This window comes from Providencia sp. PROV209, from assembly GCF_028479485.1.
In the GTDB taxonomy this organism is placed as follows: Bacteria; Pseudomonadota; Gammaproteobacteria; order Enterobacterales; family Enterobacteriaceae; genus Providencia; species Providencia alcalifaciens.
This window is the reverse complement of sequence record NZ_JAMPNR010000020.1, coordinates 115,343-166,730: the sequence shown is the minus strand read 5'-3', so window position 1 is coordinate 166,730 and position 51,388 is coordinate 115,343. Positions and strand designations below refer to the sequence as shown.

At 41.6% G+C, this 51,388-nt stretch carries 65 protein-coding genes and 2 pseudogenes (1 of these 67 only partly in view); 18 read left to right on the top strand and 49 right to left on the bottom strand.

Features of this window, described 5'->3' with window-relative positions:
- Positions 1 to 38: 38 nt before the first annotated feature.
- From PR795_RS14670 to PR795_RS14575, 20 genes and pseudogenes are all read right to left on the bottom strand, one after another.
- Entirely contained in the window at positions 39 to 3,305 is a 3,267-nt protein-coding gene (locus tag PR795_RS14670) for a host specificity protein J (RefSeq protein ID WP_272516918.1), read from the bottom strand.
- Positions 3,306 to 3,307: 2 nt separating this feature from the next.
- A complete protein-coding gene (locus tag PR795_RS14665; RefSeq protein WP_154630751.1) occupies positions 3,308 to 3,964 on the bottom strand; it encodes a tail assembly protein in 657 nt (218 codons plus the stop codon).
- A complete protein-coding gene (locus PR795_RS14660; protein ID WP_272516917.1) occupies positions 3,868 to 4,596 on the bottom strand; it encodes a C40 family peptidase in 729 nt (242 codons plus the stop codon). The genes PR795_RS14665 and PR795_RS14660 overlap by 97 nt, the downstream gene beginning before the upstream one ends.
- 8 nt (positions 4,597 to 4,604) lie before the next feature.
- The gene (locus PR795_RS14655; protein WP_272516916.1) at positions 4,605 to 5,303 is read right to left on the bottom strand and encodes a phage minor tail protein L; all 699 of its coding nucleotides are present in this window, start codon (positions 5,301 to 5,303) and stop codon (positions 4,605 to 4,607) included.
- Between the two features lie 45 nt (positions 5,304 to 5,348).
- Entirely contained in the window at positions 5,349 to 5,753 is a 405-nt protein-coding gene (locus tag PR795_RS14650) for a hypothetical protein (RefSeq protein ID WP_272516915.1), read from the bottom strand.
- Positions 5,754 to 5,824: 71 nt separating this feature from the next.
- Entirely contained in the window at positions 5,825 to 6,154 is a 330-nt protein-coding gene (locus tag PR795_RS14645) for a phage tail protein (RefSeq protein ID WP_108478938.1), read from the bottom strand.
- Positions 6,155 to 6,207: 53 nt separating this feature from the next.
- Entirely contained in the window at positions 6,208 to 9,180 is a 2,973-nt protein-coding gene (locus PR795_RS14640; protein WP_272516914.1) for a phage tail tape measure protein, read from the bottom strand.
- Positions 9,155 to 9,427: a phage tail assembly protein T gene (locus PR795_RS14635; RefSeq protein ID WP_006813627.1), complete on the bottom strand. Its 273-nt coding sequence runs from the start codon at positions 9,425 to 9,427 to the stop codon at positions 9,155 to 9,157. Before PR795_RS14635 ends, PR795_RS14640 begins: the two co-directional genes overlap by 26 nt.
- A gap of 65 nt (positions 9,428 to 9,492) precedes the next feature.
- Entirely contained in the window at positions 9,493 to 9,876 is a 384-nt protein-coding gene (gene gpG, locus PR795_RS14630) for a phage tail assembly chaperone G (protein ID WP_272516913.1), read from the bottom strand.
- Positions 9,877 to 9,919: 43 nt separating this feature from the next.
- Positions 9,920 to 10,450 carry a Rha family transcriptional regulator gene (locus tag PR795_RS14625; protein ID WP_265498689.1) on the bottom strand — a complete coding sequence of 177 codons (531 nt, stop codon included), beginning with the start codon at positions 10,448 to 10,450 and terminating at the stop codon, positions 9,920 to 9,922.
- A 246-nt stretch (positions 10,451 to 10,696) separates the two neighbouring features.
- Positions 10,697 to 11,161: pseudogene (locus PR795_RS14620) on the bottom strand (phage tail tube protein); the annotation flags it as partial.
- Positions 11,162 to 11,172: 11 nt separating this feature from the next.
- Positions 11,173 to 11,571, bottom strand: coding sequence for a phage tail terminator protein (gene gpU / locus PR795_RS14615; RefSeq protein ID WP_265498690.1), 399 nt, complete (start codon positions 11,569 to 11,571; stop codon positions 11,173 to 11,175).
- Positions 11,571 to 12,128 carry a phage tail protein gene (locus PR795_RS14610; protein ID WP_108478941.1) on the bottom strand — a complete coding sequence of 186 codons (558 nt, stop codon included), beginning with the start codon at positions 12,126 to 12,128 and terminating at the stop codon, positions 11,571 to 11,573. The genes gpU and PR795_RS14610 overlap by 1 nt, the downstream gene beginning before the upstream one ends.
- Positions 12,112 to 12,408, bottom strand: a complete 297-nt coding sequence (locus tag PR795_RS14605) for an ATP-binding protein (protein WP_036982153.1) — start codon at positions 12,406 to 12,408, stop codon at positions 12,112 to 12,114. Before PR795_RS14605 ends, PR795_RS14610 begins: the two co-directional genes overlap by 17 nt.
- Positions 12,409 to 12,411: 3 nt before the next feature.
- The gene (locus PR795_RS14600; protein ID WP_036982155.1) at positions 12,412 to 12,762 is read right to left on the bottom strand and encodes a capsid cement protein; all 351 of its coding nucleotides are present in this window, start codon (positions 12,760 to 12,762) and stop codon (positions 12,412 to 12,414) included.
- An 84-nt stretch (positions 12,763 to 12,846) separates the two neighbouring features.
- The gene (locus PR795_RS14595; RefSeq protein ID WP_442960002.1) at positions 12,847 to 14,898 is read right to left on the bottom strand and encodes a ClpP-like prohead protease/major capsid protein fusion protein; all 2,052 of its coding nucleotides are present in this window, start codon (positions 14,896 to 14,898) and stop codon (positions 12,847 to 12,849) included.
- Positions 14,858 to 16,348 (bottom strand): phage portal protein, encoded by a 1,491-nt coding sequence (locus PR795_RS14590; RefSeq protein WP_272516912.1) that lies wholly within the window; start codon positions 16,346 to 16,348, stop codon positions 14,858 to 14,860. Before PR795_RS14590 ends, PR795_RS14595 begins: the two co-directional genes overlap by 41 nt.
- Positions 16,345 to 16,560 (bottom strand): hypothetical protein, encoded by a 216-nt coding sequence (locus PR795_RS14585; protein WP_006813638.1) that lies wholly within the window; start codon positions 16,558 to 16,560, stop codon positions 16,345 to 16,347. The genes PR795_RS14590 and PR795_RS14585 overlap by 4 nt, the downstream gene beginning before the upstream one ends.
- Positions 16,557 to 18,677, bottom strand: a complete 2,121-nt coding sequence (locus tag PR795_RS14580) for a phage terminase large subunit family protein (protein ID WP_272516911.1) — start codon at positions 18,675 to 18,677, stop codon at positions 16,557 to 16,559. Before PR795_RS14580 ends, PR795_RS14585 begins: the two co-directional genes overlap by 4 nt.
- Complete coding sequence (locus PR795_RS14575; protein ID WP_006813640.1) at positions 18,664 to 19,173, bottom strand: DUF1441 family protein; 510 nt, start codon at positions 19,171 to 19,173, stop codon at positions 18,664 to 18,666. Before PR795_RS14575 ends, PR795_RS14580 begins: the two co-directional genes overlap by 14 nt.
- A gap of 281 nt (positions 19,174 to 19,454) precedes the next feature.
- On the opposite strand from PR795_RS14575, the gene PR795_RS14570 reads away from it, so the two are divergent.
- Positions 19,455 to 19,949, top strand: a complete 495-nt coding sequence (locus PR795_RS14570; RefSeq protein ID WP_272516910.1) for an ECs1072 family phage-associated protein — start codon at positions 19,455 to 19,457, stop codon at positions 19,947 to 19,949.
- 222 nt (positions 19,950 to 20,171) lie between these two features.
- Here PR795_RS14570 and PR795_RS14565 read toward each other — a convergent pair whose 3' ends face one another.
- Complete coding sequence (locus tag PR795_RS14565; RefSeq protein WP_154635195.1) at positions 20,172 to 20,354, bottom strand: hypothetical protein; 183 nt, start codon at positions 20,352 to 20,354, stop codon at positions 20,172 to 20,174.
- 555 nt (positions 20,355 to 20,909) lie between these two features.
- A complete protein-coding gene (locus tag PR795_RS14560) occupies positions 20,910 to 21,095 on the bottom strand; it encodes a hypothetical protein (protein WP_272516909.1) in 186 nt (61 codons plus the stop codon).
- Positions 21,096 to 21,119: 24 nt separating this feature from the next.
- Here PR795_RS14560 and PR795_RS14555 point away from each other — a divergent pair, with 24 nt between their 5' ends.
- Positions 21,120 to 21,374, top strand: a complete 255-nt coding sequence (locus PR795_RS14555) for a hypothetical protein (protein WP_272516908.1) — start codon at positions 21,120 to 21,122, stop codon at positions 21,372 to 21,374.
- Positions 21,371 to 22,276 (top strand): LPO_1073/Vpar_1526 family protein, encoded by a 906-nt coding sequence (locus PR795_RS14550; RefSeq protein ID WP_272516907.1) that lies wholly within the window; start codon positions 21,371 to 21,373, stop codon positions 22,274 to 22,276. Before PR795_RS14555 ends, PR795_RS14550 begins: the two co-directional genes overlap by 4 nt.
- 237 nt (positions 22,277 to 22,513) lie before the next feature.
- On the opposite strand, the gene PR795_RS14545 is transcribed toward PR795_RS14550, so the two are convergent.
- From PR795_RS14545 to PR795_RS14455, 19 genes and pseudogenes are all read right to left on the bottom strand, one after another.
- Entirely contained in the window at positions 22,514 to 22,891 is a 378-nt protein-coding gene (locus tag PR795_RS14545) for a hypothetical protein (RefSeq protein WP_272516906.1), read from the bottom strand.
- 52 nt (positions 22,892 to 22,943) lie between these two features.
- Positions 22,944 to 23,516, bottom strand: coding sequence for a lysozyme (locus PR795_RS14540; RefSeq protein WP_272516905.1), 573 nt, complete (start codon positions 23,514 to 23,516; stop codon positions 22,944 to 22,946).
- A complete protein-coding gene (locus tag PR795_RS14535) occupies positions 23,497 to 23,721 on the bottom strand; it encodes a class II holin family protein (RefSeq protein ID WP_272516904.1) in 225 nt (74 codons plus the stop codon). Before PR795_RS14535 ends, PR795_RS14540 begins: the two co-directional genes overlap by 20 nt.
- Before the next feature lie 324 nt (positions 23,722 to 24,045).
- Complete coding sequence (locus tag PR795_RS14530) at positions 24,046 to 24,369, bottom strand: GrlR family regulatory protein (protein WP_272516903.1); 324 nt, start codon at positions 24,367 to 24,369, stop codon at positions 24,046 to 24,048.
- A 116-nt stretch (positions 24,370 to 24,485) separates the two neighbouring features.
- On the bottom strand, positions 24,486 to 24,824 hold the full coding sequence (locus PR795_RS14525; RefSeq protein WP_154604303.1) for a hypothetical protein: 339 nt from the start codon (positions 24,822 to 24,824) through the stop codon (positions 24,486 to 24,488).
- A gap of 8 nt (positions 24,825 to 24,832) precedes the next feature.
- Entirely contained in the window at positions 24,833 to 25,153 is a 321-nt protein-coding gene (locus PR795_RS14520; protein WP_272516902.1) for a hypothetical protein, read from the bottom strand.
- Between the two features lie 753 nt (positions 25,154 to 25,906).
- Entirely contained in the window at positions 25,907 to 26,344 is a 438-nt protein-coding gene (locus tag PR795_RS14515) for an antiterminator Q family protein (protein WP_200860794.1), read from the bottom strand.
- Between the two features lie 32 nt (positions 26,345 to 26,376).
- A pseudogene (locus PR795_RS18135) lies at positions 26,377 to 26,727 on the bottom strand (DUF968 domain-containing protein); the annotation flags it as partial.
- 184 nt (positions 26,728 to 26,911) lie between these two features.
- Positions 26,912 to 27,580 carry a phage antirepressor KilAC domain-containing protein gene (locus PR795_RS14505; protein ID WP_154638955.1) on the bottom strand — a complete coding sequence of 223 codons (669 nt, stop codon included), beginning with the start codon at positions 27,578 to 27,580 and terminating at the stop codon, positions 26,912 to 26,914.
- 16 nt (positions 27,581 to 27,596) lie between these two features.
- Complete coding sequence (locus tag PR795_RS14500) at positions 27,597 to 27,980, bottom strand: RusA family crossover junction endodeoxyribonuclease (protein ID WP_272516900.1); 384 nt, start codon at positions 27,978 to 27,980, stop codon at positions 27,597 to 27,599.
- Positions 27,973 to 28,455: a hypothetical protein gene (locus PR795_RS14495; protein WP_272516899.1), complete on the bottom strand. Its 483-nt coding sequence runs from the start codon at positions 28,453 to 28,455 to the stop codon at positions 27,973 to 27,975. The genes PR795_RS14500 and PR795_RS14495 overlap by 8 nt, the downstream gene beginning before the upstream one ends.
- On the bottom strand, positions 28,445 to 28,630 hold the full coding sequence (locus PR795_RS14490) for a hypothetical protein (protein ID WP_272516898.1): 186 nt from the start codon (positions 28,628 to 28,630) through the stop codon (positions 28,445 to 28,447). Before PR795_RS14490 ends, PR795_RS14495 begins: the two co-directional genes overlap by 11 nt.
- A 49-nt stretch (positions 28,631 to 28,679) precedes the next feature.
- Positions 28,680 to 29,324 (bottom strand): phage N-6-adenine-methyltransferase, encoded by a 645-nt coding sequence (locus PR795_RS14485; protein ID WP_154635063.1) that lies wholly within the window; start codon positions 29,322 to 29,324, stop codon positions 28,680 to 28,682.
- A complete protein-coding gene (locus PR795_RS14480) occupies positions 29,324 to 29,572 on the bottom strand; it encodes a hypothetical protein (RefSeq protein ID WP_230085753.1) in 249 nt (82 codons plus the stop codon). Before PR795_RS14480 ends, PR795_RS14485 begins: the two co-directional genes overlap by 1 nt.
- Positions 29,569 to 30,630, bottom strand: coding sequence for a conserved phage C-terminal domain-containing protein (locus PR795_RS14475; RefSeq protein WP_272516897.1), 1,062 nt, complete (start codon positions 30,628 to 30,630; stop codon positions 29,569 to 29,571). The genes PR795_RS14480 and PR795_RS14475 overlap by 4 nt, the downstream gene beginning before the upstream one ends.
- Positions 30,627 to 30,809, bottom strand: a complete 183-nt coding sequence (locus tag PR795_RS14470; protein ID WP_036979519.1) for a DUF4222 domain-containing protein — start codon at positions 30,807 to 30,809, stop codon at positions 30,627 to 30,629. Before PR795_RS14470 ends, PR795_RS14475 begins: the two co-directional genes overlap by 4 nt.
- On the bottom strand, positions 30,802 to 31,008 hold the full coding sequence (locus tag PR795_RS14465; protein ID WP_154636803.1) for a hypothetical protein: 207 nt from the start codon (positions 31,006 to 31,008) through the stop codon (positions 30,802 to 30,804). Before PR795_RS14465 ends, PR795_RS14470 begins: the two co-directional genes overlap by 8 nt.
- 80 nt (positions 31,009 to 31,088) lie before the next feature.
- On the bottom strand, positions 31,089 to 31,547 hold the full coding sequence (locus PR795_RS14460) for a YmfL family putative regulatory protein (RefSeq protein WP_272516896.1): 459 nt from the start codon (positions 31,545 to 31,547) through the stop codon (positions 31,089 to 31,091).
- A 2-nt stretch (positions 31,548 to 31,549) separates the two neighbouring features.
- The gene (locus tag PR795_RS14455; RefSeq protein WP_272516895.1) at positions 31,550 to 31,798 is read right to left on the bottom strand and encodes a helix-turn-helix transcriptional regulator; all 249 of its coding nucleotides are present in this window, start codon (positions 31,796 to 31,798) and stop codon (positions 31,550 to 31,552) included.
- A gap of 98 nt (positions 31,799 to 31,896) precedes the next feature.
- On the opposite strand from PR795_RS14455, the gene PR795_RS14450 reads away from it, so the two are divergent.
- The 3 genes from PR795_RS14450 to PR795_RS14440 all read left to right on the top strand — a co-directional run bounded on the left by PR795_RS14450 (position 31,897) and on the right by PR795_RS14440 (position 33,267).
- Positions 31,897 to 32,586, top strand: coding sequence for an XRE family transcriptional regulator (locus PR795_RS14450; protein WP_272516894.1), 690 nt, complete (start codon positions 31,897 to 31,899; stop codon positions 32,584 to 32,586).
- Between the two features lie 140 nt (positions 32,587 to 32,726).
- A complete protein-coding gene (locus tag PR795_RS14445; RefSeq protein WP_272516893.1) occupies positions 32,727 to 32,957 on the top strand; it encodes a hypothetical protein in 231 nt (76 codons plus the stop codon).
- Positions 32,958 to 33,048: 91 nt separating this feature from the next.
- Positions 33,049 to 33,267: a hypothetical protein gene (locus PR795_RS14440; RefSeq protein ID WP_272516892.1), complete on the top strand. Its 219-nt coding sequence runs from the start codon at positions 33,049 to 33,051 to the stop codon at positions 33,265 to 33,267.
- Here PR795_RS14440 and PR795_RS14435 read toward each other — a convergent pair.
- Positions 33,245 to 33,511, bottom strand: coding sequence for a hypothetical protein (locus PR795_RS14435; RefSeq protein ID WP_272516891.1), 267 nt, complete (start codon positions 33,509 to 33,511; stop codon positions 33,245 to 33,247). The genes PR795_RS14440 and PR795_RS14435 overlap by 23 nt on opposite strands.
- 105 nt (positions 33,512 to 33,616) lie before the next feature.
- On the opposite strand from PR795_RS14435, the gene csrA reads away from it, so the two are divergent.
- The 11 genes from csrA (at position 33,617) to cspD (ending at position 40,627) form a co-directional block, all read left to right on the top strand.
- Positions 33,617 to 33,802 carry a carbon storage regulator CsrA gene (csrA, locus tag PR795_RS14430; protein ID WP_006657722.1) on the top strand — a complete coding sequence of 62 codons (186 nt, stop codon included), beginning with the start codon at positions 33,617 to 33,619 and terminating at the stop codon, positions 33,800 to 33,802.
- 158 nt (positions 33,803 to 33,960) lie between these two features.
- Positions 33,961 to 34,875 carry a recombination-associated protein RdgC gene (rdgC, locus tag PR795_RS14425; RefSeq protein ID WP_272516890.1) on the top strand — a complete coding sequence of 305 codons (915 nt, stop codon included), beginning with the start codon at positions 33,961 to 33,963 and terminating at the stop codon, positions 34,873 to 34,875.
- A gap of 82 nt (positions 34,876 to 34,957) precedes the next feature.
- The gene (locus PR795_RS14420; protein WP_272516889.1) at positions 34,958 to 35,746 is read left to right on the top strand and encodes a hypothetical protein; all 789 of its coding nucleotides are present in this window, start codon (positions 34,958 to 34,960) and stop codon (positions 35,744 to 35,746) included.
- Positions 35,747 to 35,757: 11 nt separating this feature from the next.
- The gene (locus PR795_RS14415; RefSeq protein WP_272516888.1) at positions 35,758 to 36,240 is read left to right on the top strand and encodes a hypothetical protein; all 483 of its coding nucleotides are present in this window, start codon (positions 35,758 to 35,760) and stop codon (positions 36,238 to 36,240) included.
- Positions 36,241 to 36,242: 2 nt separating this feature from the next.
- Positions 36,243 to 36,698 (top strand): hypothetical protein, encoded by a 456-nt coding sequence (locus PR795_RS14410; RefSeq protein WP_272516887.1) that lies wholly within the window; start codon positions 36,243 to 36,245, stop codon positions 36,696 to 36,698.
- Position 36,699: 1 nt separating this feature from the next.
- Positions 36,700 to 37,383 carry a hypothetical protein gene (locus PR795_RS14405; protein WP_272516886.1) on the top strand — a complete coding sequence of 228 codons (684 nt, stop codon included), beginning with the start codon at positions 36,700 to 36,702 and terminating at the stop codon, positions 37,381 to 37,383.
- Between the two features lie 2 nt (positions 37,384 to 37,385).
- Positions 37,386 to 37,931, top strand: a complete 546-nt coding sequence (locus PR795_RS14400) for a hypothetical protein (RefSeq protein WP_272516885.1) — start codon at positions 37,386 to 37,388, stop codon at positions 37,929 to 37,931.
- Positions 37,918 to 38,715 (top strand): DNA adenine methylase, encoded by a 798-nt coding sequence (locus PR795_RS14395; RefSeq protein ID WP_272516884.1) that lies wholly within the window; start codon positions 37,918 to 37,920, stop codon positions 38,713 to 38,715. The genes PR795_RS14400 and PR795_RS14395 overlap by 14 nt, the downstream gene beginning before the upstream one ends.
- 31 nt (positions 38,716 to 38,746) lie before the next feature.
- Positions 38,747 to 38,983 (top strand): hypothetical protein, encoded by a 237-nt coding sequence (locus PR795_RS14390; protein WP_006662242.1) that lies wholly within the window; start codon positions 38,747 to 38,749, stop codon positions 38,981 to 38,983.
- Positions 38,973 to 40,106 (top strand): phage integrase Arm DNA-binding domain-containing protein, encoded by a 1,134-nt coding sequence (locus tag PR795_RS14385; protein WP_272516883.1) that lies wholly within the window; start codon positions 38,973 to 38,975, stop codon positions 40,104 to 40,106. The genes PR795_RS14390 and PR795_RS14385 overlap by 11 nt, the downstream gene beginning before the upstream one ends.
- 290 nt (positions 40,107 to 40,396) lie before the next feature.
- On the top strand, positions 40,397 to 40,627 hold the full coding sequence (gene cspD, locus PR795_RS14380) for a cold shock domain-containing protein CspD (RefSeq protein ID WP_006657712.1): 231 nt from the start codon (positions 40,397 to 40,399) through the stop codon (positions 40,625 to 40,627).
- A gap of 102 nt (positions 40,628 to 40,729) precedes the next feature.
- Here cspD and PR795_RS14375 read toward each other — a convergent pair whose 3' ends face one another.
- The 4 genes from PR795_RS14375 to PR795_RS14360 form a co-directional block, all read right to left on the bottom strand.
- Positions 40,730 to 41,665 carry a DUF1177 domain-containing protein gene (locus tag PR795_RS14375; RefSeq protein ID WP_006657711.1) on the bottom strand — a complete coding sequence of 312 codons (936 nt, stop codon included), beginning with the start codon at positions 41,663 to 41,665 and terminating at the stop codon, positions 40,730 to 40,732.
- 230 nt (positions 41,666 to 41,895) lie between these two features.
- The gene (locus PR795_RS14370) at positions 41,896 to 42,642 is read right to left on the bottom strand and encodes an IclR family transcriptional regulator (protein ID WP_006657710.1); all 747 of its coding nucleotides are present in this window, start codon (positions 42,640 to 42,642) and stop codon (positions 41,896 to 41,898) included.
- Entirely contained in the window at positions 42,639 to 43,472 is an 834-nt protein-coding gene (locus PR795_RS14365) for a nitrilase-related carbon-nitrogen hydrolase (RefSeq protein WP_272516882.1), read from the bottom strand. Before PR795_RS14365 ends, PR795_RS14370 begins: the two co-directional genes overlap by 4 nt.
- A 10-nt stretch (positions 43,473 to 43,482) precedes the next feature.
- Positions 43,483 to 44,829 (bottom strand): purine-cytosine permease family protein, encoded by a 1,347-nt coding sequence (locus tag PR795_RS14360; RefSeq protein ID WP_006657708.1) that lies wholly within the window; start codon positions 44,827 to 44,829, stop codon positions 43,483 to 43,485.
- 467 nt (positions 44,830 to 45,296) lie between these two features.
- On the opposite strand from PR795_RS14360, the gene PR795_RS14355 reads away from it, so the two are divergent.
- A complete protein-coding gene (locus PR795_RS14355) occupies positions 45,297 to 46,703 on the top strand; it encodes a hypothetical protein (RefSeq protein WP_181480712.1) in 1,407 nt (468 codons plus the stop codon).
- Positions 46,704 to 46,764: 61 nt separating this feature from the next.
- Here the strand turns inward: PR795_RS14355 and macB are convergent, their stop codons facing one another.
- From macB to PR795_RS14340, 3 genes are all read right to left on the bottom strand, one after another.
- A complete protein-coding gene (gene macB, locus PR795_RS14350; RefSeq protein ID WP_006657706.1) occupies positions 46,765 to 48,708 on the bottom strand; it encodes a macrolide ABC transporter ATP-binding protein/permease MacB in 1,944 nt (647 codons plus the stop codon).
- A 2-nt stretch (positions 48,709 to 48,710) separates the two neighbouring features.
- The gene (gene macA / locus PR795_RS14345) at positions 48,711 to 49,820 is read right to left on the bottom strand and encodes a macrolide transporter subunit MacA (RefSeq protein ID WP_036974662.1); all 1,110 of its coding nucleotides are present in this window, start codon (positions 49,818 to 49,820) and stop codon (positions 48,711 to 48,713) included.
- Positions 49,821 to 49,928: 108 nt separating this feature from the next.
- A protein-coding gene (locus PR795_RS14340; RefSeq protein WP_006657704.1) for an ATP-dependent nuclease crosses the window boundary here: on the bottom strand, positions 49,929 to 51,388 show its 3' portion. The gene runs 205 nt beyond the window's last position; 1,460 of the gene's 1,665 nt are visible here — the last part of the coding sequence; the start codon falls outside the window, past its right edge; its stop codon occupies positions 49,929 to 49,931.

Below are 51,388 nucleotides of genomic sequence, written 5' to 3'. Positions count from 1 at the left end.
GCCATCCTTGGGATTTACAAATAATCCATAATCATCACTCATGCTGGACGCCTCCCCACTTTTACAGCCCATCTTCCGTTTTCGTCATAGACTGTCATTCCGGTACCATCGACTAACACCCGACCTGCATCACCAACAATTTTAAAATCCCCACTGATGAGCAGTTTGTTAAACTCAGCATCGCCAGTTTTAGCGTCAATATTAAAACCCACCTTGCCGGGGACGTAATTTGCTGACGTCATTTTGTCAGTTACAACCACGCTATTGAGCCACGCTTTATCGATGAACGTTTCTTTCATGAAAATTTGACCTTCTTTCATGTACATAAACGTTTCAAACTTGCCATTGGTAGGATTGATGAATGCAAAGTTATTAGCCATAAATCCGATGTAAGTGTTAACTTTTCCTGCCTTCACTTCAGCGCTAATAACCATGCCTGCTTTGTAGAACACATCATTGTACCAAACGCCCGCATTCACATCCCAAGTTGCATAACCGTCACCAATAGCCGTAAACTCAGTCGTTGCTTTGGTCTTGATAATGGCCATGTGATCACCAAATTTAGCCTGATTTTGCTTTTCCGACTCGGAAAGTGATTTGCTGAGATCCACTATGGCTTTATCGCTTTCAATCACTCCGGCTTGAATCCCATTTATTGATGCAGTGATCTCAACTATGGATTGAGCCCATGACAACTCGGCGCTAGCAAACACACGGTCTAATCGCTTAATTTCAGCCATCGATTGACCGTGTTTTGTGAACAAATCCTGCTGAACTTCGAATGTTGCAGAGCCTTGTATTAAGTTTGCTTCGCCGAGCCATTTAAGCTGTTCCTCCAACCGCTTGCCGGCTTCTGTAGTCATGAAACCATCACCAAGCATATCAATGATTTCATCTGTTTTGGTTTCCGGTGCGCCGCTCGCCTCAACAAATTGCGATTTGCCAACGGGATTAACGCTTCTGACATACACGTAATAAACTTGACCCGCTTTCAGATTACGTCCCTGAATAACCCACATGGTGCCATTACCCAAGTATTCAGCCAGTTGTTCAACATCATTTATATTGGCGATACGCTTAACTGAAAACCAGAATTCATATTGCAAACGTAAAGCGTTCTGACCACCAACATACGGGATCACCCCTAAACTAAAAAAACCCGGAGTCACTTCAATATGCGATGGCGGTGGCGGTGGGTTAATGTCAAATGACACTGTTGACTGGTCCCCCTTTTGCCCATCTTTGTTTTGTGGAGATACCGATAATAAATAGTTACCTTGCGGTAAATTACCGATTCTATATCGATTTTCTTGTGTTTTAGCAGTACCGACAATGCGACCGGCTTGAGTTAGCTTCAGAATAAAATCAACACCGCGAACTGCAGTTGTTGTCGTCCAGTTTGCCTCCACTTGCCAACTATCACTATCAGGACTCACTTCAACAGATAAGTTTTCTACCGGTGGAATATAACCACCTAGCGGGGTGTCGGGTAACGGCTCGAACGTGACGCCCTGATCAACGATGGACTCCTTTTCTGGTACATGCTGAACAGCAATAACCCCATAGCTTCCATCGCCTTTATCCGTGATTGTTATTGCTCTAAACAGCCGTCTTGCTAGCACGGATTGCCCTAACGTCCAGACAGTCCCATGTCTTACTCCATTTGGAAGAGATTCAACCTTAATCTGATTACTTGATGGATAGCTGACTGCCTTTACTCGCTCTGGCTTTCCGGCTCCGTTGATTACCGAGATCATAGTGATCCCCGTTTTTGGCGGTTCAATATCACGGTCAAGGGTTAATATTTTTTGCGAAGTATCGATCTGCAATAAGCGCCCACCAATCTGCTCACCAACCCAATCATTATCCATGACTTCAATAATGTCGCCGGGTGTATGCCTTAACCCTTCGGCGCCCACATCGAATTCAACCGTTTGGGTTTCTAATTTTTCAGTAAGCAGGATCCACAGCCCGTGACGTCGAGCTTGCCCTCGACTAGTACAGCCAAAGCCATCAACTCTAAGTACATTGGGACCAAATTGAGAGACTAAACCGTCATCGGAAACTTGCTCAATACTCGTTTTCCAACCATTTTCAGGGTCAATGAATCGCACCTCAATGATAGTGTGCCTAGCTTTTAATGGACTAAAACTATAGTTAAATCGCCCATTCACAACGTTAGCATTCGTGTATGGCCAGACAATATCACTAGGTCTGTCTTGAACAAAAGTAAGTTGCTGACCATTCCATACAGGCATAATGCGCATCATTGAGCATAAGTCGCTCATATAGTCATAGGCTTTACGAATATCAGTAAGATAGGCATTGCACGTCATTCGTGGCTCTTTGTCACCAAACCCATTCGGTACTAATTGATCGCAGTACTGTCCAATCATATAGAGCGCAAACTTATCAACTTCCGAAATTTTTAGGCGCTTCCCAAGACCAAAACGTTCATTGGTAAGTAGGCTATACAATACCCATGCAGGGTTATTTGTATACGCAGGTTTAAACAAGCCACTCCAAATTCCCTTGTAAGTACGTGTTTCAGGATCGTAGTTATCTGGAACCTGAATGATTAACCCTTTTACAAGATAATTTCGGCTAGGATATTGGTTGCCAAATTGCTCACTTTCAAATGTCAGCCCAGCAACCGCCGACCCCGGATACGTTTGAGTGATATCAGTGATTTCAGTATAACTTGACCAAATCGTATTGTTTTGTAGCTTATCGCTAGTGCTATCCGCTGTTAAACGAACCATTCGGATGCTAAATGGTGGTGACGGAAGATTATCAAGTATGACAGCCATCAAGTAGGGTGAATTGCTACGTTTCCCTCGAATCGTCACATTCTTCTCTGTTACCCAAGACCCGCCACGCTGTATTTGAATTTGCAGATCAACCGATGTCCCAACGCGGTCACCATTATCTTTAACTTCAACTAAAGCTTGTGTCCCGAAGGTCAAGCGAAGACGGTCGATGTTACGAGAGGTAATTGTCCTTGTGACCGGGGTGCTTTTCTTCACTTCAATGCTAACAGGCGTTTCACTGGATGAAGATGAAAAACCTTCTAACGCTGGCTGTTCCAGCGTTCCAGATACCCACTGAGCCGTCATACCATTGACATTACTGTTACCCGATGAGTCGATAACTGGAGTATTGTTTAAGTAAACTCCCTTGAGATCCCCAACGGGACCTTCAATAGGTCCCTCGCTGACTAAATCAATAATGGACAGTTTTTGTCTTGATGTTAAGTCATTTGGTGCTTCATACGGCGTATGTTGCTTACCACCATTTTTACCCATGATTACGTCTCCCCACTACCGCCGTGTTTGCCTACATCAATATCTTTTGCATCACCGTCATCCATAATTTCAACAGCCTGAGAAATAACCCGAGAACCGCACATGATTTCACCGTATGCCACCGGAACAGGCATCCCTTGAGCTACTGAGTTTTCTAAGTTGCTGAAATAGGTATTTCCCTTCTCTTCTTCCGATCGGGATAAATTAGGCGACTTGGGCATCGGCGTTAGCATTTGAGCTACTCCACCAATCATCATCGCGGCACCAGCCAGCATCATCGATGCACCAAAGCTCCAACCCGCAGGGTTCCACCATCCCACCGCAAGAACAGCAGCGCCGGCAATAAACTGAAAAACACCACCGTTTTTTGCGCCTTCAATGCGAGGAACAATGTGAATAACGGCATTTGGCATTAATGGCTCATGAATACGTTGATGAAGTTCATCTGGTGAAACATCGGACCCGCTGATGCGGATGTGGTACCAACCTTCACTGAAGTGTTTTTTTAGATTGGGAATTTGTAGAAATAAGGCATGTAAACCTTGTACTGCAGTATGAATATTTAAATCGAAGCGGCGTCCAAATCGTTGGAGATCCCCGTAAAATCGGATGGTGACCATTTGCGGTAACGCCAAATCGAATGCGTCATTTTTTGCCATCTTTCGTTATAGACCTCTCGCTTACTAAGTTGATTAGGGACATGATGCAAAATAGTTTGATCACCAAGATAAATGGCGGCGTGATTTGCTCGTGAACTGGCATAGCAACACAGAATAATATCTCCTGGTTGAATATCCCTTTTCACTTGTTTGAAGCCATTATTTGTTAGGTTCTCAAGGTACAAATCTTTACCTTGTCGCCACCAATTATCCTCTCTAAAAAAATCAGGAAGTAAATGACCCGCTAAAAGATAAGCATCACGAAACAACCCATAACAGTCAGTGGTTCCATGCTTAAAATCACGTCCTAGTAATAATGGAACCGCGTCAAACTTAATGATTTTTTCATCACAAACTAACCACCAACTCAATGCTGTTTTTAATTGATGCACTCTGTCAGAAGCGCTAAGGAATGGCTTGCCATTTGGATGACTATGAACAATGGCTACAACCTCACCACGCTGGCTAGCTTGAATATAGTCTTCAGCAGAGATTGAGAAATAATTTTCAGGATCTGCGTGTTGATTTACACAAGGAAGATACGTTTCCATTTCATCGATACGAATAATCAAACCGCACGATTCCTGTGGCGCCATGCTTTTTGCATGCTCCAGAATTTCATGTTCTATCATGGTATTCCTTACTGGCTTAGGCGGGATGAAGACAAGAAGCAGCCAATTCTGTTAGTGTTGTTTCTAAGTTTGCAATCTGATAAGCGTTTGCCACATTTATCTTTGCTAGGATCCTTGGTTGGATTTCCTAGCTCGTCGGCAACTGGATCACCTGCATAACCGCACTCTTTAGAGCGATAACTCCACGGGCAAACATCGGATAAAATCACTCGAGCTGGAACAGTGGCGCCATCCGTCTCACTGGGCGCAGCAAGTTCAAACGTTGCTGTTTCAGAATTTAAACTAGTCAGTTGCTCAATGACCCAGCGAGAAACAACCTCTTGAGATGGGTCAGCATTCTCGTTACCACTAGAGAAATTGATTTCATCTAAAAATCGCGCGCGAACTTTTCTGCGGATAACATTGCCACCAGCCCCCGAATTCAATCGACTAGCAATGCCTGTCACGAGCCCAAATAAATTGGAAATAGTGATACTAGGTCGACTTGATGGCCCTTTCCCATTAAATGAAAAACCCTCACCCGAAATAGGGTAAGGGTCGTATTCAAGGCCTTGCCAAACAATGGGTTTTAGTAACTCACTGGTGCCATTATGAAAGCGGTACCGCGTTCCACCAATGTTGGTTAGGTCAATTTCATAGAGTTCGATCTCTGCATCGCTTTCAAGTTCGGTAATAGAGATCAGCAGCTCAGGAGGAATGTTTTGCATTATTGCTCCCATAAAAAAACCAGCTGAAGCTGGTTTCTATTGTTTTTATTTATCCCTGCAGTTCTCTTTCCAGAGCACTTCAAATCCATCATTAAGAACAGGGTTATTTAGATCCTCAAATAATGGAGGTGACATATTTGCACTTCTTCCATTATTAGTAACACTGATATTCATAGTGAATCTAGTAAATCCAGTGTATGCCCCAAAGCTATTTTTAGCATTCACAGAACCACAAACAAAACCGTATATCTCTTCTTTTTGATTTTTACTACTAGGGTAAAATTCAACAAATTTGAACTCGGTTGATGATGGATCTTTCATTGATTGACTTACTTGTTTTTTTGCAAATGATATCGCATCAGCTTTCGTAGGATTAGTTGAATTAGATATCACTATTATTATTAAAATAATAATTACCGCCGCACTGATTATATAGCCAAGTATCCTCATATTACCTCCAATAAATATTAAGTTAGCTTAATATTAACTGAGATACTTTTATAACTAAAATTACATTTACGTTATATCGCTGTTTCTTCAAACTCAGCGCTTATGGATTTTCGTATACCACCTGAGTCTGACGACCATTTTTTACAAACGACTTTAATGGCTTGCTTTGATTTTTCTGGTTGAAATAAAAAGGAAGTAACTCCACCATGTTTAGCTAAAAAATCCAACACCTGATCTGCAACGTTAGGTTTCAACGATAGTGTGATATTGAATTTTTTTAGCTGGTGATTCATTCCGTCTGGTTGACGCTGCTCATAGCCATCACCAAAACGGACTGCTTTTATCCTTGGAGTGAAATCTGTTTTCATCCCCGGTTTTATTGGCCAATTGAATATTTCCATCATTGCCTCAAATTAAAAAAGACAAGAAAAAGCCTCAATTTAGAGGCTTCTGTTTATCGCGAGAACGAACCTCCGTCTCGGCGCTCTTTTGCTATAACTTGTTGCGTTTTTTTCTCTACTAAGTCCATTAGTTGCTTAACTGCATTAGGCCCCATTTCTCCATTACCACCATCATTTTGAATGGTGATATGATTAGTTTGGTAAAAGCCACCAGCACTTTTATTGGCATTAGCAGCTACAACACCTAGCTTTCCGTCAATGCCACGCCTAAGTGGTAAAATCGCCTCAGGCCCTGCTTCGCCCATTAGTCCAGCACCACGAGCAAATGGAAAAAGCGTGGGTTTTGATACAATTTGCCCGCTGTATGCACTTAGTCCTGGAGTGTTATAGACTCCACCATTAGCATTAGCAACAACTGATCCGCCACCAAAACCAAACGCCTCAAACCCCTTAACAATAGACATTTTCAACGCGATTTCAGTCAACATTTTTAATATTGACCTAGTGAAGTCTCTAAAACTAGCCTCTCCTCCAGTTAACGTTTCAGCCAATTGTGAGCTAAAGCCATTTAATGTCGCTGAAGTAACACTTTGAATTTGAGCGTTTGCATCGAGCGCTGAGTCCCTATAGTCGCCCCACGCTGTTTTCATGCCAGCAAACCAGTCTTGACGGGCTGCATCTTCTTGCTTGAATGTTTCCATTTTTGAAGCCTGAACTTGTGCCCACTGAGGTTCTCCGCCATAGGTAGATCTTAGTTGCTCAATCTCCAAAGCTCTTTGAAGCTCACGTGATGATAAGCCCAATGACTCAGTAATGGCCCTTTGCCTTGCTTCCTGCTGCTTGGCATATTTATCAGCTTGGTCGCTAAGTTTATTAAGATGCTCTTGGCGTGATACCTGGTCGCCAACTTCTGCGAGTGCCTTTTTATTTGCAAGGATACTTCCTTTGTTTTTTAGCAAAGATTGCTCATCAAGAGATAATTTCCTTTTTTTACTCGCTTCCTCTAGAACACTAAATTTAGCCTGCTCTAGTTGAAAGTTTTTCCGTTGTTGGCTGATAAAATCCGTTGCACTAGCATGTTGCTGGAGAAGTTTCAGCTGAGCTTGAAGTGATGTTAGTTCAGCCTGTGAGGACTCATCTTTCCTTGTACCAAGATCAGGCTTATAAGCTTTGCCTTTGGGTGTTTTACGCTCTAATTCCTTTTGGTACCGTTCCTTTTCTCTCTGAATAGCCAAGTCTTTTGCTGCTTGAGAGGCGTTTTCGTTATTCCTTATTTTATTGAGTTTGTCTTGGTGTTTTTCCTCAGCTGTTTCATACTCCTTCTTTAAGGCTAGATCAGCTGCAATTTGCTTTTTATGCTGTTCATTAATTTGGGTGAATGAGCCTTTTAAAGATGATTCTATATCCTGTCTAAATTTTGTAAACTTAAGGATAGCTAGCCTTTCCTTTCTTTCATCCATACCAAATGAGTAAATAGATCCATCGAATCTGGAAATGTAATCTTCCAACCTCTTAATTTCATCATCAACCCCCATATCCCTACCAAGATTGCGCATTTTATCAATGGCTTCTTTCGCAGCATCGCCAACCCAATTCCATGCAGACTCTAGATAGCCAAGATTATCTGCAATTTGCTTGGTTCTAACCTGCATGGCATTTGCGAAAGACTCCATGGCAATTTTTGCCGCTTCCTGCTCTTTTCCCTGAGCCTGTAAAGTTGATATTTGATCCAATTGTGTTGCAGTCAAAAAATGTATGGATTTATCGAGCTCCATTACCGCCTGAACAGGCTGATCTTTCAGGCGCTGAAACTGCTTAATTGTCTCATCGACGGATTGCCCAGTGGCTTTTTCCATCTTAGCCGCGACGCTGGCCACCATATCAACTTGAGCACCAGTAAATGAACCCGAGCCGACAACTTGAGCCAAGGCATCAGCCATTTTGTACTGAGTAATTCCCTCACCAGATAACGATTTAGCCAGATCGTTTAACTGCCCCTCGGTTTTTGCTGCGTAGTTGCCAGTTAAAATCAACTGTTTATTGTATTCACTAAGCTCTTTCGAGCCCTGATAAGCAGCAACACCAAACGCAGCAATAGCTCCAGCACCGCCTACCATTGCCAATTTCCACGGGGTGATCAAAGAGGTAATTGCTTTTAAAGAATTACCGAATCCACCAAACGAGTCCTTTATTTGTCCACCTTGCTGAACTGCCACTAGCCATGGCGGCATACCCGAGGCGAGCGACGTCACAATATCAGTCATTTGCATCGGCAGCTGTCGCATTGCTTGGCGGTACTGCCCAGAGGTTAAAGTAACCCCTTTCATGACACGATTTTGAGTTTCTAACTTGCGAATATAAACATCTGCTGCGCTCGATACACCAAGTTGAGCCGCTTGAATGCGCAGCATTTCAGTACGAGATAGATTTTGCTGGGTAACTTGCTCTTTAAGTTTGTTAATGAATCGCTGCTTTTGCTGCGTTGCTGATATCTCTGCGCGCTCAAGCGATTTTGCCGCACCGACAGCTTGAGAGGTTAATGCTTGGTAATCTTTGACGTGTAATAGTCCTTGTTGCATGTCTTGGTTCATGCGACGGCGTACTTCATTAAGACCCTCAAGCCCCTTCCCGTATTTTTGAACAGCATCAAGTTGGGTATAGTATTGCTCAGCCAGAATTTCTTGGTTACGCACAGACCCCGCTCTTTTGGTCTCTGCCTGCATAATTTGTTGAATTTTCTGGTGTGTTTCGTCCATTTCCTTTTGAGCCAAGCGTCTCATGGCTGACTCTTTTTGTTCCGCAGAAATAGACTCTTTTTCAAACTGTTTTAACTGGGACCGCGAGCGCTGAAGGGCGGCTTCTGCCTTAGCTGATTGTCTTTCAATGAAATCTTGCTGGCGCTTAATTGATGCTTGCTCGCGACGCTCTTGTTCAGTCAATTGCCTTTCGACTCGACCTGCTTTTTCAAGAAACTCAGTCGTATTAGCGCCAATTTTAATCTCAAGATCCGCGATTTGGCTGCTCATATCTTACCCCTCCCGTAATTCCCTCGCTGACTGATTGAATAACGTCATCTGGCATATCCTCATCATTAGGCTCTATATCTGTTAGCAGCATGAAATCGGTTATTTCAGTTTTTGCACCACACATGGCTGAATAAACAGAACCATGCAAAGCAGCAAACTCAACATCAATCAATTGCGGCATAAATGGCGTTCTGCTGAAATGGTCAACCCAATCGTTATATTCAGTTGCACTCATTTCACTGAGCATTCTGCGCCAATCAGGTCGACCAAACTCACGCGCAAGGCGTAAGGCAAACGTGCGCTCACGGCTGGCTATTTTCCCATTGAATCTTGTTCGTTGGACTCTTTGCCTTCTGCGGAAGGCTCTTGGGCGTCACCTTTCATTCCACTGATTTCAGAAATAACAGAAACTGCCTCTTCCAATGCCGATGAACTCCACGTTAAGGCAACCTCTTCATATACCTCTTCAACATCACGGTCTCGGTCGCTATGCCACAGGGATCGGGAAACTAACCAAACATTACTTTCTGCAATCTGGCGCATAGACTTGGCTGCAAGTTCAATGCCCTCTAAATTGCTAGTCTCTTTTTCTTTCAATGCTAAGAAATCAAAATAATCTGCGCGCTGTAATGCTGAGAGTTCGTGAAGAACAACTGACTCACCGCTAATTGAAACTTCTTTTTTCTTTAAAAACATATCGATACCTTTTAGTTAAAAATAAAAAAGGCCGCTAAGCGACCTATTCATCTACAAATAATAATTTTGGTTGTGTGAGTGAAAGGATTTGTTCGTACTCCAATTGCAATACCTTCTTCTCTTTCTTTCGCCCATTCATTAACTGGCTGCCAAGTCGACCTTTTAATTCTGACTTAGCCACTTTTAACGCGTGACGATGTTGAGCCTCTTCACCTAAATCTTTCCAGCGAATAATTTGCTCTGCCATCCAGTTAAATGCTTCGATGTATTTAACCTTAATTAAGGTAGCCATTTTTCCCGTGAATCCCATGACAACCAAAATGTAACCATCTTTTGTTAATTTAAACATTGGCTGAACATCGCCATTTTTATCAATAAAATCAATCTCCTCAAAATTGAGGTGGGCGAAATCATCAGGGCACTCATCTCTGACCTGTCTAATTTTCCGTAAAACGTTGTCATGTCGCTTGCCAAAATAATCAGCAATCTTTTTACTAGTTGTGAATATTTGCCCATCGGATGCCATAACCATCTTTTGGAAATTAAATTCGGGAATAACTACCGTATTATTCATGGTGCTTACCTTATTTAGTAATGAGCCTTTGCCGAAATAGGAAACCAGCCCATCGAAGCGACACCAGCTATAACTGATCCCCTCAAAGGCTCATTACCTAAATATTGGCTCGATGTATTACGTACGAATGTGCTTTCGGTGCACGGGAGAGAAATAAAAAAGCCACACTCAGTGTGGCTATATGATTGGTCTAGCGAGTTAGCCTTTAGGCTGAACGACTGTTTTACCTTCTGGCTTTGGTGGAATTTCTTCCGCCAACGTTGGGCGACCTGTATTTTTAATCTTTACCGTTCGCGTAATTGTTTCTTTGATTGGGATGGTTTTACCGAGTCCACTCACCCACCCCTTAAACAAATCAACCGTTCCGTTTGGATAAGCGATTTTGTAGAAACGTGAAGCACCGCTGTCAAACCATTTTACAAGGTCTTTTTGTCCCTCTTCTCCGGGCTTCCAAGCTAGCGTAATGCTCGCCTCACCGGAGGATTTCTCCCCCTGAGTCGTATTTTCCCAATCACCATTAGGGTCATCAAGGTAGCTATCATCCTCACTGGCCGCAGTGATCTCCCCCGGTTGTAGCTCCTTGACTTTACCGAGGCGAGTAAAGCCCGTCTCACTTAATGGATCCGTAATTTGCTCTTCATCCCCCGTGTAAATCCACAAGGTAGTCCCAGCGCCTTTAACTGGCGCCAGTGGATTAGGTACCGTTGGCATAGTTCTGTTCCTTACATTTCATATTTAATTTGATAAGAAAGGTCGACAGAGGCCCACAACGACATTTCATCATCGCGGTCATAGTCATAGCCTTTCGGTGTCATATCAGTAATCACTTCCCCTAAATCAGTCATATCAGCAACCGCTGGATATAATTTTTCCTCGACCCACTTATCTAACGTGGCATCGGGTACGGATGATTTAAGGAAAAGTTCAAGGTGGAGAATGGCTGTCCATTGATTGGAATCCAGATAATAAGGATCCGGTCTTGGCTCTGTAAGATAAACAGCAATGACAGGCAGTTCTGATTCATCAAAATGAGTTGGCCGACCATCATACGTTTTGATATTCGGAAAGCACTCATTTAAGTGCTGTATGACTGTATTGCGAATTCGAGTATGAACAATCACTATCCCTCCTTAAAGTACAGCCTTAACTGATTATTTAATGCATAGCGCACTTCTTTATCGATATCCGATTCTCGAACATTAATAGCGTGTTCTTCAAAAGCCTCAGTCAGTGGTTTTGAGACAGGGATTTTCACCACTTCAATAGGATATCGACTCTTACCAACACGCTGCATTACATGCCAGCGGCCATTGTTGAGTTGCTGAATAAACGCATTATGAAACGTGAATTTCCCAACTTTTAAAGTGCTACCCATTCGATGACCTGAATTCCGGTTCCTCGATAATTGAACTCGTGCGGTACCGAGTACGATAGCAGGGAGATTCCCTCGGTTAACAGTAACGCGGGCTTTTGGGGTTCCATGTTTTGAACTCGCCTTACTGAACTTAACGCGCTTACGGATAATTTTTTGCTGGATTCGCACTTCTTTAGAAACCTGCTTAACGCTGCGGCTTATCGCTCTTGCAGCAACCCGGTTAATCGCTTGTGCGGTCGCAATGGGTGTGACCTTATCAACAATGACATTTAGATTACGAATTGCGTCATCGATCCCCTTCATCGTCAACAACCTCTAGAAAAAGCATCCACTTGCCATTAAATCGCTGTCGGCGAGTGGCTGTGTAATGGATCCCATCAGCAATAACGCGGTCATTCTTTCCGGGCTTAAATGAATCAGAAAAAATGACATAGGAAATCCCATCACCCGTAACCGGACCAAATTCAGGTAGAAAATGAGAATCCACCCCAATATGTTCCGTGCCGTTAATAGAAATAGGCTTCCCCATCCGCTTTGCTGTGAGTGCGTCCATTCGATCCGTTAATCGCTCAAACGCACTCATGGATTAACCACCCGCGGCGGCAGCTGCTGGGAAAATGTTAAGCTTCACCGCGACCATTTCATCACCCGCTTCCGCAGCTGACCACGTTACGCCTACCGCAGCACCACCTTTATCCGCAACAATGCCTTTTTCAGCGGTTACAGCTTGACCAGCCGTCAATGCCACACCCGCTTTTTTAGGAAGCAAATAAACCCCCTCGGCAAAACCATCACCGATTTCACCAGGAGCAATGTTTGTCGCCGCGACGCAAGCCAAAACGCCAACCATCACAAGAGATCCACTTAGAATGCTATCTTTTGCTGAGGTATTAATGATCTCAACAGTCAAACCCTGTTGCTGGTAATTCTTAGCCATAATGTCTCCTACCGGCTCCGAAAAGCCGGATTTTAGGTATAAAAAAAGCCCGTCAGGGCAATATGATTAATTTAACAATCGGAATTAAGCTTCAACACGAAGCAAGCCGCGGTAATCAATAGGCGCAACACCCGCATCAATGCGAACTTTTGTGGTTACGCCATCAGAAGTAAACCCTTCTTGTTGGTCAATATAAGGAACATCAACACCATTTAAATAAGCGACTTCAATAGTGTCAGTGCCTTTTGCTGAGGTCATATACCATGTGGTATCGCTATTAGCATCTAAGCGTGGTTCAGTAATGATTTCGGCAATATTACGAATAGGGTTGATGATGTTGGCATTCACGTCTGCGCCTTTTACGCTACCAGAGCCAACAACCTGAGTCGCTGCGATTTCTAATGCTGTTGGCACAAGCATAAATGCAGGGCGAATATTTAACGCTCGCTCGCCTTCTTTTTGCTTGCGCATGGCTGTTCGACCATTGGCAATAGTGTCAACGTCCATACCGCCTTTAATACTGTTGCCATGATCTGCACCAAAGAGTGGCTTACTGTCAGATTGCATTTTTCCATTTTTTGTCAGAATAACGTAAACCAAATCGCCAATGGTGGCTTTAGCAGCACGCCCTAACTTCATTGGGATATCGGTTAACATTGACATGTCATCGTTGATGATGGCTTGTCGTGAAATACTAAAAAGCTCCCCGTAGGTAGCAAGTGCAATCGTCTCTTTTTTGTCGCTCGTGGTGACATATTTATACTCTGCCCCTTCACGAACTTCACGAATAGAATTAAAGCCCCCCATGCCGACACGAGTTGCAGTTTTAAAATCGCTGAGTTGCCCTTTTTTCGTCCATAGATCAAACGTTTCCTCAGCCTCATCCCAGCCTTGTAAAATAGATTTATTGGCAACATCCAGTAAAATATTACCAAAATCAGAGGTGGTGTGAGTAAACGCCATTGCGATCATCTGCATTGGGTTATAGCTTGCAACACCCACGCCGCGATCAGCCAGCGACATACGGGCTAATTCGCGGAGTGTCATGCAGTTATATGGGTTGTCAGCATGAACTTCATCATAGCCAGCACGTGCCATTAACGATGCACGGACACTGTCACCGACGATGTTGCCGTTATTTGCAAAAATGTGAGCGCCGTAATCGTTTTTATTGGTCGGCGTCGCTTCTTGTCCTAGTTTATTAAGCAGCTTCTCTCTTGCATTCTCGACAGAACAATTCACATCAAGCACACACTCCATCATCGTGTCGTTGTGCTTGCCACCAAACATCGCAAACAGATCTTTGATACCGTTCATGCGGGCTTGCTCATTCTGGCGCACTTGAGCCTGAATACCTGCCATATCCGGTTGCGGAGTATTCACCGGATTTTGAGGTTGTGGCGTCGGTTCATTGACTGGATTAGTTGTGTTACGTGGATTTGCTAAACTGTTTTTCAGTGTGTTTTTTAATGAATTTGGCATAGATTTAAATTCCTCGATGCGTTTGGATGAAAGACTCGCCATTGCTTTAACTGGCTCAATAATACTGTTAGCAAAACCATGCTCAACGCACTCTTCTGCCGTGAGCCATGTTTCTTCACTGAGCATGGCTTCAAGTTCTTCTTTGGTTTTCCCTGTTTTCTCCATGTACGCGGGAATTAAGACTTTTTCGACTTTATCCAACAAATCGGCGTAGTCACGCATATCATCGGCATCACCCCACGATACCCCCCATGGCTTATGGATCATCATCATGGCATTGGTTGGCATAATGACTTCATCACCCACCATCGCGATGACAGAAGCCATGGATGCGGCCAAACCATCGATATGTACCGTAATGCTGGCATTGTGGTTTTTTAACTGGTTGTAAATGGCGATACCTTCAAAGACTTCACCACCCGGTGAATGAATATGAAGATTAATGTGGCTAAGGTTTCCCAGCGCAATAAGATCTTCAGTAAATCGTCTTGCGCTAATACCCCAGCCACCAATTTCGTCATAGATGTAGATATCTGCCGTCGTTTCACTGGTTGCTTTCATTTGAAACCAGTTTTTATCCGGTGATGACATCAATGGCTTATTCATCGCTGTGCTATTTTTTGGTGGCACTTGATGTGTTTGTTTCATTTGCATTTTCGCTACCTTTGTCATTTGCCGGATCGGTATCAAAAACCAGCCCCAGCCGTTTATTTTCATCGATTTCTGCTTTACGACGACGTTTAACCTCCGCAGGGTTCCCGCCTCGAGCTCGAACCCAGTCACTCTCCGATGCAGCCCCACCACGAATTTGCGTTTTCCATGCATTAGATTCTTTAAGTGGGTCAATCCACGGCATAACCGGACCACTGTAAGTGGCGTTATAGAGTGAATCGATATCAACATCCAGTGGGACGACAATCACCCCTGAAGCAATCGCCATGTTTAACCACTGACGATAAACAGGACGGCTCACAGAACCGCAAAAGGTGTCTTGCAAGATGTAATAACCTTCAAATGACTCCACCAGCTCTTGTCGCTGTGCGCTGTATGTCCCGTTATAATCACGCGCAATACTGGAATAGCTTCCGCGACTTCCTGCGGCAACCGCTCTAAGCTGACCGTTACGGAAATTTTCAAGGTTTTGGTTGGGTCTGTCTGACTTGATCATGCCAACATCTTCACCGGGTTTTAGCCCATCAAAGATAATGCCCGGCACAATATCGAGACTACGATCATCTTCATCACTGCCATCATCATAAGTACCCGCATCCCCTTTTTTGATATACATCCCCAAAGAGGCGGCAATACGTGCTGCGGTCAGTTCTGCATCTTCATAGTCTTTCAAAGCGCTCAGGCGCGTCAAAATGCCAGAAAATAAACTATTACCGCGGATTTGATGCAAGCGACGCACATATTTTAAATGCAGCATGTTTTCGGTCAGGATGGACTTAAGATCGCCCATTTGCTGCCCTGTGGTGAGTAAGCTTTTGTACACAAAGTAAGACTGCGGACGCCCCCAATGATTAAGCTGAATGCCCTGCCGAATATTTTTACTTGTATCATCGAGGTGAATTGGCACAAAGTCTGGCTCCAAGGCTTCCAGCCAAAATGGGATACCTGCCTGTTTATCAAGCCCCTTTTGATTGCCTCTCACTAATTGAGCAAAGACCTCGCCGTCTCGGATCCACGTTCTGACTAAAAGCCGTTCAAGCATGGGTCGCGTAAATTGACCTGTCACTTCCGGTCGAATTGACCATTCAGACCACGCGGTTCGGATCTGTTTCGCAAGATCATCATGAATTTGACCTGTACAAGATAGTGGCTGAGGCTCAACAATAATTCCCTTACTTCCAACAACTCGCTCTTCCATTTTGTCGAGAATGCCAATGACAAGATCGTGATTACTGTCCAACCACCTTGCTTGCTCGCGTAATGACTTACCGCCCATTTGAGTTAATTGGTTGGCATCTCGGCTCTCTCTGCGGGCTTTATGAATGCGAGAGGGTGTTGCTGCCTCATAGGCTTGAATCGTATAACGAGATTTGGCTCGCTGACTCGCCCATGACGGTGAGAGTGCCGCGATAACCTTATCCAACATATTCATGAAAACCTCGCCACTTTATAACCGGGAGAATGACGGCGTGAAGCGCTGGTTGCCATATATCTAGCCTCCCACTGCTCGCGCCCCTTACGGATTTCACTCAAATTTTCCATGGTCATTGACTGGCCATTAAACGTGACGTTTTTACCCTGCAGTATTTCCATTTCTGCCTTTAGGTAAGCATCCAGCATTTCCTTAATTTGTTCACGGGTCATACCCACCCTCCAGAATTTGCAGACACAGGGGACCATGCCGAACTTACGCTAGGTTTGGTCTCTTGTGTTTCAGTGTGAGATTGAATTGATGTTGAACTTGAGGAGGCTTGGCGATTTGCTGGCTGTGGTGATTTAACATTGTTCACATCCGGCAACCTTGCCCACTTAGGTGGGTTCTCCCATTTGATTTTTTCGTAACCGAGTAATATGACTAAAGCATGCGCATAAACCGTTAAGTCAAACGCTTCGTTAGCCCCTTTACCCGGCTTCGACCATTTACCATTACTGTCGCGCTCTTCATACGTGAGTTCATCGTAAAAAGAATCCTCCAGCCAATCAGGAAAGTGGATATAGTTATTTCCCACCGTTTCTCTTCCTAAGTGCGATGAAATACGGTCTTTTAATTCATTGGTTTGTAGCAAGTAAATAGGCACGTCACCGCGAGCCCTTGCACGGCGATCTGAACGCTCTGTATTGTCAGGGTAAGATTTGGTAATCAGTTTGCTTTTAGCCTTACCATCCCCTTTAAAAAGGTATACGCGACGAGAAAGTCCTTCTTTTTTGCACTTGCGCCAAAACTGATAAGCGTTATCTGTTACGCCTTCTTCCCCACCAGTATCTACCGCCATGCTATGAACACCCATTTCAATATCTTCATGAGCTTGAAGTGGATATGTTTTATCTAAAACATCCGTAATTAAAATATCCCAGTCCTCGGCATAAGAGGAAGGGTCAATTTTTAAGGCTTCACCATCCGCGTTAGAACGCAGGGAATGCGTGATATCAAACCGATCAATTATCCATCGCTCACCTCTGGCGCCATAACCTATAACTTGAACGACAAAGCGGCGTTTTTTACCACCTTGTACGTCGACTGTAGCAACCAAAAATCTCACACCAGAAGGTACTGAGCCATAATCCCAATATTCAGCACGCAATTTAAGATCATCACCGCTTCGCTGCTCTTGGTTGATTTTCGGTAAGTAAGGCTGCCCCCAGTCCGTGTTAATGACGGATTTAAGGGTTTCTTCACTCCCGGTTCGTTCATATTCCTGCTCGGCATTGAGTAAGTTATAAACTAACTTTTCCCACGTCTGATATGCGGCTGCTGGACCTTCCATCCAAAATGATGCAATGCGGGAGTCTCGTGCATTTCCTGTGATATTACCGTGTTTATCAATGGATTGACCTTCTCTGAGCCAGACGCCGCGATTGTTTAACGTTCTTTTTTGCTCAGGCTCAATCAAATTCATGCAATGTGGACACTGCAGTCTGGCTGCTTTGCTTCCTGTTGTTGGATCATCACCCTCACTAAAACCCACCATATTTTCACGAATGGGAAGAAAATATTCTGAACAATGTGGACATGGCCAATACCAGCGCCGGCGATCACCTCGATTATAGAGAGATAAAATCCCCGTGGTTGGCGGGGCTTCATGTGGTGTGTTTCGCCGCCATTTGCTGTTTGTAATTTCTCGACCAGGAGAACTTTCAACTAATGTTTTTCCCGCAGACATAAACGTCGTAGTACGTTTTGAGGCTAGTGTATAAGCATCGCCTTCGCCGTCCACATCCTCTGAAAATCGGTCATAATCTGTCAATGCGACAAATCGGTAGTCAGATGAAGACATGATGTTCACCGACGGCCAGCCTATTTTTAGGTAATTCCCAGCCTTAAAGGTTTTATCATGAACGTTATTATCGTTACGATGCGGGCTAAGCCTTTTTGCAACTTCACGGCTCGATCTAAATGTTCTATCTAATCGCTTCTTGGAGTGCTCCCGCGCTTTTTCTTCTGTCATTTGAATCAGCAAAAAATCAGCGGGATCACAAACAATCACATACACTATCCAACCATCAATCAACCCTAGAGACTTTCCTGTTCGCGCTGGACCAACAAAAATGACTGAATCATACCGTCTGTCCGCTAAGCAATTCATCGGTTCAATGATGTACGGCGTTAATGAATCATCCCATGGTATTGACGTCCCCTCGCCCATGGGTACTCGCATATATTTTTTTACGGCTTGAGCAATTGGCATTCGCCTTGGCGCTTTGAGTAATGCGGAAACGTCCTTTCTCACTGAAGATGCTGAGGCGTAATTAGTTTTCATCATCAAAATCCTCTGCATTCATAACCTCGGATGAAAGCACGTTCCTCAACTCATCGACGAGCTTTTGAGCCTCAGTGATTTGATCTGCTTTCCAGCCATTATCTCGCTCAAGTTTATCTGGCCATGTATCAAGTACCTGAGAAATGGCTTTGATCATCACCGCCATTTCCCGATGAACATCCGCAACCGGCACTAGTTGCTTCAGTGTTGTTTCCAGCTTTATTCGTTCATTTTCAGATTGGTACCAATCTTTTCTGTCCTTTGGAAACATGAGTGCTGGATCTTGAATGCCACTCGGCTCTGAATCTTTATCGGCGCCAAATAAAACGGGACCGACTTCCCGAAGTGCATAAACGGGATTACCTCTTACATTACTGGCTATTGGGGTATTCGCATCGAGCAATCGCTTTTTAACTGTTCCGCGATTTAAGCCGAATGCTTCAGCAATCTTAGCCACGCTCCAGTTGTAGGCGTCCCCCAGATTGCTGATGTTGGACATTGACACCTCACTCTGTCAGGTGAAAATTGATATTTTCATTTATTATCATAGAGATATAACGCATTGAGGTGACAACTCATTATTAAAGTTGTCACCTCAATCTCGATATTCACAAATTAAATCAAATAGTTAAATGACCTGCTGCTGACAGCATGGAAATTTGAAAACGAGCCGTTTCCCGCGTGGTCGCCGCCTCGTGGTATGGGTACCCCCTCGGGAGTACCTTTTGACTTTAAGCTAAATTCCTATACTCTTTCATTTTATTACCAAGGAGATCAAGAATGTTAAATATTCATTCGGTCAATAAAGTAGTTGAGCTTATCGAAAAAGGGATTATAGAATCCCATAGTATTGATATTGAAAAACTAAGCGATTTAACTAGGCTAAAAATAACTAGACGCTTGAATCAGATGATTAGGCTTTGCCTTTTTATTGAGTTATATAGACAAAGCAATGCGACACATTTTGAGCCATTATTAGAAAGAAAGGCTTTGCACCATGCCATGCACACCTTATTTGGTATTTCCCCATCAGAAGCGAAACAATATCAACTGAATGAGATTGTTATTTTATTTCACAACCAAATTAAAGAAATGCAGTTATCTGGTTCAGTTAACGACCTAATTAACGAATTAAATGATCGCGTTGTACTTCTCACCTCCACAACTAAAAACTCATGGCGAAATACAGCCTCTGAGCACAGATATATGAGCGAATATCACTGGAATGAATTACCAATTGAAGAAGCTCATCGACTTCTTGGTGAGTTGATCTAACTTATATCTATGTAGCCACCAATGATTAGCTGGTGGTTATAAACCTTTACAAATATAAGGTAGCTATTATGTAGGTAACCGCGTACTGTTGCCGCGTTGAAGTATGCTTTAGCTTTGAATCCTAAACATGCATGACCTTTCAACAAAACCTAAAAACAATAAGTTCTATTAAAGCCTACGACATTGAGACCCTCTTTAGACACGGGGTCTATTTTTTTAAATCTAATCTTCCAGTTGTAGAACCCCATGTTCTTCAGAGCCTGAATAAGCAATCAGACCTTCATAAACAATTTCATCACCATCACAGATGGTGCCTGTTTCAATTGTGTAAGAAGACTGACCTTCTTCTTGTGCAAATTCATGTAGTGACTTGATTTGCCCTAGAGTTAATACAATTTTACTCATTTAATTGACTCTCCTATTTGGATTAAAAAATAAAGAGTGATATTATTTCGTCGCTGGTCAAGGATGACTGGTCCTACAATAATTATGAGTTTCTCTTGAAAAATCCCCTTTTATTGAAAGGGGATTTTTTTATCCTTTCTGAATACATTCATCCAACTCTTCACTGAATTGCTCTGGTTTATCAAATTATTGTGTTGCCATAGTATTTCTCCACTACATAGATTTATTGAACTAATTTGCTAATTTAAAATTACTTACTATGCTTTACATGAATATCATATTAAGTATTAATGCTGTTCTTTTTAGCCCAAATCTCTGAGGGCTATTTTTTTGCCTATTAAAAAGCCCCGCTATTTTGCGAGGCTCAGATTTGTAATATCCGCTTGAGATTACTACCTTTTTATTGTTGTGGTCATTCACGATTAACGTATAGTGATGTCACATTCATAAACTATTATTCTCTACTTAGCCCCGATATCTGGGGCATTTTTGTTTTTTTTATAAACAAAGAACATCATCGAACAATTAACTGATATTTAAAATACCAATGCATTATTAATTTATAGTCGCCTCGCATTTATCTGTTATATCTTCGACTACGTTCATTAATGCAATTATACCTGCTTGATAGTCCATTCCTACTAAATCTCTTATCTTTGATTCAATAACTTCAATTCTTTGCTGATATTCTGGCATACTCTTAACTAATGCCCTAATCTCATCTGCAGATAATTTATTCATATTTTCCTACTTTTGGAGTTAGTCATGAATTTTTTAGTATTACTCATATCCCTGTGTGTTGTTTGTATCTCAAGCTACTTCGTATACCAGAATCCCAACTTAACTTCTTGGGCAGCACTTCTTACCAGCCTAGGTACCTTTATAGGATCAATTATCAACATAAGAAAAAAACAAAAACAACCCTCAAAAAAAGGAGCGATATCACAACATGTTGGTGATAATTCAAGTGCGATTCAAGCCGGTGGTGATATCAAAATAAATATGGGGACAGAGAAATGAGTCTTCTTGACAAAAATAATCAGCAAGTTGGAGATAATTCCACATCTTTGCAGGCTGGTGGAAACATTACTATAAACTTTGGAACTGGTGAAGATGCCATTAGAGATATAGTTGCCAGAACATTACAATTTCAAATGCCAGCTCTTCGAGAAGAGGCTAAAAGGCAGGTTGATGAAATAGCATCTTCTTTTGGTTCTCAAATAATTGAGAGACTTTCTCAAGAAGCTGAAGCTGTTGTTATTGAAAAGCTAAGAAGTCCTGACATTCAATACCAAATCAATCAATCTGTTATACAGGTTGCCAGAAAAGGATTTGGTATAAAATCTAACATCCTCAAGGAATTGATTGCTGATAAGATTTCGAGCCATGAAGAAGAAGAAGATATCCTTATAGACCATGCATTCGAAATAATGCCCAGATTAACAACTGACAATTTAAAGTTAATATCAATTATACATTTTATCAGAAGCTTCTCTAGCCATAATTTTTTTAAAATTAAGTATGTGAAAAGCCTGCTAAATAATAAGCAGTTATTTTACAGAGGCTCAACAATTTATCTTAATAGTGATAATTTATTCTATCATTTAGTTCAAGGTGACAGCGCCTTTATCCATAGTATTGTTTATGATATAGAATCGTTAAAGAAAGTTGATCTATCTATGATGGCTATTAACGGATGCATTGATTTTGATAAACGTTATAACACTACATATATAGATGTTTTCAAAAGATTTAACCCAGCTATAGACATTGACGAAAGCAATATATCAACCGTTTACTCCACTTTAAATTCAATTATCAATAAATTTGGAATCGATGATTTTAATAAATTAAATGGTGTCACACTGACCCCCTTGGGAGCCATAATTGCGACCTGCTATTTAGAATCTCTTGCATATTAAATTGCTATATCTGCCACTAATTAAAGAGCCGAACTTGCTCAGCTCTTTAATTTCATTTTAAACACTCCGTTCTAATGTAATTTAGAGCTACTTCTAACCGCCTCAATTTCTCGAATGGCTTCAAGCTGCTCATTCGCCTTCTCTATCGTTCCTAGCAATAATCTGTTCCACAATACAGACGCTTTGAATGATAGTGTTTTACCATCACTGTCAGGCGGCAATGGCGGTACCACAGAATTAGTTAACGTCGATGGAATTGGAACGCATTGCGCGCTCTCGTAGCTCGTTTGTGTATTCGAACAAGCCATCAGTAACAAGCTGAGGCACAAGAGAATCACAAGAAGACTCTGCTTTGAGTATCGTTTTATATTCAATGATTTTCTCCTGTGCTTTCGCATCAGCTTGAATTCCGTTCCGGTATGCTGTTGTTGCTATCTGATTAAAGCGATTGAATTGAAATGACTGACGGGCAATGACTGCACTTTGTTTGATGTTATCTTGCTTTAACTTGTTGTTGTCGCTCTTAACTGCAGTGTTGTTATCATAAAGCGTTAATGCCAACCAACTCACAGCAACTAACATTAAAAAAAGCCAGAACGAGTTCTCTATTTTCATAAGTTAACCTGCCGGGCTTTATTGTAATTGACCGCACTTTGACAGCGTTTTTCTAAACTCGACTTGTCAGTACTGCAGGTATCGTCTCTGAGTACATATACCCCAGCTGCCAAGTAGAAGGGGATCCCGATAATGAAAGCGGATATGCATATGCGAACTCGCCAAGACATACGGCTTTTTCTACTTCTCGTCTTGTCATTAACCCTTTCCACGGCTTGCCCCCTGCATATATCCAGCGTTTAAGTTCGTTGCAAGCACCAGTGTGGTCACCTGCGTTGAGTTTTTTGAGTAACGTAGAACGCGAGAAAGCACCGGTTCCGACGTTATAAGTAAATGAATAAAGTGCCGCCCTGGTGTAATCAGGAATATTGACTTTAATTAGTGGATTTACCGCTTTAGCGACGATAGCTAAGTCTTTTTCTAGTAGCGCTTTACACTCAGCTTCGGTATAGGTCTTTGTGGGAATAATGTCAGCGCCTGTGTGTCCATAACAAACAGTGGTAATGCCAACAACATCTTTATATGGCTTATTTTCCATTCCCTCAAAGTAAGCAATCATGCTTACGGTTAAAGCCATCAAGCCACCAGCAGTCGCCTTTTTTATTTTATTGGGTATTTTTGGCATGATCCGTCTCCTTGCGCTTATCTTCTTTTCGTTTGAAATATAGATTTGTCAGAAATGTAGCCAGACCTAAAAGCAGGCTACCCAGCACACCAATAGCAGCCCATTGCTCCGATGAAAAACCATCTAATAATTGCTTTAACCAGTAAAACGTTGAACCTGTCGAAGCAGCATAGGAGGCGCCAGTTGTTAATTTATCCATACGCATATACCACCCCCTACGGAGTGCCCGATATTTAGTTGATAGAAAGCCACCAGCAACAGTAGCTAGAACTTAATAGGTGACGGGCGCAACTCCGCCTTATGCGCAGTTATCGATTTCTCTGCATGAGGTTTTCGATAAATTAATGAAATACTGCTCGCCAGTAAGCTTTGTATTTTGATCGGGTAAGGAAGTAATGAAATGACCAAGACAGGCGTAATTGCTCTTTTGTTTTACCTGATAACTTAATACACAGATTAATAAATAAATTTTTCATATTTTCTCCAATAAAAAAGGCCGCTTCAGCGACCTTGATTTGATATCGGAGAGTTAATTAATTACTTCCCCGATGAACTTAGCATTGATTGAAATTTTCATCTGCTGCATGCCTTCTACATGCCCTGCTAAAACATAATCCCTGCCAGATTCAGCGATATTTAAAATCAAATTGAATTTATCAATATCGCCAAATACTGATGTTGCAGATTTATCATGCCTTTCTATTGTTAATGTGGTTTGAATGCCATTCACTTTACCTCTGTACAGGTAAGCAAAATCACCACCATTAACAACATTATCTTTAACTACTACCGTGCCATTTCCAAAATCTTGAGAGTTACTTCTAAATCTTACAAAGTAAATTCCATCTTTCATAAATACCTCATGCAGTAATTGTTTAGCTGAAAATCAGCAGGGTGACTTTACCGCAATTTAGTAAGTATATCTAATTAATGGCGTATACAAAAAAAGCCGCACAAGGCGACTTTACTTTAACGTAAAACTAAGTTGGCAGCATAATCTCTATCTAGGAATACATCGCATTCTTTTTCAGGAAAATGACAGCGGACCATCACTTTTTTCCCTTTGTATGTTGATGTGTAAACATTAGTATATTTAGTGCTAAATACTCCGGATATACTTTTATCTTGATTAATCATGCTTTCATTTATGACAATGTCTTCATTGAATCTTATTTTTAAAGATCCGTTCGGCATATCAGCAGAAATTAGCATTTGCTCACCATCAATCGTTCTATATGGCTGCTTCGCGGTAAAGTTTGTACACCCAATAAGCAATAAAATGGAAAGAGATAATATAGAGAGTTTCATTTTATACCCTACCCACTACATTTTACTGCTTTTAGCCCTTCTAATTGAGTCAGGCGGGATTGAACTTTTTTTCTAGCATCCTCTTTTGCCATTCCATTACCAATACCGAAATCACCAAGAAAGCCCAAAACTGTTTTTCCATCAAACTCACCCGTTCGTTCAATTTCATTGTGAACACCACGAGTCTTAGCAATCTCGATTTTAATATCATTACAAGTCATTATGGAAGATTCTTCTGGAGTTAATGATGCCGCTTGGGGGTACTGCTTTGTTGCACAAGCAACAAGAAAAAATGATGGTAACATAGCAATTAGAAGTGACTTTCTCATGATTAAACACCTTTTACATTAATAAATTTTAAGTTTAATCACTAAGTAAATAGCCAATTCTTTTAATAACCAAATAAAATTAAGTATAATTATAAAATTACTTTATTATTTCTATGATAATAGATTAGCGTGTAGGTATTTTGTAGTGTAAAAATTAGGCTTAATTAGCCCTAGAATATCCTTTGTCATATTACTCTCTTGACTACCTTAGCCAAAACGGAAATGCGATAAACAGCAACGCTAATACAGTTAATATCATGATTTTTTGAAGTGCGCTGAATATTGCCATGTATCATCATCCAATTTAATAGCCTTTTGTTGTTTAAATGTAGCTATTACCTGCATAATGTAAAGAAAATCACACATTAAAATTAATAACATGGAAATTAAAATTCACAGTAAATATAAGATGAGCGCTAGACACAACACGATACATTTAAATGTTTATTGTTAATTTCACTTACATTTTATTTATATTTACACTACACTTAACACGCTAGACTGCTTTAAAGGGTGAAACAACACTTCCCCTCATGTCCTAAATTAACTAGTTTTGTTGTAATTTCATGCCAAGCCTCTCTGCTTGGCTTTTTTTTGCCCAAAATTAATCCTTGAGCACATCAACACAAAAAATACCATTAGCCTCTTGAGTATCCACTTAATTATTTAATTTTTGATACCCCATAAAGCAAAAAAAACCGCGCAATGGCGAGGTTTCATTCTATAAGTTAGGTGACAACGTATTCACTCTTATCACACTAGCATTGATTTTGCGTAGCGCACTAATACTTTTTCACTATCCACCGAGTTTTGTTTCCCCATAACTTCACTATCCATTTCTAAAACCACACCAATCATGGCTAAACACCCATCGACAAACCCTTCCGCTACTTGCATCATCTGGCGAACTCGCCCCTCGCTAACCTTTAATTTTTTTGCAATGCCGCGCTTTGATACACCATATAAATAATGCATAACTATCAGTTCTAGTTCTTCATCTTTTCTAACCGCTTTTAATTTAGCAATGACACTATCGATAATAATTCCATCATTGTCAGTGCATGAAAGCCTAGGAGCCTCTTTATTTGAGATTAACCCCTTAAATCCAGCTGCAATATGCGAATAATCTACACCGGGGTTATTACTTGCCCAGCCTGCCCACTTTTCTAAAACTAACTGAATATCTCTCATGCAATAATCTCCACCGCGTTCCGCACAACGCATTAACCGAATACGCCTAGACCGATTGAACGGTCGAGGAATTTAAATAATAAAACTAACTGACTACCGTTTTCTTGCTCCCACCCTTTAGGATCCTTGTGTAACTCGCTGTGGTGAACTCGACATAATGGGATAGTGAACAAGTCATGAGCCTTTGCGCCTATGCCACCCTGCCCGTATCCGATAATGTGATGGGCATCGTCGGCTGTGGCGCCACACACGCAACACGGCTGTGATTTAACCCATTGCAGATATTTCACACTCTCCCAGCGCCGAAGCTTTGGAAACTTCATAAAACTTGCTGGTGGCTCAGGATCTACAGTCAAATCCAATACTTGCTTTATCCCTTCAATATCCTTTAACTCGTCGCTGAGGAATGATGGAGAAAGAGAGATAGGCCCTACTGATTTATCGCTTAACAATTCCGGTACCGGGATAATTAACATGCGACCAGTGAATTTGTGTAATTCGCTAACTCCTGGTCTAAAGATTGCTAATCCAAGTTCCGGTACCGTACTTGCGGTAAGAATTGAAGCCTCACGCATACGCTTTGTGCTCCATCCATTGACCAGCTATCCAGTTGACACCTTTTGCTGTAAACCGTGCTTGTGCAAACGCATATTCAGTGCCTTGCGTAACACCAGTTTTCATTTCAAATCGTCCAGCGTCTAAATGCTGCTGATATGGGGTCAATATATTGTTGAGTCGGTACATGATTCTTTTATCAAGTAAAAAGCCCCTAAATTCTGGCTCTTTCACATCAAGTAGCTTGCAGACTTGTCTAAATGTCATTGCACCAGTGGCGGAGACGTATCTATCAACAAACTCAACCTTTGGCGCCGCTTCGATTAGTTTATTTTCAAGCTGCTGCTTTTCTTCTTCCAGATCCGCAGCTAAGCGTAGTGCTTCTGAAAATGTTGTCGGTACCAGCTTTTGGTTTTCTAACTCTTGCCATCTATCCACCAGCCTCGCCGTGAACTCTGGTGATAGTTGAGCTACAACAACGTAACTATCGCGCTTATTTAATTGATAAACTTGTACCACTTGGTTTTGATGATTTCTGACCTCCCCCATTGGGGGAAGTTGAATTGCACCTCGTGCCGCTAGGCGTTCTATAGACTGCTTAACTTTGTCATGACGAGACTCGACTAACTCTGATATCTCTACGCTGGACATTGTTAATGTTTTTATCGCTAATTGATTCATGCTTTTTCTCCACGTTTTACGCAACCGCATTTGCGCTGTCATGTAAGCTGATCGTAATTTCAAACCGACCGCCCTTTACTACCTCACACCACCATATATCTGCGTGTCTAACCTGCTTGTCATCTTTCCATACGTTCGCATAGGTAAGAGCATCAAATGGGGCTTTTAAAAAATTATCTATGTCTCTTCTGTGATTAGTTGGAGGGTACATCTTCACAATGACTGATACATCTTCTTCTATTGCCACAGGTCTTTTACGTAATTGCTGATACACCGCTGCTATTGCATTAGCCCGAAATGCGCGACCTTTTTCACTGATAATCATTGTGCCGCGAACAGTCCGCCAGCAAGCGTTAACACTTGGAGGGAACGGAAGAACGAAAGTGATTGGATTAGTCATTATTTGGTATCCCCTCGTAAATTTCATGAAGATGACCTCTAATCTGTAGCCGTCTCAGCGCGCTATACATATGGTCACATTCTGCTTGCTTATTAGCATTAAATGGCTTCTTGTCGTACCAGTATGTGTTAGGTGGCCATCCATGAACCTTGAAAACTCGCTTACCTTTGACGTGGAGCAATCCCCATCCTGCAGGTAAATCCTCCGGTTTAATAATATCTGGCGGTGAGATAAAAAAACGCCAGTCACCCATTCCCTTTTCTGGCTGTTGCCTAAACCATTTCTTTTTATCCGCAAGAAAATCAGAACGACTCACCTTCGCTTCAATCAAACAGCTTATTCCACTCCTAAAGCCAATAGCGTCAGGTTGTTCTCCCGTTCCATTCCTTGATTGAAACCTATCCCCAAACGCAACATTGAACCCGTTGTTTTGTAAGAATCTCACCGCTAAATCACACAACTCGTCATGCGTCATTGGCTACCACCTTATTCCAGATTCTTACGGCTTCTAGCTTGTCATTTATCGCTGGACCGTTAGTGCCACAACCGTGGCAATAAACATAAAACCAAGTTCGATACTCAAGAGTTTCGATGTGTAGATCTTCACTGCCACATTTACATTGATGGATTTCAGGCATATTGTCTTTCATGCTCGAACTCCTTTGATAAGCTCAATGCATCGAATGTATGTGCCATCCATTATGCTGCTACTCCCTTGGTTTTCGATAGCCACTGCACTTGTTCCAAAAAGACCCGTCCACGCTCCTCCAGCTCCTCACGCTGAATATAATCAAATGCCTTGCCAGTCCATGTTTTATCGAAAACGACTATTGCACCGGCAAAGAATGCACCACTTGGCTTCTGTTTATCACTAACTGGGTTAAACCATAGGGGGACATCGAAACCAATACGACCACGAATAAAGCAAACATGATCAGCATGCTCAGGCCACCATGTTTCACTAGTTGCAGCTTTTAGTAAAAACACATAGCGACCACCTTTCTCTCGCATCGTCATTGCATGATTCATAATGTGACCAACGCCAGTGATGGGCTGTTTTTCGTGATAGGAACTACGGGAATATGGCGGATTTCCAAAAGCAGCTCCGCCAACCTCTACCAACTTAGCGGACCAGTCCTGCGTCAGTGCATTATCCTCTGCAGTATAGAAATAAGGGGCCTTACTATTTTTTCCGTCAGTAAACAAATCCAGTTTGAAAATCCCGTATATTGAGCTAATTCCCCAATACAAAGCACTTGGTGTGCACCATTGATCACCAATTTCTTTCAGTTCATGGGTAGATCTGGTTTTAAGCTCGTTAAGCTTTGTGACGTATTCGCTCATTAAATAACACCTCTACTCTGGTAGGCTTTCATATACAAACGAATACGGCAATAACGCTGCTGAACTTGAAAATAATCAGCATAGTGGTTTAAATGCTTGTGTTTCCTGCAAATCACCAAGCCATCACGAGAATCATTCCAACAACTACGTAAGTCACGAATAGCCCACCAGCGGCGCAGCTGATGCAACATGGCGACAATGCCAAAAACGTTAGTACCGTAAATTTTTTTAGCTTCACTACGCATCATGCCGACACCTCTCTCGCTGCTTGTTCAGTTGCTTGCTTCCAAATGCTGATCCACATTTGTCGTCCCTGAAATTCTTTTGCTGTTCTAATTCCGGTCTTGCCGGCTAAATTACTCGCAATTTCTTCGACTCTGCTCTGTGGCTTTAAACGGGAACCAATGATGCGAGTGAATGCTTCATCACGCTGAACAGTGTCGATGCTTACAGCTACTTCACCGGGCTTTAGCCATTTTCCGTTAGCACATACAGGACGCCCAGCTTCATGCCATTTCTGAGCCTTTTCGAAATACTCCATGCAGTTCTCAGGGCTGAATAGTGTTTTTGGACGCAGGTAATCACTCATTTTTGAGTCATTCATCCACTTAGCCGTGATGTAGTCAGTTACCAGAATTAAATCATCTGAAGTGTAGTTTTCAGCTAGACGGGCTCTGATGTGTCCCATAGTGGTTTTACCATCGCGATAACTTGAGTTAGTGACCTTGTTGAAATGTTCTAAAACAATTTGCGCGTGGTCTGGCTCAGCATGAGCCTGACAAAAAGAGTTACTCTCTGTTGTAATCTCTTGAGTATTCTCTGTAGTACTCTCTGTAAGATCAGGGCATTTTGACCCGTTCGATGAGGTCATTTTGGTAGTGTTCGAGCGTTTCATTTTGCGATTATCGATAAGGTCATTTTGACCTGTTCGAGAGGCTTCGGCTGAACTGTTCGATGAGTTCAATTTGACCTCATCGGATAACAACGCATGTTCATAATTTATAGAGTAATAATTAGTACGATCATGCGTGCGCTTATTAATTTGCTCAATATTTAATACACCTAATTTCTTTAAATTATTAAATGCACGTTTAATTGTGGATTCAGAAAAATACGGGAACTGTTCACGCCATTCTTCAATAGTGTTATAGACCCAGCGCCTACCGTCATGATCAACACCTGACGAGGTTTCAGATAGCCAGTATTGAACTTGCTGAAGCAATAGAGCCTCATTCAAGCCCAAACGAACCGCCAGCTCTGGTATAACGATTTGAGGGCGTGTTTTAAGTAGTAACAGGCTGCTCATTCCATCACCCTTGTGAATTCATCTTTAAATTTGTATAACGGGGCGAAGCATTCATGCTCATAGCCATCACGCAGGTATATGACCCTCTTCTTTTCACGGTCATAACGAACAACACGGACAGGAATGCCGCGCTTGTCGAGATAAATGCGATTGAGATTATTTGGATCTTCATCAGTCATGTGCCTCGCCTTTGCTGTTGAAGTAAAATTGAGCCCAATCGTTTCTCAACTCAGCGATATCTACCAATTGCTGCTCAGTCTGGTAGTTGCCCCAAGCATCTGCTGAAGTTATGATTTCTACATATTGAAACGGACCACTTTTAGAAGCTGGTAAGCAGCGGAATTGCTTTTTAGCTCTGATTTGGTTTAAACTGCTCATGCTAATTACTCCACAAATGTTTTTAGCGCCCCCGACGCCCGGACCGCATATCTGGGCGTCAACCTTTCTAACTATGCTCATCATTGTTTAATCCCATAAACGCTTTCTAAAGAACCCACGAAGCCCAGTGCGTAAGCAAAGACTTTCTCCATTTTTCTGTAGATAGCTATAATTTCATCTGGTGTTAAAACGCCGTCAGAAATACTGTCTTTGATTAAAACGCTTAACGCCCCCTGCATTGCCCCCAAACGCATTTGAATATCGAACAATTCAACTTTGTCTAAGCTTTCAGCTTCAATTTTTACTGACGGGGTAATCCCGTGGCGTTCCATGTGATAAGCCACCAGCAACTTAGTGCCCGATAGCTCTTCCATTGCTTCAAGCTCATCGTTTTCAAAAAAGCGGCAGCCGTTCTTCTCATACAGCTTGTTGTTGAACGTTGTTTCAGAAATACCCAAAGCACCCGCCATCGCTGAACGACCACCCGGGAATGCCTTACACATCTCTTTCACAACTTCTTTTAGTGTTTGTTTGCACATATCTACAATTCCGTTGTTTTGTTGGTAGTTAACTCTGCTGGTACTTTCTGGTATTTTTCTGGAAATAGGATTTCTAGTACCGATATTTCCCCATTAAAAAAAAGTGATAACTTCTCAGCTGTGGAAAATGATGTTTTCTGTTGACCACGTTCGATTCTGCTGAGGCTGGCTACATCAATTTCAACTGACTTAGCAATTTCAGACAGAGTGAGCTTTTGCTTTTTTCGCAAAAACCTTAATTGTGTTTGCATGAAACCTCCTTAATTTTGCGTAATTCGCATAATATTTCATTAAGGTAATTTGCGCAACTTACTTTGCATAATTCGCAAAAAAGATTTGTAATTAACGTATGAATATTGGAAATCGAATTAGAGCCATCAGAACAGCTAAAAAAATAACCATAGCTGAACTTGCGGATGCGATAGATAGCGATCCGGGGAATGTTTCGCGCCTAGAAACGGGTAAGCAGAAGTCATTCACAGAGCAGTTGCTAATGAAAATATCTTCAGCTTTATCAGTTCCAGTGGTTGATTTATTTTCTGAAGAGTTAGATTATACTGTACATAAAAACAGTGCCGTGGAATCTAACAAAATGCGTGAAAGTATATATAGAGTTGAATTACTTGATGTTAACGCAAGCGCTGGTCCAGGATGCAATCAAATTAGTGAAGTTGTTGATGTAATTCATTCAATAGAATATGAGTCCGAGCAGGCTAAAGTAATGTTTGGCTCTAGGCTTGCATCGACAGTGAAGGTAATTAATGCAAAGGGTGACAGTATGTCTGGAACCATAGAGCCAGGGGATCTTATTTTCGTTGATGTTTCAGTAAATCATATAGATAGTGATGGGATATATGTATTTTCCTTTGATGAAAATATTCACGTTAAGCGGCTACAAGTAGTACCAGATAAAATAATGGTTTTATCCGATAACCCGCGCTACACAAGCTGGGAAATCAACCCCAGTAATGAAAATCGACTCCATATACATGGCAAAGTTCTTATAAGTCAGACTCAAGCTTTTAGACGACACTCCTGATCTAACCACTCAGTATCAAGCCCAGCAAGTCTGGGCTTTTTTCTGTCAAAATAAAAATTTTGCATATTTCGCAATTTTAAAGTTGCATATCACGCAAATTAGTTTTACATTGTTTACAACAAAGCAATGGAGAGAAACTTATGCAAACCAATTCAAATGAACCAATCGTAACCTTTAGTGTGCCAATGTCGCAGGAAGATGCGCAGGCGTGGATTCTTCAAAAGGCTGCTGAATTCAATACGCTGGAGTCGCTTAAGGCTAAACAAGCTCAGTTAGAACAAGATAAAGTCGAACTGCAGCGCAAGATTGAAAAGCTCGATGATGAGATTTTCGAGCAGACCGAACGCTGTAAAGTCACTATTAGTGCTTAACTAAATTTTGTTGTATGGGTACAGCAAAACCACCGCCACCTGAGGTGGTTAAATAATCAGGTACTAATTTTAACTTTGTGGAGTGATGGGTATGGGCGGATCTAGCGACACTGGATGCAAGTGTCAAAAAATGAAAGAGGCATTGTTAGATAAAGTCGGACAGCTTGAAAACGCAGCTAAAAGAGGCAGTTCATTGTGCGATTTAAATCCAGGCATTCCAGCGGAGAAAACCATCTCCGCGGAACAGTGTAATTGGACGCTGAAGGACTGTGCGATGTTTCGTCGGTTTATCGACCACATCTTTGGATAGCTTGAATGGACTGAGCTTCAGTTAAGTGAACATACTCAACGTATACATCAAGCTCTTCATCTGTAGAGTGATTATAAAAGGTTTCACCACCTTCGGAGTGTAGATTGCCAGTGATTACATTGCCTTTTTCGACGTCATAGCCACCAAGTAGCTCTGCTATGGTTATTTCTCCGAATTCATCACGAATGGCAATCCAACCGATTCGGTGTTCAATATGCACGATAACACCTTTTAAGTTGCTCATAAAAATTCTCTTGGTTGTGTAGGGCTTCCAAGAATACCACAGCCGCCTGATGTGGCTAAATTAGTTCAGGCAACCTTTTAACTGCGTGGAGTGTTTAGTATGGGAATGCTTATTTTAACTCGTCGTGCCGGTGAAACCGTTGTTATTGGTGATGATGTCAAAGTCACTGTTTTGGGAATTAAAGGATGCCAAGTGCGGATTGGTATCGAAGCACCAAAAGATACAAGTATTCACCGCGAAGAAATTTATCTTCGGATCCAAGCTGAAAATAATAATGCCGTTGCTAGTTAGTAATTATTGATAATTTTTTTGGCGGTGCCATGCCGCCTCTTTTTCTAAATATAAATAAGACCATTGGCGTCAGTCCATACGGGTAAATATGTGCTTAATTACTGTCAGTAGTCTTATTTATATTGTGGAGTTAATTACAAATTAATGAGGGTTATCTCATGAGCGTTTTTAATGTAAAAAGCTTGGTTATATATCGCCTTACTCGTGATATTGATTTAAGTAATATTGAAGAACAGTTATCACATTTAAAATACGAGCCTTGTGGTTCTCTGGACATGTCGCGATTTGGTTTTATTCCACCACTAGGCATCGGTAAATCGGATAGCTTAACTCATCAAGTTAACAACCAAATGTTAATCTCTCTTTTTAAAGAAGAGAAAATATTACCAACGCCAGTTATTAATGATGCATTAAATAAAAAGGTGGGAAAATTAGAAGCGGATCAAGGTAGGACGCTAAAGAAAACCGAGCGTCAAGCCATTAAAGATGAAGTGATTCACGAGCTGCTACCTCGCGCGTTCTCTAAATATGCCCGCTTCGATGTATGGGTGAATATTGCTGATGGTTTTATTGCTGCGCTAGTTTCGTCGCCTCGCCGCGCTGAGGATTGTTTCGCAATGATCCGTAAATCCATTGGCTCTTTGCCAGTTGTTCCATTAACAGTGCAAGACCCAATTGAGTTAACACTAACTGAGTGGGTTAGAAATGGGAAATTACCAAAAGGCTTTGTGTTTGGTGAGCAATCAGAAATGAAAGCCATCCTTGAAGAGGGTGGAATTGCTAAATATTCAAAACAAGATTTAGTCTCTGATGAAATTCAGTCAAATATTGAAGCGGGTAAGCTGGTAACTAAATTATCATTGAACTATGAGGACAGGATCACCTTCTGTATTAATAATAATTTTATTCTTTCCAAAATTAAATTTGATTCTGCATTGTTAGAAACTAATGATGATATTGGAATGGAAGATTACAACCAACGCTTTGACGCTGATTTCTTCTTAATTGTTTCAGAGTTAAATATTTTAATAAAAGCATTAATTGATTCACTTGGCAAAGAAGCCAAGCTTTAAATAATTAATCCAACACCTAGGAATTTAATTCTCTTTATTAAGAGACGGACTCTTATTATCTAAATTTTGTGGAGTATTAATTATGCCAAATCATGTCACTAATGAATTAATTATGACATCAGGAACTTCAAAAGAAAAACTGCATGTACTTAATAGCATCATCAACAATGACGGTATCTTTGATTTTAATAGACTAATCAAGATGCCCAAAACATTAAATATTACTTCTGGCTCTCATACTGAAATGATGGCGGCAGCCATAAGAGAAAATGACAAAGGCGTTTTTGAACGTTTTAAAAAACAACTTGGATTGAAACGATATAAAAAATTAGTTAATGAAGCTAAGCAGTCAATCAAGAGCAAAGCCCTATATGGTCATGCCACTTGGTATAGCTGGCGCATCTCGAATTGGGGAACAAAATGGGGTGCATATGATGTGCTGATGCCAGTGAAGCGTAAATATAAAAAAGTTAAATATGGGCATCGCCATACTCCAACACATGTTAAATGCTACGAAAAACGTATCTATAAAAAACGATTAAAAAGACATATTGCCAATGGGGGCGAATTGATAATTAAGTTTGATACGGCATGGTCTACACCTGAGCAAATTTATGCAGCACTTGGAAATAAGTTTAGCCAGCATAGCTTTGCTGTTCGATTTGCTGATGAAGACCTAGGCAGTAATTGCGGGACATTCGATATTGTTAATGGGAACCTAGTTAACATCAATATAGCTAAACCTTATAGAGAGCAATCTGAATCTGAAAAGTTACATTGGCGCAAATTCGCATTTCACTTATGTCACCCGACTATATCACCTAGTGATTACGGTATGGATGAAAACTATCAATATACAGATGATGAGTAGAAGGTGTAATTATGCAAATTAACCAAATTGGATTAATTTCCGCTATTTCAACTGAGCTGGAAAACCAAATATCCGGCATCCCTGCTGAACCTCGTTATATGAATGCCATTATTAATGCTGCTAATTTAATTTGTGACGAATTCAAAAAGCCGCTTGTTAAAGCTTCTGAAGGTATGGGTCTTACTGCATGGCTTGCTAGTGATGATGTAGGGGCGAGCTCCAAATATATGGCTTCCGTTCTTTCTGGTCAATTTAGCGCTCCACATCATTACCCTTGGGATGGTGCTGATTTAGGTCGCTGCATTCGATTACTAGAAGCCGTACCTAAGCTAGCAAGCCAATTACATGAAATGAAAGCATGTTCACCTCAGTGGTCTGCTGTTATCGATAATTGGGATAAATGGAAAGAGCTTTACGAAGCAGGTGAAGGAAAAGAGCTTTATCAAGAAATGAAGTCTGCCTATAACTCGATTGAAGTAAATAAAGGTATTTAATTATGTCTATTAAACCTGAATTAGTAGAACGCGACGAACTTGGCTACTGGGCTCACTCTCAAATTCCTGTAAGTGAAGATGTTGAATATTTAAAACAATGGTTTGATAACAACTGTCTTGAAATCTGTAATGTCTATATGGATGGTGATATTGATGAAAGTCACCCAACATTCAAACTCTATTTTGAAGATGGCCAGTGTGATATTTCAGGATGGGTGCCTAGCAAACCTCAAGGTGATGGTTGGTTTATTGGTGGTATTTCTGAATCAGAAGATGGTCCCGTTTGTTCATGGCTAAGACCAGATGTAGCAAAACTAAAGGCAAAATTCCTCAAAGCACATAAAGAAGCTGAAAAGGCTGCATTTGAATATTTCTGCGCCTGTGATGTTGGTGATGAACGTATTCAAGCTAGTGATATTTATGAACGCATTAGAACTGCTACACGTATAGGTGGCTGACATGAAAGAGCGCGGAATTATTTTTAATACTGAAATGGTACGCGCCATCATTGATGGCCGTAAAACTCAAACTCGCTGTATTGCTAAATTCAAACCAATTGATAAGGCTATTAACTTGAACTTTAGCGGTTTAAGGGCTGGAAATTATCACGCAGGCATCAAAGATGGCCGTTGTGTTTTGCGCTCCACTGATGGTGCCACTTGGAATGACAGAACGTACCCTCTTACCTGTCCTTACGGTAAGGTTGGCGATCGCATTTGGGTTCGTGAAACATGGCAAGGTCCGTTAGTTGATGTCGAAAAAGCTTACGACCTATTCAAAGATCCGACTCCATACAAAAAAGTAGAAAACTGTGTTTACAAAGCAGATGGCGGGTATGCGCCTGAATATATCGATTGCGATGATAATTTTCGGCAAGGCTGGAGACCATCGACGCAAATGCCGCGCTGGGCTTCCCGTATAACACTAGAAATTACTGATGTTCACGTAGAGCGGCTGCAATCAATTAGTGAAGAAGACGCAAAGGCAGAAGGCTTTGATAATTCACAATCTGATGCAGCTAATTCAATTGGCTGGTTTGAAAAACCAATAAGGGCATTTCGGCGTGCTTGGGAAAATATTTACGGTACTGACGGATGGGATAGTAATCCGTGGGTGTGGGTTATTGAGTTTAAGCGAGTGTGATTATGAAAATAGAGCAATCACAAGTTACTAAGCTAGTAATAACAGGCGTCGATAATCATGACCCTATTCATGTTTACCTTGAAGACTATGGCGATAATCGTCGAGGTCGTGTGACTATCAGTGAGTTTAGTAAGTCATGGTCATGCTATTGGGGCGGTATGGGTATGTCTCTTACTGAATTTTTATTATGGATAACAAACCAATATTGGATTGGTTATTTGGACTCAAGCCTAGACAAGGAAATTGACGCTGATAATGAAGAAAATATCGCGTTTGTTAAGAAAGAAATAATGAAGTGTCGAAAAAAAAGAATACTAACTGAAAGTGACGCTCGCACCATGTTTGATGATCTCGAATGGATTGAAGATATTAAAGATGATGTTATTAATTGCACTTTTAGTAATAAATATAATGGGTTATTTGGTAATGATCCGTGGTGTGCTCCATGGCCTAAGCAGGAAAATAGCGATTATTGGAGGATGGAGTCACGTTTAAACGCTGTTCGTGAAGCGCTCAAGCAAATGAAGGTGGAACATGACAATCATTAAACACCCGCTTATTCGCTACCATGGCGGCAAGTATCGACTTGCCCCTTGGGTGATTAGTCATTTTCCAGATCATCGTTGTTATGTTGAGCCATTTGGTGGGGCTGCGTCAGTTCTTTTGCGTAAACCTCGATCGGAAGCTGAAGTTTATAACGATTTGGATGATGAAATAGTGAATCTGTTTCGCGTTCTGCGTGATAAAGATCAGGCTGAAAAACTTATCGATGCTTGCTTATTAACGCCCTACTCACGAACCGAATTTAATTGTGCTTATGAAGCTTCTGATTGCTCTATTGAGCGAGCACGTAAAACGATTGTTCGCGCCACTATGGGATTTGGTAGCGCCGGTGCAACGAAAGGAAAAACCGGTTTTAGATTAGACACTAAGCGTAATTCAGCGACAGCACAAAAGATATGGACACGTGCACCGGAAAACCTGCTCGCTGTAGTGGATAGATTGCAAGGGGTATTAATTGAAAATCGTGATGCTGTTCAGTGCATGAAAGACCATGATACCACCAGCACCTTACATTTTATTGATCCGCCTTATCTACATGAAACAAGGAGTATGAGAAGCGAAACATACCGGTACGAAATGGATGAATGGGGCCACCAGCAATTAATCACTGTCGCTGGCCAGCTTCAAGGGAAAGTTATTATCTGTGGTTATGACAACGATTTATATAACGGCCAACTCTCGAGCTGGCGAAAAGCAGTAAAGACAACGGCAGCAAATGGACACGCAGGTTCAGTAAAGCGTACCGAGTGTTTGTGGTTGAATTTTTAATCTGCATGCGGGCAGATATGTGGAGGTAATTATGTCTAGAATGGTATCTCTAGAAGCATGGGCAAAACTGGAATTCGGTGATGATGCGCCCAGCAAGCAAGTGTTATTGAAGTATGCGAAAGCGAACATGATGGTACCACCAGCCTTAAAAGTTGGTAAGAAATGGATGGTAGATCGTGATTCCCGCTGGGTGGGTATTGTTTCAAAACCTCAATTACCGAATTGCTCAAACGATAAACTTCAAAGGATATTATCTGATGGCAGCTAGACCCCGCGCTCATAAAATCACTATTCCAAATTTGTATCGGAAATTAGATAAACGAAACGGAAAGGTTTATTGGCAATATAAACACCCGTTAACAGGTAGGTTTCATAGCCTCGGCACGGACGCCGAGGAAGCCGAGCAAGTAGCCGTTCAAGCAAATGTGGTTATAGCTGAACAGCAAACAAAACAAATACTCAGTATCAATGACAGGCTTTCAAATATTAAAAATAAGAAAATTGGCATTAGCGTGTCCAATTGGATTGATAAATATTTAGAAATACAGCAAGAACGAATGGATCAAGGCGAGTTAAAGCTAAACTCATATAAGCAAAAAATTAAGCCGCTAAATTTATTTAAGCAGCATTGTGGGATGATGTCCTTAAAAGATATAACTGCGCTTGAAGTCGTTAAAATAACAGACGAAGTAAAGGCGCTCGGGCATAACCGAATGGCTCAAGTAGTCAGATCCGTGATTGTTGATGTGTTTAAAGAGGCTCAGCATGTTGGACATGTTCCACCAGGGTATAACCCTGCCCTTGCAACCAAGAAACCTAGAAGCAAAGTTAAGCGAGAGCGCTTATCGCTGGATGAATGGAAGGCTATCTATCAGCAAGCAGCCATGCACCCTCATTACTTACAACATGGGATGCTGTTAGCTCTAATTACAGGGCAACGCCTTGGTGATATCACAAAAATGAAATTCTCTGATGTTTGGGATGGAATGCTGCATATTGAGCAAGAAAAAACAGGGACAAAAATTGCCATCCCATTAACGCTGAGGTGTGATGCTATAGAAATGACGCTTGGTGATGTGATCTCCATGTGTAGGGATCTTGTTGTTAGCCCTTACCTACTTCACCATCGCCATTCTATTGCTAGGGGTAAAAAAGGCGGGGCAATATCAAATACCTCATTAACGGCCGCGTTTAAAAATGCACGTAATAAATGCGGAATTACTTGGTCGAAAGGTGCTGAACCAACCTTTCATGAACAGCGTTCTCTTTCTGAAAGGATATATCGAGAACAAGGATTGGATACTCAAAGATTGTTAGGTCATAGGTCGAAAGTAATGACTGATAATTATAACGATGATCGCGGTAAAGAGTGGAAGATTGTCGTAATTTAAAGACTCAAATTTTTAAATGTTTTGGGGAGTATTTTTGGTGGGGTTTTGGGGAAGAAAATAATTGCTTATAAAACAAACAGAAACACCATAACACTCCTTATGCGTTTAATCATAATAAGAAAATCGATATTTTAATAAATCAATATATACAATAAGTTAAAAATAGATAAAAAACATTATCGAAATAAAACATTAATTTAATTTACGTGTAATGAAAAAACTCTTCTGGTATACATATGCATTTTATGCATGTATATAAACAGTAAGTAGCAAACTGAAAGGACAGAAATATGAATACAGGTACGGTGAAGTGGTTCAATAATGCGAAAGGTTTTGGTTTTATCTGCCCAACAGATGGCGGAGATGATGTATTTGCACATTACTCCACAATCCAAATGGACGGTTACCGAACACTGAAAGCGGGCCAGAAGGTTAACTATAGTGTTGGTGCTGGTCCTAAAGGCTCTCATGCTGACGTCATTATCCCAATTACTGAAAGCGGTGAAGAGAAAGCAGAATAAATTAGGGTAATAGAGCACAGTTAATTATTTTTAAGGGGTAAATAATTAACTGTGGCTATTTAAATTAAAACAATTCCAAATTAAGAAAGCACGCAATAAATATTATTGTTCTTCCGTGGCTTGTAGATGGCGCATATCTCCATACAGTTCAGTTAATAACTGATATTGCTCTTCGTCATAAAAAGCGCACTTGCCTTCACCGAATTCTTTTGCCACTTCAATCATAAATTTTACGGTCGTTGCAATATCCACTTCATGACTCGCCCCCGTTGAACAACCCGGTACAACAGTTTCCGTACAAATTGCAACACCAACAACAGGTACTGTCGTCGAAACCGCTGGCTGCATGATACTGTTTAAATGATGAAGCCCATTACCATAAGGAGTGATATCTTGGATTGCTAGTGGGAAAGTGACCGCATTCTGTCCACTACTCCATTCCATTAAACGCAGCAAATCCTCAGAAACAGGCAGGATATATCCTGATTTAACCGTAGGTGATAGTGCGTACCCTTTATGGTTAATCAGGCGATTTCCTTTAGTCGTATCCACCGATAAAATCGCATCTGCTTCAGGAATGCTTTCGTGGAGATTCATCGTCACATCTTCCAACGGGGAATCCATAAAATCGACTGGAGTATGTGGACGAGTAGGTGCATTTGGGCAGATATGCGTGGTAATGATCACATCGCCTAATAACGTGTCACCTCGCTGCTGCATTTGCGCCAGTTTTAATCCTGTTGTGATGGCGGCGATTGCACCATCAGCATCAGAGACAACGCCAATGCGTGAAGGTCTTGCACCGAGTCCACCTAAACGCCCAATAATGCCGAGGGTTGGCGCATTTTTACCTTGAGACTTACCTTGTTGACCGGGGATCGTAATTCTGACGAAATCACTTTGACCTTTTTGATCGACGACAGTCGTTGAAATGACTTGAACCTCGGGGAAATCTTGAAACAACTGAACGACATCATGCCCACTTACATTCGCACAATCGAGTAGCTCATAAACGCACAAAGTTTGCTTTAGAGTCATTGTACTTCCTTTAATTCTAATTATTTTTTTCGAGTTTTAGAGCGAACGAGCACCAAAAGGGCACCCGTTCGCTCTGAATACCCCTTAACTAAAGACAAAGGGTATATTTCCTGATGAAGGCGTATTCACGCACTTTGAATGGTATTTAATTATTATTTACTGCGACTACTCATTACTGCTTACTGAACTTTTACGACTATTTTTACTGCTTTATATCACAAGGCTTTTGACTACTTGGCACTACGCTCTAGCCAATAAGGATCGCCTACCATGCAACCTAGATAAGACGCCTTACGGCAAAGGTCTTGAGACAGCTGTGTCATTATCTCATCGGTCATTTGCGACTCTGGAAGACTTAAACACAACGCATACAATGTATTTTGTGAAGGGTCGTACACCGTACTGGATACGGAAGCGACACCTGCAACTGACTCATTGACTGAAAACTCCCAACCGCGTTGTGTAATCGCGTCAATACGCTCTTTTAAACGGGACCGCGTGTCTTCAGGTTCTAAATTAATTAAGTTTGTCCGTTCATTGACGGGTAATCGTGCTAATAACGCACGTCCAGTTGAGGTTCCGCCAATCGGTAAACGAGTTCCTGGCTGCGTAATGACTTGCAGCATACTGTTACCAAATCGTGCATGTACGACACGCACTTTATCTTCGTCTAATGCGGAAACATAACTGGTAAACCCAGTATCTTTCGTCAAACTGTCTAATACTTCCAACGCCATATCGATTAAATGGTTCATGCCTCGAGCTCGATGGGCAATTTCCATAATCAATAACCCAGGACGATAAATCGGTGCGTTATTTTTCTTTTCGAGCAACCCCAGTTCTGCCATCTGCTTTAACAGACGTGAAGCAGAACTTTTAGGCATGGACAGCTCATTTACCAATGTAGTCACCGTGAGCTCATCACCTGAACGTAAAAACAGGCGAAACACATCGACAACACTTGTTAAAATACTCATACCTGCATTTCCTGCGCCAGTAAGCCATAATTTAGAGGCTTTCTGTCTCTTAAATAAGGCACATTTAATCGCGTATGTGCTTGAAGGCGAAAATCAATTTCACCGACTAATAGCGCTTCACTTTCACAAGATGCCTCGCATAGCACTTGCCCTCGTGGACCGACAATTTTACTACCACCAAACAGGTGTAAATCTTCTTCATGCCCCCAGCGATTAACCGCCAGAAGATGAGTCCCATTTTCTAATGCACGACATGCCGTATTGATATCCCACATATCTCGGTCTTGAATACACCACGCTGAAGGCGCAATCAATAACTCCGCACCTTGTAACGTGAGGATCCGAGCGACTTCAGGGAATCCCATGTCATAACAAACCATCACACCTATCTTACCGATAGGTGTCTCAAACACAGGGAAGCTATCCCCGCTTTTGAACCATTGTTTTTCAATACCAAACGCATGAACTTTACGAAATACACCACTGATATTTTCACAGCCTGGATTCCATACACCCACCGCGTTGTAAACTTCACCAAGACGCTCACCGCGCTCAGCAAACCCTGACACAATCGTGATATCTAAGCGGGAAGCCAACTGGCTAAATAGGCAGTCAGTTTCACTGCCTTCAAAATCGCTTAAATCCCATAATTTTGTGGATAATAGATCGCCCCGATAACCCGTTGTCGCCAACTCTGGGAAACAGATTAATTTAGCGCCTTGAGATGCCGCCTGCTCGCACAGTTGCGCCATACGCTGCAAATTACCTGTTTTATTTCCGAGCTCAGAATTAAATTGAGCCAAAGCCACTTTTACTCGGTTATCGGTCATCTATCTGCCCTCAATCTAAATGAGAAACTTGGCGGAAATGGGTTCCTTTCTCGCCTCGGAATGCGGCTAATAGTCGCATACCAATCCAATAAGCCACCGCACCAACCAGCAAGGAGTTCAATGCTGGAACACCAATATCTGCATTAAATGGACCCAGAGCAGACGTTCCCCAACCCACGATAACAGCACAACACCACGCAACTAATGTTACTGGGTTATATGCTTCACAGCGTGTCGGTAAAATGCCTTGTTCCCGGGTAATATCCAGTTCTTTTCTGTCACGTTTTAAAAGGTAGTAATCTACAACCATAATGCCCGCGACAGGCGGAATCGAAATACCGAGATAAATTAAGAAGCTAATAAAGTTATCTAAGATGCCTAACATAGAAGCAACAGTACCAAAAATACCAATTACCCATGTTAAATAACGGCGATCAAAGCGCTTATTAAAGATGGCATTCAACAATGTTGAAAAGCCCAGTGACGAAGAATAAAGATTGATATCATTCATTTTAATTGTTGAGAAGATAACAATCGATGCACCTAGCAATCCAGTCAACGCCATCATCAAATCAAAAACTTGGCTTGTACGTAACGCTAAAGCCATTAAAACTGCAATCATGTTGACGAAAAGCTCGCCACAGAACGTACCAATTAAGGTCATCCAGAACACATCTTTCGGCTTATGCATAAAGCGGCTGATGTCTGGTGTTGTCACAGCAGAGATGATAAATCCACCAGCAACCATAGTAATTGCCGCTGGCATAGTCATTAACGGTCCGGCAGGTTCAGTGGCATTGATTAACGAACCAATATCCTGTCCTGATAATAAATTATAAGTTGCCCAACCGAGTGCGAATAAAAAGAGCGGTGTTGAAATATTCGCGGTAATAGATAAAAAGCGATATCCATATACCGTAATAATTGTCACCGCAATACCTGTAATAAGCGACCAGGTCCCTGGTGTTAGCACGTTAGTCGCTTTATACATACCATCAGCGAAGAAACCATTTTGGACGCCGAACCAACCCATTAAGGAGATAGCAATCGCTCCTCCAATTAATGCGGATCCTAGCTTTCCAAAACCAGCCCACCGAGACAGTAGACTGATTGACATTCCTTCGCGACAAGCAGCTGCTCCAAGCCCCCAGCTGACGACCTGTAAAATTACAGAGCCGAGCATCGTTGCCCAAAACGCCTGCCAAAACGTTAATCCATACCCAAGAGCTGCACCTAGCATCACTTGCGAAACGCAAGCGAGTGAACCGATACGGAGGATCAACACTTCATAAAACGGTCGACGAGCACTTTGCGGTACCCGCGCCAGAGAATAATCTTCACCTGCTTTATTTGCCATTTTTCATGCCTGCTGTGTATGAGTCTTTACTTGTGATTTATTGGCTTTTCGCTAAAGTTCCATTTAATGGAACTAGGTTTCATTTATTCTACAAGACGAATGATATCCACGATCAGTACCAAACCGCAAGTAGAATTTACCTTTTTGATAGCTTTTTTATTATCGGTTATTTAAATAAGAGGAGATATAGGAGGAGATAAAAACAAAATAAGCTGTAAATTAATGGGTTAAAAACTCCACATTTGATTAGAGAAATTTCATAAAAAGAGTTATCCCCAATAGATAATTCTAATTTCGACACGCCAATTTAGAGTAGTTTCTCTTTTCATTGCGCTTAATCTCACAAAATATTCGGCCTAAACAGACATTTTTCCTTTTTCCTGACATGTCATATTCATTTATACAAGAAAATGAGGACAGAAGTTGTTAGTTTTCTGATAATCCATTTTCAAGCATAGAATATCAATATGTACCCTATCCATTTTAGTACCATCTTTAACCAAAATAATCTGCTGAAATATATTCATAGTGATAAAAAAAATATCAAACATATCATTGATAAACTAAACCACATATCGAATATCAATAATTCCTTAAACGGTATATGCCAAGGGCTAATCCACCAATATATCGCTTATGAAAACAATCATCAGGGCTCTCAATTTATACAACAGCTAAATAGCGTGATTAATCTCGCAAAATTGGATGTTCCTAGTGATGATCCTCTACAGGATGCTAATAATCAGGCATGGAAGCAATTATCGGCACATGTTGCTCAACAGCACGCCATCGATGCGATACGATTACAAGCTAACCATGAACAATCGCACTACTACTATAGTCAGCAAACAAGGCTAAAAAGAGCCCATTTAGCGCCCAAATATCCCAGTGAAACTAATTGGCAATACATTGAATGTTGCTTAACAGCACTCAAAAATGATATAGATATGCAAAAATATTATGGCATCTCTGCGGCTCAAGAATGCAATTTAATTCGGGCGCTTTATCATAAAATTAAATGTGGTGAAAAAATAATCTTACCCGAATTCAATCTACTCACTCCAGAAATCAATAAAAAAATTAAACAGGGTGATAGCCTAACGGAAACAGAAGTTAAATTATTTTTGCAGGATGCTTACAAATATTGTGCCCTCGTTTGCGAATTTGATAGCACCCTGTTTAATGTCAAATCTGGATTAAAATACAATAAAACCGAATCTGATTTCAGCTATAAAAATACTCAACAGAGTATCGTTACGGCAACTGTACAAGACATTGAAACATTCATTAATGCTATCATTCAAAACCAGCAAAATTGTTCAATATCTTATTCCGCACATCACCATGCAACGGCGATAACAATAAGATATGACCCACAAAATAAGCGTCATTCATTGAGTTATTTTGACCCTAATGAAGGTGTTATAAATCTCACAAGTAAACAGCACCTACTCGATACCCTCCGCATACTCCCCAAAAATACCCATATCAAAAATGACGGCAAAATAATAGAAACCGCAGATATTGGGAAGTTTATTCCTATAGCGGATCCTTCTAACAAGCTAAAACTCCCCGATCTAGAGAAAGAAGTGGAAAAGCTAACCAAACAATTATTGGTCGGCAAAAAAACAACGCTAACTTTGTCTAACAAAAACAGGCTTTCTTTCATCGAATATGACAAGAAGAACGACTTTCTCTTTTTGGAGTTAAAAATGGAAAAAGAGTGTTATCAAATTATTAGTGAATACCGCAGCCTCAATGACACCATAAAACTTATCGAATCAACTAAATCAGAATATCAATGTTACCAAAACAAAAATATCTATATTGATTGGAAAGGAAGGATAGCTAATAGAATTGCATTCAATTCATGATATTGAAACCACGCTGCTCTTCCTCTCGAAGAGAAAAGAAGAGCAGCATTTTGCATTTAAATCACTCTCTCGCTAATGCATCAATTGGATTTAATTTGGCCGCGTTTTTGGCGGGTAGGAAACCAAAAATAACCCCAATTGCAGTGGAGCAGGCAAATGCACTGATTAGCGCGATAGGATCAAACTCAAATGTCCAACCTGGTAGCGCCATTTGGGCAATTAAGCTCACGCCATAAGATAACCCAATCCCCATTAAGCCACCGATAAGGCACACTAACACCGCTTCAATTAAAAATTGCTGCATAACATCCGAAGTTCGTGCTCCTACCGCCATCCGAATCCCAATTTCACGGGTTCTTTCCGTTACGGATACCAACATAATGTTCATCACACCAATACCCCCGACCACTAAAGAAATTACGGCGACGAGGGTTAAAAAGAGCTGCATCGTTTGTGTGGTTTTTTCAGCCGTTTTAACCAATGTATCAATGTTATAAGTAAAAATATCCTTCTTACCATGACGCAGCGTAAGCAAACGCACCAGTTGTTGCTCAGCCACTTTGGCATCAACACCTTCATTTACTCTCACCACAATGCTGTCATAGTAAGAACGGTTAATGAGCTTACTGTTAATGGTGGTATCTGGTAAAAACACCTCTAAACTTTTACTGGAGCCAAAAATTGACTTTTGCTCCCCCAATACTCCGATAATCGTAGCGGGCATATTGCCAATAAGTAATGTTTCACCCACCACATTCTGTTTGTTCGGGAAAAAACGTCGTTTCGTATTTCTATCAATGACAACTACAGGCGCACGCCGAGTTAGCATATCCTGAGTGAATCCCATCCCTTCAGAAAAATGGCTTCCATAAACTTGGAAATAATCGGTTCCTACCCCAGACACCCGAGCCACCGCATCCAAATTACCTTTACGTAACCGCGCGGATGTTTCAATAGAGCCCGTCACTGACTGTACATAAGGCTGCTGAGCAATTGCTGAAATGTCCGAGGCTTTCAATACTTGGCGGTTTTCAGGGTCATCACTACCAAAATCTTTGCCGGGATACACCGAGATCGTATTGGTCCCAATCGATTTAATATCATTCAATACCATCCCTTTAGCCGCATCACCAATCACCATAATGGAGACCACCGATGCAATACCAATCACAATCCCCAACATGGTCAGTAAGGTGCGCATTTTATTCACGACCATCGCTCGCCATGCCATCAGCAGCGCTTCACTGAATCGGCTAACCCACTGACCTAATGGATTTTTCCGTATGACGGCTTTGGCTGGAAATTCAGCGACTTTTACCGCAAGTGCACCAGAATCATTAATGATTTCGCCATCTTTGATTTCAACAATCCGTTCTGCTTGTTGCGCTACTTTTGGGTCATGGGTGACGATAATCACCGTGTGTCCTTGGGCACAAAGATCTTTTAAAATCTTCATCACCTCTTCCCCTGAATGGCTATCTAGCGCCCCAGTAGGCTCATCCGCTAAAATAACCTGACCACCATTCATGAGTGCCCGAGCAATACTGACTCGCTGCTGTTGCCCTCCAGACAGCTGGCTAGGACGATAATTGACGCGCTCCCCTAAGCCTAAACGTTGCAGCAATTTTTCTGCTCGTTCCTGTCGTTGCGCCTTACCAGCTCCCGCATAAATAGCAGGAATTTCAACGTTCTGCTCTGCACTCAAATGGCTTAACAAATGATAGCGTTGAAAAATAAAACCAAAATGTTCACGACGTAATTGCGCCAGCTGATCATTATCTAACTCTGCGATATTTTGCCCTGCAACATAGTACTCGCCTGAGGATGGTTTATCTAAACACCCAAGGATATTCATCAACGTCGATTTTCCTGAGCCTGATGCTCCGATAATCGCCACCATCTCCCCTGAATGTATTTTCAGCGAAACCTTTTTTAGTACCGTGATTTCCTGCTCACCCGCAGGGTATCGCCGTGTAATGTTATGCAGCTCAAGTAAGGTTGCCATGATTACAATTCCGTATCACTACTGCGATTAGTAATGACTTTATCCCCTTCTTGCAGCCCTTTAATAATCTCAACGGAGACATCATTGCGGCTACCAATTTCAACGGTTCTCTTTTGTGGTACACCGCCATTCAACACCTCCACTTCATAAACCTGTGGAGAAACTTCATTTCCTAAAGCGAGCAACGGAAGCAATAACACATTTTTATGAGATTCAAGTTCAATCACCACTTGCGCAGTCATTTGCAACTTTAATAAATGCTGGGGATTTGGTACTTCAAAGCGCGCGTAGTAAAAAATCGCATCATTGATTTTTTCAGGCGTAGGAAGGATATCTTTCAGTTTTCCCGCAAATTTTTTATCTGGTGCACCCAACACGGTAAAAGACGCACTTTGCCCTGGTTCAAGATAGATAACATCGGCTTCAGACACTTCAGCTTTTACCAACATTGTATCCAGATCCGCCAACGTCAAAATCGTCGGTGCTTCTTGAGCTGCAATCACAGTTTGCCCCTGCAACGTTTTGATAAACGTCACAATACCATCCATCGGTGCAGTAATTTGGGTATACTTCAAATTGGTTTTTGCCGTATCTAAAGAGGCGCGATTGCGTTTAATTTGTGACTGATACGTGGCAACTTTGGCTTTATTCACCTCGACGTCAGTCCTGGCTTTATCCAGTTCTTGGCGAGACACCGCTTGCACTTTTGATAAGCTTAAATGACGCTGATAGGTCACTTGCGCCAATTTTAATTCGGCTTGAGCCAGTGCCAAATTCGACTCTAATTCATGAATGGTTTCTTGGGATTCGGTGACCTCATTTTGCGCCTTTTGTGGATCAATCACCGCCAGCAGGTCGCCTTTTTTGACCGTATCACCTTCTTTTACATATAACGTTTGTAATTGACCACTGACTTGCGCACCAACATCAACTTTCCGCACAGCATCTAACTTCCCTGTTGCGAGAACCTGCTTATCTAAATCACCACGGGTTACATCAACCGTTTGGTAACTTTCTGGTTTCTGATTACCAAGAAAATACCACGCAATCATGCTCCCCATAAGCAAGGCTAAAATACCATAAATCCATTTTTTTCTTGATGTTGCCTTCATTACTCACGTTCCTATTTTCAATAAGAGGGCCGCCCCTCCCTTGAAAATAAGATAGCTGAATAATTATCTATCTTCACTAAACAGATTTAAGATTAACTGCAATTTATATCAATACGCCTTACCACGCGCGAGCCATGCAACGCGAGAGAACATGTTTCTTAACACTAATGGCACTGCGTCTGGACCCAATTCAGCTGCACGATTCACTGTCGCAAGTGCTAAGTCGGGCTTCGAGGTTCGTGCAATCGCTTTTAAGATAACCCGACGGGTTGAAACCCTCGCATTTTCAGGGATTTCCGCAATTTCATGGTACAAGCCTTGAAACCCTTCACGATAGAGAAAATGCTCCATATCGGGTGCAGGTAACATCGTTAAACGGTCTCGGTCTGAAGAATTAATTTTATTCGCGTAATGGGTGGCAGTTGCGGCATATTTCCTTCCTGCCTCATCCCCATCCGTTAATACATGCCACTCAATCCCCATTTTATTGGCAAATTTTAATAATGGTTTCAAACCACTCTGCGCAAAAGCAATGACTTTAATGCCTTCCGTTTCGAAGAAATAATTACACTGCCTCGCAAATTCACTCATTAACCAAATCTCTGTTTCACCTTCGACCAATAACCAACAACGGGCAAATAATGCAGATGGTCGATTAAAACGAATATGGAATGATATTTTGCGTAGCTCTTCCGCACTTAAATCTTGGGGGCTAAGACGATATGCCGATACCTTATTGGTATCACGCACAAGGCGACATAAACTGTCAATTGGCGCCTGAGAAAGTAAATCGCCAGAATTGGTCGTTGTGATCCGCTGCAATGAGAATAAGCTAAATAGCCCCCAAGCAATAGATAACATAATAGGATGTAGCCGCGTCTCAGGGTCTTCCACAATAATAATTGGGCGAGCATGTTTATCGAGCTCGATATTCCCTTTAGATTGCAATAATGATGAAAACATCCCTAAGATAATTAGGCGAATATTACGTTGATTAGGTTTTGCAATCAGCCGGTTAATATTATCCAATGCTTGCCAGCCGCGTTTCCGAGGTTCTAAGCTAATGATTGAATTATCCGCTTTCACCATATGACCGCTTTTTCCTGAAAAATAATGGCTCAGCAATTGCTGCATTGCGTCCACGCCATCTTCAAGGTCATTATCACTTAATCGTTCAGGGTTATTCACCAACGCCATGGTTAGCTCTTTAATCTGGTGATTAAAGTTTTCACGAAAATGGTTATCCCCACCCTGGATCGTATTCGGATTAATGGTGTTTAAAAAGCGGGCATCTCGTAAGCGGATCGCGGGATATAAACGAATAATTTCCTTAATGTACTTTCCGACATTATCAAGAGATAGCTTGTTCCCTCCTGAATTTAGGAAACACTTATCCACTACAACACTATTATCGTCTTTTAATTCGGCGCTCACTCGGTACAAAATATGTTTTAGATCGTCCCCATTATCAACCCAGACAGAGGCTAGATTTTGAAAACGATAAGACTGATGTCGACCTGGGCGGCTTTCACAGAACTTTAGGACTATCTGCAAAGTACGAAAACGCG

What these genes read in the sequence shown, in the direction of transcription:
- PR795_RS14475 (WP_272516897.1), bottom strand. Translation starts at nt 30,630, where the DNA reads ATGAGCAGCCTGTTACTACTTAAAACACGCCCTCAAATCGTTATACCA.
- PR795_RS14545 (WP_272516906.1), bottom strand. Translation starts at nt 22,891, where the DNA reads ATGAAAATAGAGAACTCGTTCTGGCTTTTTTTAATGTTAGTTGCTGTG.
- PR795_RS14390 (WP_006662242.1), top strand. Translation starts at nt 38,747, where the DNA reads ATGTCTAGAATGGTATCTCTAGAAGCATGGGCAAAACTGGAATTCGGT.
- PR795_RS14565 (WP_154635195.1), bottom strand. Translation starts at nt 20,354, where the DNA reads ATGAGTAAAATTGTATTAACTCTAGGGCAAATCAAGTCACTACATGAA.
- PR795_RS14575 (WP_006813640.1), bottom strand. Translation starts at nt 19,173, where the DNA reads ATGTCCAACATCAGCAATCTGGGGGACGCCTACAACTGGAGCGTGGCT.
- PR795_RS14640 (WP_272516914.1), bottom strand. Translation starts at nt 9,180, where the DNA reads ATGAGCAGCCAAATCGCGGATCTTGAGATTAAAATTGGCGCTAATACG.
- PR795_RS14625 (WP_265498689.1), bottom strand. Translation starts at nt 10,450, where the DNA reads ATGAATAATACGGTAGTTATTCCCGAATTTAATTTCCAAAAGATGGTT.
- PR795_RS14455 (WP_272516895.1), bottom strand. Translation starts at nt 31,798, where the DNA reads ATGCAAACACAATTAAGGTTTTTGCGAAAAAAGCAAAAGCTCACTCTG.
- PR795_RS14580 (WP_272516911.1), bottom strand. Translation starts at nt 18,677, where the DNA reads ATGATGAAAACTAATTACGCCTCAGCATCTTCAGTGAGAAAGGACGTT.
- PR795_RS14655 (WP_272516916.1), bottom strand. Translation starts at nt 5,303, where the DNA reads ATGCAAAACATTCCTCCTGAGCTGCTGATCTCTATTACCGAACTTGAA.
- PR795_RS14540 (WP_272516905.1), bottom strand. Translation starts at nt 23,516, where the DNA reads ATGCCAAAAATACCCAATAAAATAAAAAAGGCGACTGCTGGTGGCTTG.
- PR795_RS14490 (WP_272516898.1), bottom strand. Translation starts at nt 28,630, where the DNA reads ATGAAAGACAATATGCCTGAAATCCATCAATGTAAATGTGGCAGTGAA.
- PR795_RS14505 (WP_154638955.1), bottom strand. Translation starts at nt 27,580, where the DNA reads ATGAATCAATTAGCGATAAAAACATTAACAATGTCCAGCGTAGAGATA.
- macA (WP_036974662.1), bottom strand. Translation starts at nt 49,820, where the DNA reads ATGAAGGCAACATCAAGAAAAAAATGGATTTATGGTATTTTAGCCTTG.
- PR795_RS14470 (WP_036979519.1), bottom strand. Translation starts at nt 30,809, where the DNA reads ATGACTGATGAAGATCCAAATAATCTCAATCGCATTTATCTCGACAAG.
- PR795_RS14560 (WP_272516909.1), bottom strand. Translation starts at nt 21,095, where the DNA reads ATGAATAAATTATCTGCAGATGAGATTAGGGCATTAGTTAAGAGTATG.
- PR795_RS14450 (WP_272516894.1), top strand. Translation starts at nt 31,897, where the DNA reads ATGAATATTGGAAATCGAATTAGAGCCATCAGAACAGCTAAAAAAATA.
- PR795_RS14465 (WP_154636803.1), bottom strand. Translation starts at nt 31,008, where the DNA reads ATGAGCAGTTTAAACCAAATCAGAGCTAAAAAGCAATTCCGCTGCTTA.
- PR795_RS14365 (WP_272516882.1), bottom strand. Translation starts at nt 43,472, where the DNA reads ATGACCGATAACCGAGTAAAAGTGGCTTTGGCTCAATTTAATTCTGAG.
- PR795_RS14415 (WP_272516888.1), top strand. Translation starts at nt 35,758, where the DNA reads ATGCAAATTAACCAAATTGGATTAATTTCCGCTATTTCAACTGAGCTG.
- PR795_RS14600 (WP_036982155.1), bottom strand. Translation starts at nt 12,762, where the DNA reads ATGGCTAAGAATTACCAGCAACAGGGTTTGACTGTTGAGATCATTAAT.
- PR795_RS14355 (WP_181480712.1), top strand. Translation starts at nt 45,297, where the DNA reads ATGTACCCTATCCATTTTAGTACCATCTTTAACCAAAATAATCTGCTG.
- PR795_RS14445 (WP_272516893.1), top strand. Translation starts at nt 32,727, where the DNA reads ATGCAAACCAATTCAAATGAACCAATCGTAACCTTTAGTGTGCCAATG.
- PR795_RS14410 (WP_272516887.1), top strand. Translation starts at nt 36,243, where the DNA reads ATGTCTATTAAACCTGAATTAGTAGAACGCGACGAACTTGGCTACTGG.
- PR795_RS14385 (WP_272516883.1), top strand. Translation starts at nt 38,973, where the DNA reads ATGGCAGCTAGACCCCGCGCTCATAAAATCACTATTCCAAATTTGTAT.
- PR795_RS14440 (WP_272516892.1), top strand. Translation starts at nt 33,049, where the DNA reads ATGGGCGGATCTAGCGACACTGGATGCAAGTGTCAAAAAATGAAAGAG.
- PR795_RS14635 (WP_006813627.1), bottom strand. Translation starts at nt 9,427, where the DNA reads ATGCTCAGTGAAATGAGTGCAACTGAATATAACGATTGGGTTGACCAT.
- PR795_RS14370 (WP_006657710.1), bottom strand. Translation starts at nt 42,642, where the DNA reads ATGAGTATTTTAACAAGTGTTGTCGATGTGTTTCGCCTGTTTTTACGT.
- PR795_RS14660 (WP_272516917.1), bottom strand. Translation starts at nt 4,596, where the DNA reads ATGATAGAACATGAAATTCTGGAGCATGCAAAAAGCATGGCGCCACAG.
- PR795_RS14665 (WP_154630751.1), bottom strand. Translation starts at nt 3,964, where the DNA reads ATGGCAAAAAATGACGCATTCGATTTGGCGTTACCGCAAATGGTCACC.
- PR795_RS14645 (WP_108478938.1), bottom strand. Translation starts at nt 6,154, where the DNA reads ATGGAAATATTCAATTGGCCAATAAAACCGGGGATGAAAACAGATTTC.
- macB (WP_006657706.1), bottom strand. Translation starts at nt 48,708, where the DNA reads ATGGCAACCTTACTTGAGCTGCATAACATTACACGGCGATACCCTGCG.
- rdgC (WP_272516890.1), top strand. Translation starts at nt 33,961, where the DNA reads ATGAGCGTTTTTAATGTAAAAAGCTTGGTTATATATCGCCTTACTCGT.
- PR795_RS14495 (WP_272516899.1), bottom strand. Translation starts at nt 28,455, where the DNA reads ATGACGCATGACGAGTTGTGTGATTTAGCGGTGAGATTCTTACAAAAC.
- gpG (WP_272516913.1), bottom strand. Translation starts at nt 9,876, where the DNA reads ATGTTTTTAAAGAAAAAAGAAGTTTCAATTAGCGGTGAGTCAGTTGTT.
- PR795_RS14360 (WP_006657708.1), bottom strand. Translation starts at nt 44,829, where the DNA reads ATGGCAAATAAAGCAGGTGAAGATTATTCTCTGGCGCGGGTACCGCAA.
- PR795_RS14395 (WP_272516884.1), top strand. Translation starts at nt 37,918, where the DNA reads ATGACAATCATTAAACACCCGCTTATTCGCTACCATGGCGGCAAGTAT.
- PR795_RS14435 (WP_272516891.1), bottom strand. Translation starts at nt 33,511, where the DNA reads ATGAGCAACTTAAAAGGTGTTATCGTGCATATTGAACACCGAATCGGT.
- PR795_RS14610 (WP_108478941.1), bottom strand. Translation starts at nt 12,128, where the DNA reads ATGAAGGGGATCGATGACGCAATTCGTAATCTAAATGTCATTGTTGAT.
- PR795_RS14650 (WP_272516915.1), bottom strand. Translation starts at nt 5,753, where the DNA reads ATGAGGATACTTGGCTATATAATCAGTGCGGCGGTAATTATTATTTTA.
- PR795_RS14485 (WP_154635063.1), bottom strand. Translation starts at nt 29,324, where the DNA reads ATGAGCGAATACGTCACAAAGCTTAACGAGCTTAAAACCAGATCTACC.
- PR795_RS14400 (WP_272516885.1), top strand. Translation starts at nt 37,386, where the DNA reads ATGAAAATAGAGCAATCACAAGTTACTAAGCTAGTAATAACAGGCGTC.
- PR795_RS14515 (WP_200860794.1), bottom strand. Translation starts at nt 26,344, where the DNA reads ATGAGAGATATTCAGTTAGTTTTAGAAAAGTGGGCAGGCTGGGCAAGT.
- PR795_RS14590 (WP_272516912.1), bottom strand. Translation starts at nt 16,348, where the DNA reads ATGAATATGTTGGATAAGGTTATCGCGGCACTCTCACCGTCATGGGCG.
- PR795_RS14420 (WP_272516889.1), top strand. Translation starts at nt 34,958, where the DNA reads ATGCCAAATCATGTCACTAATGAATTAATTATGACATCAGGAACTTCA.
- PR795_RS14520 (WP_272516902.1), bottom strand. Translation starts at nt 25,153, where the DNA reads ATGAGAAAGTCACTTCTAATTGCTATGTTACCATCATTTTTTCTTGTT.
- PR795_RS14535 (WP_272516904.1), bottom strand. Translation starts at nt 23,721, where the DNA reads ATGCGTATGGATAAATTAACAACTGGCGCCTCCTATGCTGCTTCGACA.
- PR795_RS14530 (WP_272516903.1), bottom strand. Translation starts at nt 24,369, where the DNA reads ATGAAAGATGGAATTTACTTTGTAAGATTTAGAAGTAACTCTCAAGAT.
- PR795_RS14375 (WP_006657711.1), bottom strand. Translation starts at nt 41,665, where the DNA reads ATGACTCTAAAGCAAACTTTGTGCGTTTATGAGCTACTCGATTGTGCG.
- PR795_RS14670 (WP_272516918.1), bottom strand. Translation starts at nt 3,305, where the DNA reads ATGGGTAAAAATGGTGGTAAGCAACATACGCCGTATGAAGCACCAAAT.
- PR795_RS14595 (WP_442960002.1), bottom strand. Translation starts at nt 14,898, where the DNA reads ATGCAAATGAAACAAACACATCAAGTGCCACCAAAAAATAGCACAGCG.
- PR795_RS14550 (WP_272516907.1), top strand. Translation starts at nt 21,371, where the DNA reads ATGAGTCTTCTTGACAAAAATAATCAGCAAGTTGGAGATAATTCCACA.
- PR795_RS14605 (WP_036982153.1), bottom strand. Translation starts at nt 12,408, where the DNA reads ATGAGTGCGTTTGAGCGATTAACGGATCGAATGGACGCACTCACAGCA.
- PR795_RS14570 (WP_272516910.1), top strand. Translation starts at nt 19,455, where the DNA reads ATGTTAAATATTCATTCGGTCAATAAAGTAGTTGAGCTTATCGAAAAA.
- cspD (WP_006657712.1), top strand. Translation starts at nt 40,397, where the DNA reads ATGAATACAGGTACGGTGAAGTGGTTCAATAATGCGAAAGGTTTTGGT.
- PR795_RS14525 (WP_154604303.1), bottom strand. Translation starts at nt 24,824, where the DNA reads ATGAAACTCTCTATATTATCTCTTTCCATTTTATTGCTTATTGGGTGT.
- PR795_RS14500 (WP_272516900.1), bottom strand. Translation starts at nt 27,980, where the DNA reads ATGACTAATCCAATCACTTTCGTTCTTCCGTTCCCTCCAAGTGTTAAC.
- PR795_RS14460 (WP_272516896.1), bottom strand. Translation starts at nt 31,547, where the DNA reads ATGTGCAAACAAACACTAAAAGAAGTTGTGAAAGAGATGTGTAAGGCA.
- PR795_RS14555 (WP_272516908.1), top strand. Translation starts at nt 21,120, where the DNA reads ATGAATTTTTTAGTATTACTCATATCCCTGTGTGTTGTTTGTATCTCA.
- csrA (WP_006657722.1), top strand. Translation starts at nt 33,617, where the DNA reads ATGCTTATTTTAACTCGTCGTGCCGGTGAAACCGTTGTTATTGGTGAT.
- PR795_RS14405 (WP_272516886.1), top strand. Translation starts at nt 36,700, where the DNA reads ATGAAAGAGCGCGGAATTATTTTTAATACTGAAATGGTACGCGCCATC.
- PR795_RS14585 (WP_006813638.1), bottom strand. Translation starts at nt 16,560, where the DNA reads ATGACCCGTGAACAAATTAAGGAAATGCTGGATGCTTACCTAAAGGCA.
- PR795_RS14480 (WP_230085753.1), bottom strand. Translation starts at nt 29,572, where the DNA reads ATGATGCGTAGTGAAGCTAAAAAAATTTACGGTACTAACGTTTTTGGC.